The 46,272-nt window shown below is 70.8% G+C and carries 44 protein-coding genes, 1 rRNA gene and 1 pseudogene (1 of these 46 cut by a window edge); 10 read left to right on the forward strand and 36 right to left on the reverse strand.

The features are described from left to right. Positions 1-733, reverse strand: the 5' portion of a protein-coding gene (locus tag AB0K12_RS44270; RefSeq protein WP_364574608.1) for a hypothetical protein. The gene continues 41 nt to the left of window position 1, outside the view; the window shows 733 of its 774 coding nt (coding positions 1-733); it begins with the start codon at positions 731-733; its stop codon lies off the left edge, out of view. A gap of 73 nt (positions 734-806) precedes the next feature. On the opposite strand from AB0K12_RS44270, the pseudogene AB0K12_RS44275 reads away from it, so the two are divergent. Continuing rightward, positions 807-1,223 (forward strand): annotated as a pseudogene (locus AB0K12_RS44275) (Clp protease N-terminal domain-containing protein); the annotation flags it as partial. Between the two features lie 211 nt (positions 1,224-1,434). Here AB0K12_RS44275 and AB0K12_RS44280 read toward each other — a convergent pair. Continuing rightward, entirely contained in the window at positions 1,435-2,658 is a 1,224-nt protein-coding gene (locus AB0K12_RS44280; RefSeq protein WP_364574677.1) for an ROK family protein, read from the reverse strand. 45 nt (positions 2,659-2,703) lie between these two features. After that, positions 2,704-3,726 carry a GNAT family N-acetyltransferase gene (locus AB0K12_RS44285; RefSeq protein WP_364574610.1) on the reverse strand — a complete coding sequence of 341 codons (1,023 nt, stop codon included), beginning with the start codon at positions 3,724-3,726 and terminating at the stop codon, positions 2,704-2,706. A 159-nt stretch (positions 3,727-3,885) separates the two neighbouring features. On the opposite strand from AB0K12_RS44285, the gene AB0K12_RS44290 reads away from it, so the two are divergent. Beyond that, positions 3,886-5,487, forward strand: a complete 1,602-nt coding sequence (locus tag AB0K12_RS44290) for an amidohydrolase (protein ID WP_364574612.1) — start codon at positions 3,886-3,888, stop codon at positions 5,485-5,487. 47 nt (positions 5,488-5,534) lie between these two features. On the opposite strand, the gene AB0K12_RS44295 is transcribed toward AB0K12_RS44290, so the two are convergent. From AB0K12_RS44295 to gap, 5 genes are all read right to left on the reverse strand, one after another. Beyond that, the gene (locus tag AB0K12_RS44295) at positions 5,535-5,879 is read right to left on the reverse strand and encodes an RNA polymerase-binding protein RbpA (RefSeq protein WP_355421780.1); all 345 of its coding nucleotides are present in this window, start codon (positions 5,877-5,879) and stop codon (positions 5,535-5,537) included. Positions 5,880-5,952: 73 nt separating this feature from the next. After that, entirely contained in the window at positions 5,953-6,183 is a 231-nt protein-coding gene (gene secG, locus AB0K12_RS44300; RefSeq protein ID WP_345386151.1) for a preprotein translocase subunit SecG, read from the reverse strand. A gap of 99 nt (positions 6,184-6,282) precedes the next feature. After that, the gene (tpiA, locus tag AB0K12_RS44305; protein ID WP_364574615.1) at positions 6,283-7,062 is read right to left on the reverse strand and encodes a triose-phosphate isomerase; all 780 of its coding nucleotides are present in this window, start codon (positions 7,060-7,062) and stop codon (positions 6,283-6,285) included. Positions 7,063-7,065: 3 nt separating this feature from the next. Beyond that, on the reverse strand, positions 7,066-8,253 hold the full coding sequence (locus AB0K12_RS44310; RefSeq protein WP_364574679.1) for a phosphoglycerate kinase: 1,188 nt from the start codon (positions 8,251-8,253) through the stop codon (positions 7,066-7,068). 67 nt (positions 8,254-8,320) lie between these two features. Continuing rightward, positions 8,321-9,325, reverse strand: coding sequence for a type I glyceraldehyde-3-phosphate dehydrogenase (gap, locus tag AB0K12_RS44315; protein WP_364574617.1), 1,005 nt, complete (start codon positions 9,323-9,325; stop codon positions 8,321-8,323). A gap of 184 nt (positions 9,326-9,509) precedes the next feature. On the opposite strand from gap, the gene AB0K12_RS44320 reads away from it, so the two are divergent. Continuing rightward, the gene (locus AB0K12_RS44320; RefSeq protein WP_364574619.1) at positions 9,510-10,151 is read left to right on the forward strand and encodes a hypothetical protein; all 642 of its coding nucleotides are present in this window, start codon (positions 9,510-9,512) and stop codon (positions 10,149-10,151) included. 55 nt (positions 10,152-10,206) lie between these two features. Here the strand turns inward: AB0K12_RS44320 and whiA are convergent, their stop codons facing one another. The 7 genes from whiA to AB0K12_RS44355 form a co-directional block, all read right to left on the reverse strand. Continuing rightward, entirely contained in the window at positions 10,207-11,187 is a 981-nt protein-coding gene (whiA, locus tag AB0K12_RS44325; RefSeq protein WP_026214667.1) for a DNA-binding protein WhiA, read from the reverse strand. A gap of 71 nt (positions 11,188-11,258) precedes the next feature. Continuing rightward, a complete protein-coding gene (gene yvcK, locus AB0K12_RS44330; protein ID WP_364574621.1) occupies positions 11,259-12,230 on the reverse strand; it encodes a uridine diphosphate-N-acetylglucosamine-binding protein YvcK in 972 nt (323 codons plus the stop codon). 23 nt (positions 12,231-12,253) lie between these two features. Further along, positions 12,254-13,120, reverse strand: a complete 867-nt coding sequence (gene rapZ / locus AB0K12_RS44335) for an RNase adapter RapZ (RefSeq protein WP_364381106.1) — start codon at positions 13,118-13,120, stop codon at positions 12,254-12,256. A 64-nt stretch (positions 13,121-13,184) separates the two neighbouring features. Then, entirely contained in the window at positions 13,185-15,113 is a 1,929-nt protein-coding gene (gene uvrC / locus AB0K12_RS44340; RefSeq protein WP_364574623.1) for an excinuclease ABC subunit UvrC, read from the reverse strand. A 74-nt stretch (positions 15,114-15,187) separates the two neighbouring features. Beyond that, a complete protein-coding gene (locus AB0K12_RS44345) occupies positions 15,188-15,667 on the reverse strand; it encodes a Rieske (2Fe-2S) protein (RefSeq protein WP_345386159.1) in 480 nt (159 codons plus the stop codon). A 46-nt stretch (positions 15,668-15,713) separates the two neighbouring features. Continuing rightward, entirely contained in the window at positions 15,714-16,172 is a 459-nt protein-coding gene (locus AB0K12_RS44350) for a Rieske (2Fe-2S) protein (RefSeq protein WP_364574626.1), read from the reverse strand. A gap of 131 nt (positions 16,173-16,303) precedes the next feature. After that, positions 16,304-16,714 (reverse strand): Rieske (2Fe-2S) protein, encoded by a 411-nt coding sequence (locus AB0K12_RS44355; RefSeq protein ID WP_364574628.1) that lies wholly within the window; start codon positions 16,712-16,714, stop codon positions 16,304-16,306. 188 nt (positions 16,715-16,902) lie between these two features. Here AB0K12_RS44355 and AB0K12_RS44360 point away from each other — a divergent pair, with 188 nt between their 5' ends. Continuing rightward, positions 16,903-17,766, forward strand: a complete 864-nt coding sequence (locus tag AB0K12_RS44360; RefSeq protein ID WP_364574630.1) for a DUF2306 domain-containing protein — start codon at positions 16,903-16,905, stop codon at positions 17,764-17,766. Between the two features lie 186 nt (positions 17,767-17,952). Here the strand turns inward: AB0K12_RS44360 and uvrA are convergent, their stop codons facing one another. Further along, positions 17,953-20,793 carry an excinuclease ABC subunit UvrA gene (gene uvrA / locus AB0K12_RS44365; RefSeq protein ID WP_364574632.1) on the reverse strand — a complete coding sequence of 947 codons (2,841 nt, stop codon included), beginning with the start codon at positions 20,791-20,793 and terminating at the stop codon, positions 17,953-17,955. Positions 20,794-21,009: 216 nt separating this feature from the next. Here uvrA and AB0K12_RS44370 point away from each other — a divergent pair, with 216 nt between their 5' ends. Next, positions 21,010-21,822 (forward strand): maleylpyruvate isomerase family mycothiol-dependent enzyme, encoded by an 813-nt coding sequence (locus AB0K12_RS44370; RefSeq protein WP_364574634.1) that lies wholly within the window; start codon positions 21,010-21,012, stop codon positions 21,820-21,822. Next, positions 21,819-22,475 (forward strand): MBL fold metallo-hydrolase, encoded by a 657-nt coding sequence (locus tag AB0K12_RS44375; protein WP_364574636.1) that lies wholly within the window; start codon positions 21,819-21,821, stop codon positions 22,473-22,475. Before AB0K12_RS44370 ends, AB0K12_RS44375 begins: the two co-directional genes overlap by 4 nt. Positions 22,476-22,486: 11 nt before the next feature. Here AB0K12_RS44375 and AB0K12_RS44380 read toward each other — a convergent pair whose 3' ends face one another. The 13 genes from AB0K12_RS44380 to AB0K12_RS44440 form a co-directional block, all read right to left on the reverse strand. Further along, positions 22,487-22,759 carry a hypothetical protein gene (locus AB0K12_RS44380; protein ID WP_345386173.1) on the reverse strand — a complete coding sequence of 91 codons (273 nt, stop codon included), beginning with the start codon at positions 22,757-22,759 and terminating at the stop codon, positions 22,487-22,489. A gap of 58 nt (positions 22,760-22,817) precedes the next feature. Then, entirely contained in the window at positions 22,818-23,645 is an 828-nt protein-coding gene (gene pssA, locus AB0K12_RS44385) for a CDP-diacylglycerol--serine O-phosphatidyltransferase (RefSeq protein WP_364574639.1), read from the reverse strand. Beyond that, positions 23,632-24,243: a phosphatidylserine decarboxylase gene (locus AB0K12_RS44390; protein WP_364574681.1), complete on the reverse strand. Its 612-nt coding sequence runs from the start codon at positions 24,241-24,243 to the stop codon at positions 23,632-23,634. The genes pssA and AB0K12_RS44390 overlap by 14 nt, the downstream gene beginning before the upstream one ends. Positions 24,244-24,381: 138 nt before the next feature. Continuing rightward, a complete protein-coding gene (locus AB0K12_RS44395; protein WP_364574641.1) occupies positions 24,382-25,365 on the reverse strand; it encodes a TerC family protein in 984 nt (327 codons plus the stop codon). A gap of 327 nt (positions 25,366-25,692) precedes the next feature. Further along, a complete protein-coding gene (locus AB0K12_RS44400) occupies positions 25,693-26,751 on the reverse strand; it encodes a glycosyltransferase (protein ID WP_364574643.1) in 1,059 nt (352 codons plus the stop codon). Positions 26,752-26,777: 26 nt separating this feature from the next. Further along, complete coding sequence (locus AB0K12_RS44405; RefSeq protein WP_364574645.1) at positions 26,778-28,373, reverse strand: lipid II flippase MurJ; 1,596 nt, start codon at positions 28,371-28,373, stop codon at positions 26,778-26,780. Between the two features lie 73 nt (positions 28,374-28,446). Beyond that, positions 28,447-29,307, reverse strand: coding sequence for a hypothetical protein (locus AB0K12_RS44410; RefSeq protein ID WP_364574647.1), 861 nt, complete (start codon positions 29,305-29,307; stop codon positions 28,447-28,449). A gap of 1 nt (position 29,308) precedes the next feature. After that, positions 29,309-30,286 (reverse strand): copper transporter, encoded by a 978-nt coding sequence (locus AB0K12_RS44415; RefSeq protein WP_364574649.1) that lies wholly within the window; start codon positions 30,284-30,286, stop codon positions 29,309-29,311. Then, positions 30,283-31,479 (reverse strand): putative cytokinetic ring protein SteA, encoded by a 1,197-nt coding sequence (gene steA / locus AB0K12_RS44420; RefSeq protein ID WP_364574683.1) that lies wholly within the window; start codon positions 31,477-31,479, stop codon positions 30,283-30,285. Before steA ends, AB0K12_RS44415 begins: the two co-directional genes overlap by 4 nt. 73 nt (positions 31,480-31,552) lie before the next feature. Continuing rightward, the gene (recN, locus tag AB0K12_RS44425; RefSeq protein ID WP_355431870.1) at positions 31,553-33,262 is read right to left on the reverse strand and encodes a DNA repair protein RecN; all 1,710 of its coding nucleotides are present in this window, start codon (positions 33,260-33,262) and stop codon (positions 31,553-31,555) included. A gap of 101 nt (positions 33,263-33,363) precedes the next feature. Continuing rightward, the gene (locus AB0K12_RS44430; protein WP_364574652.1) at positions 33,364-34,263 is read right to left on the reverse strand and encodes an NAD kinase; all 900 of its coding nucleotides are present in this window, start codon (positions 34,261-34,263) and stop codon (positions 33,364-33,366) included. Further along, positions 34,260-35,072 carry a TlyA family RNA methyltransferase gene (locus tag AB0K12_RS44435; RefSeq protein WP_364574654.1) on the reverse strand — a complete coding sequence of 271 codons (813 nt, stop codon included), beginning with the start codon at positions 35,070-35,072 and terminating at the stop codon, positions 34,260-34,262. Before AB0K12_RS44435 ends, AB0K12_RS44430 begins: the two co-directional genes overlap by 4 nt. Beyond that, complete coding sequence (locus AB0K12_RS44440; protein ID WP_364574656.1) at positions 35,069-35,323, reverse strand: hypothetical protein; 255 nt, start codon at positions 35,321-35,323, stop codon at positions 35,069-35,071. Before AB0K12_RS44440 ends, AB0K12_RS44435 begins: the two co-directional genes overlap by 4 nt. 126 nt (positions 35,324-35,449) lie before the next feature. Between AB0K12_RS44440 and AB0K12_RS44445 the strand changes: the two genes are divergently transcribed. Next, entirely contained in the window at positions 35,450-35,797 is a 348-nt protein-coding gene (locus AB0K12_RS44445; protein ID WP_355431882.1) for an SCP2 sterol-binding domain-containing protein, read from the forward strand. Positions 35,798-36,100: 303 nt separating this feature from the next. Here the strand turns inward: AB0K12_RS44445 and AB0K12_RS44450 are convergent, their stop codons facing one another. Both AB0K12_RS44450 and AB0K12_RS44455 read right to left on the reverse strand, forming a co-directional pair. Next, entirely contained in the window at positions 36,101-37,072 is a 972-nt protein-coding gene (locus tag AB0K12_RS44450) for an HAD-IIA family hydrolase (RefSeq protein ID WP_364574658.1), read from the reverse strand. 71 nt (positions 37,073-37,143) lie between these two features. Then, positions 37,144-37,566 (reverse strand): tetratricopeptide repeat protein, encoded by a 423-nt coding sequence (locus AB0K12_RS44455; RefSeq protein ID WP_364381161.1) that lies wholly within the window; start codon positions 37,564-37,566, stop codon positions 37,144-37,146. A gap of 120 nt (positions 37,567-37,686) precedes the next feature. Here AB0K12_RS44455 and AB0K12_RS44460 point away from each other — a divergent pair, with 120 nt between their 5' ends. Continuing rightward, positions 37,687-39,006 (forward strand): DUF1015 domain-containing protein, encoded by a 1,320-nt coding sequence (locus AB0K12_RS44460; protein WP_364574661.1) that lies wholly within the window; start codon positions 37,687-37,689, stop codon positions 39,004-39,006. A 154-nt stretch (positions 39,007-39,160) separates the two neighbouring features. Here AB0K12_RS44460 and AB0K12_RS44465 read toward each other — a convergent pair whose 3' ends face one another. Together AB0K12_RS44465 and AB0K12_RS44470 are read right to left on the reverse strand one after the other, a co-directional pair. Next, entirely contained in the window at positions 39,161-39,469 is a 309-nt protein-coding gene (locus AB0K12_RS44465) for a hypothetical protein (protein WP_364574663.1), read from the reverse strand. 1,053 nt (positions 39,470-40,522) lie between these two features. After that, complete coding sequence (locus AB0K12_RS44470) at positions 40,523-40,936, reverse strand: single-stranded DNA-binding protein (RefSeq protein ID WP_364574665.1); 414 nt, start codon at positions 40,934-40,936, stop codon at positions 40,523-40,525. 110 nt (positions 40,937-41,046) lie between these two features. On the opposite strand from AB0K12_RS44470, the gene AB0K12_RS44475 reads away from it, so the two are divergent. Continuing rightward, on the forward strand, positions 41,047-41,973 hold the full coding sequence (locus tag AB0K12_RS44475; protein WP_345386193.1) for an MBL fold metallo-hydrolase: 927 nt from the start codon (positions 41,047-41,049) through the stop codon (positions 41,971-41,973). Between the two features lie 211 nt (positions 41,974-42,184). Here AB0K12_RS44475 and AB0K12_RS44480 read toward each other — a convergent pair whose 3' ends face one another. Together AB0K12_RS44480 and AB0K12_RS44485 are read right to left on the reverse strand one after the other, a co-directional pair. Beyond that, positions 42,185-43,321 (reverse strand): hypothetical protein, encoded by a 1,137-nt coding sequence (locus AB0K12_RS44480; RefSeq protein ID WP_364574667.1) that lies wholly within the window; start codon positions 43,319-43,321, stop codon positions 42,185-42,187. Continuing rightward, positions 43,246-44,292, reverse strand: coding sequence for a hypothetical protein (locus AB0K12_RS44485; protein ID WP_364574669.1), 1,047 nt, complete (start codon positions 44,290-44,292; stop codon positions 43,246-43,248). The genes AB0K12_RS44480 and AB0K12_RS44485 overlap by 76 nt, the downstream gene beginning before the upstream one ends. 498 nt (positions 44,293-44,790) lie before the next feature. Here AB0K12_RS44485 and AB0K12_RS44490 point away from each other — a divergent pair, with 498 nt between their 5' ends. Beyond that, a complete protein-coding gene (locus AB0K12_RS44490) occupies positions 44,791-45,552 on the forward strand; it encodes a methyltransferase domain-containing protein (protein WP_364574671.1) in 762 nt (253 codons plus the stop codon). 637 nt (positions 45,553-46,189) lie between these two features. On the opposite strand, the gene rrf is transcribed toward AB0K12_RS44490, so the two are convergent. Continuing rightward, positions 46,190-46,272, reverse strand: a 5S ribosomal RNA gene (gene rrf, locus AB0K12_RS44495); the annotation flags it as partial.

A 46,272-nucleotide genomic window follows, 5' to 3' on the forward strand; every position in this document is an offset into this window, starting at 1 on the left:
TCGTGACCTCCAGGCGCTGCCTGGCGTCGTCGAGCTTTCCGCGGGCCTTGGCGAGCTTCCTCTCCAGGCGCTCCACCTTCTCCGCGCGCTCGTCGTACTCCCGCTGAGCGCTCTCCAGCGTCGCCAGCCACTCCCGGTGCGCCGCCTCGGCCTCCTCGCGCTCCTTGGCCTTCCTGGCCGCCTCCTCCTCGCGCCTGCGCGCCTCGGCGGCCTCGTCTGCCCCGCCGGCGTCGCCCTTCTTCGTGGCGCGCGACGGCCGCGGCCGGGTGACGGGCGCGGGGGCGAAGCCGCTGTACTGCAAGGGCTTGGCCAGGCGGCCCCGCCGCACCTCGGCGGCCGCCTCCTCGTCCACGAGCGCCGCGTCCAGCGTCTGGTCCACCTCGGTGGCGGCGGCGGCCGACAGGTCACCGGCCTGCCTGGCCAGGCGGCCCACCTTGGCGCTCACCTCACCCCTGAGCCGGGTCAGCCCGGCCAGCTCGTCCGCGTCCTGCTCCTGCCAGGCCGCGCGCAGCCGCTCCCCCACCTCCAGCAGCTCGTCCAGCTCGGCGGGATGCTCGCGGGAGAGCCGGTTCACCGCCCAGGCCGACACCGTGGGCTTGCGCAGCTTCGCGATCTCCTTGGCGAGCCCGCCGTCGCCCGCCTCCTTGGCCGCGCGGGCCGCCTCCGCGCGGGCGGCGGTGAACTCCGGCGGCGGCACCGCGTACAGACGGTCCGCCACCTCGTCGAGATCCACACAGGACAAATACCCCTCACGGCCGGTTTTCTAGCGCATAGTGGAGGCAGCCCCAGCCGAACGGAGGCCCCCGGTGTTCGAACGCTTCACCGACCGTGCGCGCAGGGTCGTCGTCCTCGCCCAGGAGGAGGCGCGGATGATGAACCACAACTACATCGGCACGGAGCACATATTGCTCGGCCTCATCCACGAGCGCGAAGGGCTCGCCTCCCTCGTGCTCGACGGCTGCGGCGTGCAGCTGGAGCGCGTACGCGCCTTCGTGGAGCGGGAGGTGGGCCACGGCGACAAACCGCCCGGCGGGCACATCCCGTTCACGCCGCGCGCCAAGAAGGTCCTGGAGCTGTCGCTGCGCGAGGCCCTGCAGCTGCGCCACAACTACATCGGCACCGAGCACATCCTGCTCGGGCTCATCAGGGAGGGCGAGGGCCCGGCCGCCCAAGCGCTCGCCGACGCGGGCGCGGATCTGACGGACGTACGCCAGCGCGTGCTCAACCGCGTCGGCCGCGGCTCCAAGGAGCGCTCCGGCGAGATGCTCTTCTCCAACGACCCCTCGCTGATCGACCGCCTCACCAGGATCCAGGAGAGCCTCGACCGCATCGAACGCCACCTGGGCATCCAGCGCGAGGAACCCGCCACAGACCAGCGCCAGAACGACGCGAGCGCGGACGAGACCGGCACGGGCTGACGCCCGTTCGCGGAGGTCAGCGCAGGGCGGCCACCGTGTCGAGGGGGTTGTCCAGGAGGCCGGCGAAGGCGAGCTCGGCCGCCCCGGCGAGCGTGGTGTCGTCGCCGAGCGCGGTCACGGCCAGCCGGACGCGTTCGCGCGAGACCGGCAGCACGTGCGCGTCCACGCGGGTGCGCACCCGTGGCGCGGCGCCGGGGTAGACGTCGCGCAGCATGCCGCCGAAGACCACGAGCGCCGGGTTGAACAGGTTGATGAGGTTGACGATGCCGACGCCGAGCCAGTCGCCGACGCGGTCGAGCGCGTGGCGGGCGCGGGCGTCGCCGGTGGCGGCGAGGGCGACGACGGTCCTGATGCCCTCGCGGCCCACGAGCTCGCCGGTCCGTCCCGCGTACCCGAGCAGCGCCTCCTCCCCCGCCTCCGCCTCCAGGCAGCCGCGCGACCCGCACAGGCAGGGCCGCCCGTCGAAGGGGTTGACCAGCATGTGGCCGAGCTCGCAGCCGTAGCCTCCGTCGCCGTCGAGCAGCTTGCCGCCGACGATGATGCCGCCGCCGACGCCGACGTCGCCGTGCAGGTAGATGAGGTTGTCGACGTCGCGGCCCGCCCCTCGTACGTGCTCGGCTACCGCGCCCAGGTGCGCCTCGTTGCCCACCTCGACCGGCAGCCCGAGCCCGAGCCCGGCGGCCAGCTCGGCGCCGAACGCCTGGTCCACCCAGCCGAGATGCGGCCCGTACCGTACGGTGCCGTCGGCCCGCCTGATCAGCCCGCAGTACGACGCCCCGACCCCCACGCACACCGACCCGGGAGCCGCCTCGGCGACCAGTTCGCGGCCGAAGGCGGCGAGGACGCCGACGACGTCCTCAAGATCGACCCCGGCCCGCGCGCGCACGGCCTCGCGCCGGTCGAGCACCCGCCCGCCGAGCCCCACCCGGGCCGCGAGCAGCCGGTCCACGGCGACGTCGAACGCGAGCCCGTACAGCCGCTCCTGCTCGGGCACGACCACGATGGACGGCCGCCCCGCACGCCCCCGGCTGCCGGGCACCCCCTCGCGGACGAGCCCGGCCGCGGCCAGCTCGGCGGTCAGATCCATGATCGTGCTGCGGTTGAGGCCCATGCGGCGGCTCAGCGCGGCCCGCGACACCGCGCCCTCTTTGTGCACGCGCCGTAGCACCTCGCTCAGATTCCGCTGCCGCAGCTGCTCCTGCGTCCGCGCGCCCGCCGCCGTCGCCGTCACCCTCGCCAGCTTAGAACGTGTCCCCGTACGAGCCCAGCGGGACGGCCTCCGGTCTCAGGCCGGCACGACCGCGCCCACCGGCAGCCGCGCCTCGACCACGCCGGGGTCGTCGGTGTAGCCGAGCGTGGCGCCCAGCGAGACGAGCAGCCGGCGCATCCGTGCGTTGTCGGAGAGCATGGACGCCTTGACCTCGGCGTAGCCCAGGTCGCGGGCCGTGCGGACGAGCATCCGCGCCATCGCCGTGCCGAGACCGCGCCCCTGCCAGCGGTCCTCGACCAGGAAGGCCATCTCCGCGATGCCGGGGTCGGGGGTGAACAGCAGGTTGGCCATGCCCACGACCTGCCCGTCGTGCCCGGCGACCAGCGAGTGGCCCTTGTTCCTGTCGCACAGCCGGTCGAACATGCGCGGCGGCAGCGTCGGCATCGCCGTGAAGTAGCGGAACCTGCGCGATTCGGGCGAGCAGCGGTCGTGCAGGTCGCGTACGGCCTCGCGGTAGATCGAGGTGAGCGGCCGCACGGTCACCTCCACGCCGTCGGCGAGCTTGATCGCGCGCTCGGCGGCGGGCTGCTCGGTGGCGGGCTGGGCGAGCCTGGCGAAGGCGGCCGCCCTGGCCGCCTCTGTCAGGGTGAACGGCAGCTCCGCGCGGCGCAGCCGGACCGCCCGCTTGGGCGCGACCGGCACGAGGAGCTGGGTCGGGTCGGGAAGATCACTCACGGCCTCACCATAGATCCACCTGGCGTCGTCCGCGCGCAGCAGCTCGGCCAGCAGCTCGGGCAGCCGCCACGGCATCGTGCGCAGCCTGGAGGCCAGCAGCAGCGCTCTGGTGGGCTCGTCGGTCAGCTCGTGGGCGGTGGCCGGCACCACCTGGACGCGGCGGCCGCCGGCCGCCTCCAGGGCCTCGCGCACGGTCTCGGGCGCGGCGGGGATCTCGGCGACGAACTCGTCGACGGTGCCTTCGGTGTCGGACTGTACGCTCAGGCCGAGGATGTTGCCGCCCCTGTCGGCCAGGGCCGAGGCCAGCGAGGCCAGCCGGCCGGGCCGCTCGTCCACCGTGGTGCGGATGCGCAGGAATCCCATGCGTCAGAGCCTGCCGCGCGGCTGTTACGCGGCCGCTACCGACGTGTTTACATCGCGTGATTCATCGCTAGATGTCCGCTTATATCGCCCTATGTCACCCCAGGGCTCTGGAGGCGGGCGGGCACGGCAAGATGGAGCGACTGCGAGAAAGGACACGCGATGAACATCCTCTTCCGCGGCGGCCGGGTCCTCACCCCCGAGGGCGTCGTGACCGCGGCCGTGCTGGTGCGGGGCGGCGTGATCGCCGCCGTGGGACCGGAGGGGGAGCTGGCGGGCGAGCCGCACGAGACGGTCGATCTCGGCGGCGGTCTGCTGGTGCCGGGTTTCACGGACGCGCACATGCACCCGATTCAGGCGGGCCTGGAACGCGCAAAGTGCGACTTGTCCGAAGTTTTCGGCCTTGAGGCGTACAAAGAAAAGATCGCGGACTATGCCGCCAAAAATCGGGATAAAGAGTGGATCGATGGCGGCGGATGGGACATGTCGGCATTCCCCGGCGGTCTTCCCCACCGGGACGAGATCGACTTTCTCGACCGCCCCGCCTATCTGATCCAGCGCGACCACCACGCCGCCTGGGTCAACACCCGGGCACTCGACCGCGCCGGCATCACCCGCGACACCCCCGACCCCGCCGACGGCCGCATCGAGCGCGACGCGAGCGGCGTGCCGACGGGCGTCCTGCACGAGGGCGCGATGGACCTCGTCGGCCTGCTCACCCCCCGCCCGGCCGCCCAGGACCTCCAGGACGCGCTGGCGGACGCCGAGCGGCACCTGTTCTCGCTCGGCGTCACCGGCTGGCAGGACGCCATCGTGGGCTCGTACGCGGGCTCCGACGACCCGTTGCCCACCTACCTGTCCGCGGCCGGCTCAGGACGCCTGCGGGCCCGCGTGGTGGGCGCCCTGTGGTGGGACCGCACCCGGGGGCTCGACCAGGTCGAGGAGCTGGAGGCAAGGCGCGCGTCGGCGGCGGGCCTGGAGCGGTTCAGCGCCGGTTCGGTCAAGATCATGCAGGACGGCATCACGGAGAACTTCACCGCCGCCACGCTGGAGCCGTACTGCCTGTGCGGGGGCACGGGCCTGTCGTACGTGGACCCCGTCAAGCTCAAGGAGTACGTCGCCGAGCTGGACAGGCGCGGCTTCCAGGTGCACTTCCACGCCATCGGCGAGCGCGCGGTGCGTGAGGCGCTCGACAGCCTGGAGGGCACCGACCCGGCCAACCGCCACCACATCGCCCACCTGCAGATCATCGAGCCGTCCGACGTGCCGCGCTTCGCCGCGCTCGGCGTCACGGCCAACCTGCAGCCGCTGTGGGCCACCCACCACGCGCAGATGGACGAGCTGACCCTGCCCTACCTGGGCGAGCCGCGCTCGTCGTGGCAATATCCGTTCGCCGACCTGGTGGCCTGCGGCACCCGGTTGTGCGCGGGCAGCGACTGGCCGGTCTCCAGCGCCGACCCGCTGCAGGGCATGCACGTGGCGGTCAACCGTACGGAGCCGGGCGGGTCGGTGCACGCCGGCTACCCGACGGCGCAGACGCCGTTCCTGCCCGGCCAGCGCATCGGCCTGGCGACGGCGATGCGGGCGTACACCGAGGGCTCGGCCTGGATCAACCGCTCACCGGCGGGGCGCATCGAGCCGGGCCGGCCCGCCGACCTGGTGGTGCTCGACCGCGACCCGTTCGCGCTGCCGTCCGGCGACATCTGGACGACGCGGGTGCGGATGACGTTCGTGGACGGCGAGATCGTGCACGAGAAGGCCTGAGACAAGCCGAAGGGGCCCCGGCGTCGCCGGGGCCCCTTCTACCGCCGCTACCAGGGGGACTTGCTGCTGCGCAGGCGCTCCAGTGCCTCCTCGAGGATCGCCTTGCCGTCCTTGTCGCTCCTGCGCTCCTTCACGTAAGCCAGGTGCGTCTTGTACGGCTCGTTCTTCGGCGGGGCAGGCGGGGCCTCCTCGTCCTGGCCGGCTGGGAGGCCACAACGTGGGCAGTCCCACAGCTCGGGGACCGCCGCGTCGCTGGCGAAACTGGGGCGCGTCTCGTGCATGTTGGCGCACCAGAACGAGACCCGCACTCTCGGAGCTGCCTCGCCGCGCTCGGCCTCCCCCATCGGGCCGGCGCCGACTCGGCTGCCACGGATCGCGTTGCCACTACCCACGGATGAACTCCTCGCTCGATCGCCCCGTGTGCGGACACGGGGGGAGAATCACTGTCACGCGTTAACTGATTGCTCAGGACCGCAGAAGCAGGCCCAGAGCGATGATGCAGACGAACCAGACCACGCCCGTGATGACGGTCAGCCGGTCGAGGTTGCGCTCCACCACCGAGGAACCACCGAAGTTCGACGAGAAACCGCCGCCGAACATGTCAGACAGGCCACCACCCTTGCCCTTGTGGAGCAGGACGAGCAGGATCATGAGAAGGCTCGCCAGGATGAGGGCGATGGAGATTCCGAGTTCCACGGTATGCCTGTTCCTTCGATGCTCTGTTACGCGTGACGATTCAAACTTGCCTCTTGAGGGTACGACCTGATGTCAAGTCGCACCCCCAGAACGGCCGAGTTAGCCGGGTATATCAGAGAATCGGCAGATCTTCGCGAACTCCCCGGCGTCGATGCTGGCACCGCCCACGAGCGCGCCGTCGACATCCGGCTGAGCCATGATCCCCGCGATGTTCCCTGACTTGACCGAGCCACCGTAAAGGATACGGATCCCCGAGGCCACTTCGGTGTCGTAGAGCTCAGCGAGTCTCACTCGCAACGCTCCGCAGACCTCCTGCGCGTCCTCAGGGGTGGCCACCTCGCCGGTGCCGATCGCCCACACCGGTTCGTAGGCCACCACTATCGATTTTGCCTGCTCGGCGTCGATTTTGCGCAGCGCGCCGTCGAGTTGGCCGAGACTGTACGCGATGTGGCGGCCCTCTTGACGCACCTCCAGGCCCTCGCCCACGCACAGGATGGGCGTCAGCGAGTGGCGGTAGGCCGCCTGCACCTTGGCGTTGACGAGGTCGTCGTCCTCACCGTGGTATTGGCGGCGCTCGGAGTGGCCGATCGTCACGTAGGTGCAGCCGAGCTTGGCCAGCATGGCGCCCGACACCTCACCGGTGTAGGCGCCCCCGTCGTGCCTGGACAGGTCCTGGGCGCCGTACACGATCCTGAGCTTGTCGCCGTCGACCAGGGTCTGGACGCTGCGCAGGTCGGTGTAAGGAGGCAGGACGGCGACCTCGACCTTGTCGAAGTCCTTGTCGTTGAGCGCGAAGGCCAGCTTCTGGACCAGCGCGATGGCCTCGAGGTGGTTGAGGTTCATCTTCCAGTTGCCGGCGATGAGCGGCTTGCGCTGCAACTCTCAGTCCTCCAGGGCCGCGAGTCCGGGGAGGGTCTTGCCCTCAAGGTATTCGAGGCTGGCCCCGCCACCCGTGGAGATGTGCGAGAAGCCGTCCTCGGGCAGGCCGAGCCTGCGTACGGCGGCCGCGGAGTCGCCGCCGCCCACCACGGTGAACGCGTCGGCGCCGATGAGCGCCTCGGCCACGGCCTTGGTGCCGCCGGAGAACGCGTCGAACTCGAACACGCCCATCGGCCCGTTCCAGAACACGGTCTTGGCGTCGGCGACCTTGCTCGCGAACAGCTCGCGCGTCTTCGGCCCGATGTCGAGCCCCTCGCGGTCGGCCGGGATCGCGGTGGCCTCGACCACGTCGTGCTCGGCGTCGGGCGCGTAGGTGACCGCCGCGAGCACGTCGACGGGCAGCACCAGCTCGACGCCGCGCCGCCCGGCCTCGTCGAGGAAGCCGCGCACCTGGTCGAGCTGGTCCTCCTGCAGCAGCGAGTTGCCGACCTCGTGGCCCTGGGCCTTGAGGAACGTGTACGCCATGCCGCCGCCGATGAGCAGCCTGTCGACCTTGGTCAGCAGGTTGGCGATGACGCCCAGCTTGTCGGAGACCTTGGCGCCGCCGAGCACGACCACGTAGGGGCGCTCGGTGTCCTCGGTGAGCCTGCGCAGCACCCCGACCTCGGCCTCGACCAGCCCGCCCGCCGCGTGCGGCAGCAGCCTGGGCACGTCGTAGACGCTGGCGTGCTTGCGGTGCACGGCGCCGAAGCCGTCGCCGACGTAGAGCTCGGCGAGGCCGGCCAGCCTCTCCGCGAACGCGCCGCGCTCGGCGTCGTCCTTGGACTCCTCGCCCGGCTCGTAGCGGAGGTTCTCCAGCAGGGCCACCTGGCCGTCCTGGAGCGCCTCCACCGTGCTCGCGGCGCTGTCGCCGACCACGTCGGCTGCGAAGGCGACGTCCTGGCCGAGCAGCTCGCCCAGGCGGGCCGCGACGGGCCGCAGCGAGTATTTCGGCTCGGCCTTGCCCTTGGGCCTGCCCAGGTGGGCGCAGACGACGACCTTGGCGCCCCGCTCCAGCAGGGCCTTGATCGTCGGGACCGACGCGCGGATGCGGCCGTCGTCGGTGATCGTCTCCCCGTCGAGGGGGACGTTGAGGTCGGCGCGCACGAGCACGCGCCGCCCCTTCACGTCGAGATCGTCGAGCGTGCGCATGCTCATGCTCCCGTTCCTGCGGGGCACGCGGACGGCGCGCCCCGGCGTGTACGCGACCGCTCCGGCATCAGAGCCCGCGGCCCACCAGCTCGACCAGGTCGGCCAGGCGGTTGGAGTAGCCCCACTCGTTGTCGTACCAGCCGACGACCTTGACCTGGTTGCCGATCACCTTGGTGAGCCCGGCGTCGAAGATGCAGGAGGCCGGGTCGGTGACGATGTCGGAGGAGACGATCTGGTCCTCGGTGTAGGTGAGGATGCCCTTGAGCGGGCCCTCGGCGGCGGCCTTGACCGCGGCGTTGACCTCCTCGACCGTGACGTCGCGGCCGACCTCGACGGTCAGGTCGGTGGCCGAGCCGGTGGGGATCGGCACGCGCATGGCGAAGCCGTCGAGCTTGCCCTTGAGCTCGGGCAGGACCAGGCCGATGGCCTTGGCGGCGCCGGTGGAGGTGGGCACCACGTTGAGCGCGGCGGCGCGGGCGCGGCGCAGGTCCTTGTGCGGGCCGTCCTGCAGGTTCTGGTCCTGCGTGTAGGCGTGGATGGTGGTCATCAGACCCTTCTCGATGGTGAAGGAGTCGTGGATGACCTTGGCCATCGGGGCCAGGCAGTTGGTGGTGCAGGAGGCGTTGGAGATGATCGTGTGCTGGGCCGGGTCGTACGCGCCGTCGTTGACGCCCAGCACGAGGGTGATGTCCTCGTTCTTCGCCGGGGCGGAGATGATGACCTTCTTCGCGCCGTTGTCGGCGTGCACCTTGGCCTTGGTGGCGTCGGTGAACAGGCCGGTCGACTCGACGACGACGTCGACACCGAGGTCACCCCACGGCAGCTTGCCCGGGTCGCGCTCGGCGAAGACCTTGATCGACTTGCCGTCGACCGTGATCTCGTCGCCGCCGGCCTTCACCTCGTAGGGCAGGCGGCCCAGGATGCTGTCGTACTTCAGCAGGTGCGCGAGCGTCGCAACGTCGGTCAGGTCGTTGACCGCGACGATCTCGATGTCCTTGCCGCTGGCGGCGACAGCGCGCCAGAAGTTGCGACCGATGCGGCCGAAGCCGTTGACGCCTACGCGGATGCTCACGGGAACCGATCTCCTCGAACAGATGCGGGCTGGAAACCTCAATCACGAACCTTATCGGACCCAAATTGGTTTAGACCACTGCAGGTACCGGCATGTGAATCGGCGTTCCTACGACACGTTTTGCGAGGTTCGAGTAAAGTGCCCGACTCGTCGGAGTAAATTCGTGCATTCTCTGGGGGCTGAGATGTCACATAAGCGGTCCGGCCTACTGTCCGGGCTCTTCATCGGCCTGCTCGCCGCGCTCGTCTGCGCGGCGGGGCTGGGGGCGGCCGTACTGTTCCAGGAGAGCCTGCCGGAGGCGGTGATGAGCTTCGGGGGCGGAGTGCCCATCTCGCTGGCACTGTCGCTGCTCATCGCCCTCCTCGTCACGCTCGCCATGGGCGCCGTACGCCCGCGCAGCCTCCTGCTCGTCCCCCTCGCCGCCGTGTACGCGGGCGGCGCCGTCGCGGCCGGCCAGATCACCGGCTCGTCCGTGCTGATCGGCGCGGGCCTGCGCACGCCCGCCGACCGCACGCCCGCCGACCTGTCCGACGTCAGCCTGCCCGTCTTCAACCAGGGCCTGCCGTACGCGCTGCGCGTCTACCGCGAGCCGCTGGCCGAGACCTGGCCGGCCTGGCTCTACATCGCCGTGGCCGCGCTGGCCGCGCTCGTCCTGCTCACCCTGCGGGTCCTGCGTGTGCGCCGGGCGCAGCGCGCCGAGACGCCCGACCAGCCGGAGGACTCCTCCGGCGAGCCGGAGTACCGGGCCCCGTTCGAACCCGCCCAGCAGCCCGCCCCCAAGCCCACCACGGACCTGTTCACCCCGCGCAAGCCCGCCCGCGACTAGCCCGCCGCCCCCGCCAGGGACGGGTGGTGGCCCGTCCCTGCGCCGGCGAGTCCGATCACGGGGCCAGCATGTCCACTGTGAGATTGGCCTCAGTGTTGGGGATGCCCAGGTCGGACGCCCTCTTGTCGGCCATCGCCAGCAACCGCCTGATGCGCCCCGCGATGGCGTCCTTCGTCAGCGGCGGGTCGGCGATCTGCCCCAGCTCCTCCAGCGACGCCTGCTTGTGCTCCACCCGCAGCCGCCCGGCCACCACCAGGTGCTCGGGCGCCTCGTCGCCGAGGATCTCCAGCGCCCGCTGCACCCGCGCGCCCGCCGCCACCGCGGCCCGCGCCGAGCGCCGCAGGTTGGCGTCGTCGAAGTTGGCCAGCCGGTTGGCGGTGGCCCGCACCTCGCGGCGCATCCGCCGTTCCTCCCAGGCCAGCACGCTGTCGTGCGCCCCGAGCCGGGTCAGCAGCGCGCTGATGGCGTCGCCGTCGCGGACGACCACGCGGTCCACCCCGCGCACCTCGCGCGCCTTGGCGTGGATCTTCAGCCGGCGCGCCGAGCCCACCAGCGCCAGCGCCGCCTCCGGCCCCGGGCAGGTGACCTCCAGCGACATCGACCGGCCGGGCTCGGTCAGCGAGCCGTGGGCCAGGAACGCGCCGCGCCAGGCGGCCTCGGCGTCGCAGGCCGCGCCCGCCACGACCTGGCGGGGCAGCCCGCGCACGGGGCGGCCGTGGTTGTCGATGAGACCCGTCTGCCTGGCCAGCGCCTCACCGTCGCGGTAGACGCGTACGACGTAGCGCGAGCCCTTGCGCAGCCCGGCGGGAGCCAGCACCAGCACCTCGGCCTTGTGCCCGAACACCTCGCCGATGTCCTTGATCAGCCGCCGCGCGGTGGCGTTGGTGTCGAGCTCGGCCTCGATCACGATCCGCCCGCCCACCAGGTGCAGGCCGCTGGCGAACCGCAGCAGCGTCGAAACCTCCGCCTTGCGGCAGCACGGCTTCAGCACCGGCAGGCGGCTCAGCTCGTCCTTCACCACACCTGTCATCGCCATGCGTTAGTCCTCTCCCCCATTCAGACCGGCTCCCTTGAGTCTCTCGCACCTTCGCGCCACGCCGACCAGGATCAACGCTTCTGGAGGAAAATCTCGTCCAGGACGGAGGCAAGACGTCGTGGGTCATGCCGGGGGGAGCCGTCGGAGGCGGCCACGTCGGCCATGACGAGCCTGGCGCCGAGCGCGCCCGCCGCCTTGTCGAGGGCGTCGGGATCGTCGACGACCCCGGTGTCGGCGAGCACCACGTCGATCGACAGGCCGGGAGCGTGCTGCCTGAGCACCTCCAGGTGCTGCTGGGGGGAGAAGTCGTCGGTCTCGCCCGGCTGGGGGGCGAGGTTGAGCGTGACCAGCCTCTTCGCGCGGGTGGCGTGCAGCGCCCTGGCCAGCGCCGGCACCTTGAGGTGCGGCAGCACGCTGGTGAACCACGACCCTGGCCCGAACACCACCCAGTCGGCCTCCAGCACCGCCGCGACCGCCTCCGGCCTGGCCGGCGGGTCCTCGGGCACCAGCGAGATCGCCTGCACGCGGCCGGGCGTCGAGGCGCAGGCCACCTGCCCGCGTACGGGCGAGATGACGCCGTCGAGCTCCACCTCGGCCACGATGTCGAGCGGCACCGAGGCCATCGGCAGCACCCGCCCGTGTGCGCCCAGCAGCCGCCCGACCCAGTCGAGCCCCGCCACCGGGTCACCGAGCAGCTCCCACAGCGCCACGATCAGCAGGTTGCCGACCGCGTGGCCGTGCAGCTCTCCCTCGCTGCGGAAGCGGTGCTGGACGACCTCGCTCCAGGTGCTGCCCCACTCGTCGTCGCCGCACAGCGCGGCCAGCGCCATGCGCAGGTCACCGGGCGGCAGCACGCCCAGCTCGCGGCGCAGCCGCCCGCTGGAGCCGCCGTCGTCGGCGACCGTCACCACGGCGGTCAACCGGTCGGTCACCATCCGTAAGGCCGACAGGGACGCGTAGAGCCCGTGGCCGCCGCCCAGCGCGACGACCGCCGGCCCGATGCCGGTCCTGCCGACGCCCAGGACGTCGGGTGCGCCCGTCATCGGTGACGGGACGCCTTCATCGGTCACTCCCGCCCCACATCCCGGTGGCTCACCTGGACCTCCATGCCGCGGTCACGCAGCCGGGCGGCGACCTGCTCGGCCATGGCCACGCTGCGGTGCTTGCCGCCGGTGCAGCCCACCGCGAGCGTCGCGTAGCTCTTGCCCTCGCGCGCGTAGCCGGCCGCGACCACCTGCAGGACCTCCTCGTAGGCGTCGAGGAACTCCTTGGCGCCCGGCTGGCCGAGCACATAGTCGCTGACCGCGGGGTCGAGCCCGTTCATCGGCCGCAGCTCGGGCACCCAGTGCGGGTTGGGCAGGAACCGGCAGTCGACCACGAGGTCGGCGTCGACCGGCAGGCCGTACTTGAAGCCGAACGACACGACGTTGAGCCGCAGCCCCGGCCGGTCTTCGCCGCCGAAGAAGTCGACGATCTTGCCGCGCAGGTCGTGCACGTTGTGGGTGGAGGTGTCGATCACCAGGTCGGCGTTGGCACGCACCTCGCGCAGGATGCCGCGCTCCCTGGTGATGCCGTCGACCAGCCGCCCCTCGCCCTGCAGCGGGTGGGGCCTGCGGACGTTCTCGAACCTGCGCACCAGCTCCTCGTCGCTGGCCTCGAGGAAGACCACCCGCACGCGGACGCCGCGCCCTTCGAGCTCCTCGATGGCGGCGTTGAGGTCGGTGGTGAAGGCCAGGCTGCGCACGTCGACGACGGCGGCCACCTTGTCGGCGGCCAGCTTGACCTTGCCGGCCTCCTCGGCCATGGCGAACAGCAGCCCGGGCGGCAGGTTGTCGATGACGAACCAGCCCAGATCCTCGAGCGCCTTGGCGGCGGTGCTGCGCCCCGCCCCGGACATGCCGGTGACGATGACGAACGCCGGCTCGGTGCTCATCGTCTCACCTCATCCGCGGGCGGGCAGGAACGAACGGTGTGCGCACCCTGGCATCCTGGCGAGATCAAGGTGACTCTCCCTTCAGCGTCGACACGATGACCTCGGCGATGGACGGGCCGATGCCGGGAACCTCGCAGATTTCGGCGGCAGTGGCCTCGCGTAGCTTTTTCACGGAGCCGAAGTGTCTGAGCAGCGCCTGCCTTCGCGCCGGCCCGAGGCCGGGCACGCCGTCGAGCGCGCTCTCCTTCACCGTCTTGGACCTCTTGGATCGATGGTAGGTGATGGCGAACCTGTGCGCTTCGTCCCGCACCCGTTGCAGCAGGTAGAGACCCTCACTTGAACGAGGCATGATCACCGGCTGGTCGTCGCCCGGCAGCCACACCTCCTCCAGCCGCTTGGCCAGGCCGCACACCGACACGTCGTCGATGCCGAGCTCGTCGAGCGCCCGCTGCGCGGCGGCCGCCTGGGGGCCCGCGCCGTCGACCACGACGAGGTTGGGCGGATAGGCGAACTTGCGCGGCTTGCCGGTCTCCGGGTCGATGGGGCCGCCGCCCGCGTCGTCGTCGGCCGCCAGCTCGCCGGTGGCCGAGCGCTCCTCCAGGTAGCGGCGGAAGCGGCGGGTGATCACCTCGTAGATCGAGGCGACGTCGCCCTCCTTGGTCTTGACCGCGAAGCGCCGGTATTCGCTCTTGCGGGCCAGGCCGTCCTCGAAGACCACCATGGACGCCACGACGTTCTCGCCCTGCAGGTGGGAGACGTCGTAGCACTCGATGCGCAGCGGCGCCTGGTCGAGGTCGAGCGCGTCGGCGATCTCCTGCAGCGCCTTGCTGCGCGTGGTCAGGTCGCTGGCGCGGCGGATCTTGTGCTGCGCCAGCGACTCCTTCGCGTTGCGCTCGACGGTCTCCATCAGCGACTTCTTGTCGCCGCGCTGCGGCACCCGCACCTCGACCCGGGCCCCGCGCTGCTCGGTCAGCAGCTCGGCCACCGCCTCGGTGTCGGGCGGCAGCGCGGGCACCAGCACCTCGCGGGGCATCGACTCGGCGTTGGCCTCGGCGTACATCTGCAGCAGGAACTGCTCCACCAGCTCGCCCGGCGAGGTCTCCTCGACCTTGTCGACCACCCAGCCGCGCTGGCCCCTGATGCGCCCGCCGCGCACGTAGAACACCTGCACGGCCGCTTCGAGCGGGTCTTCGGCCAGCGCGATCACGTCGGCATCGGTGCCCTCACCGAGCACGACGGCCTGCTTCTCCAGCGCCCGCTGCAACGCCTGGATGTCGTCACGCAGCCGGGCGGCGCGTTCGTACTCCTGCTCGGCGGCCGCCTCGCGCATCTCCTTCTCGAGACGCCTGATGAAGCGGCTGGTGTTGCCCGCCATGAAGTCGCAGAAGTCCTCGGCCAGGTCGCGGTGCTCCTCAGGGGTCACCCGGCCGACGCACGGCGCCGAGCACTTGTCGATGTAGCCCAGCAGGCACGGCCGCCCGATCTGCCCCGCCCGCTTGAACACCCCGGCGCTGCACGTGCGCACAGGGAAGACCCGCAGCAGCAGGTCGACGGTCTCACGGATGGCCCAGGCGTGGGAGTAGGGGCCGAAATAACGGGTGCCCTTGCGCTTGGCGCCGCGCATGACCTGCACGCGCGGGAAGTCGTCGCCCATGGTGACCGCGAGGTAGGGGTAGGACTTGTCGTCGCGGTATTTGACGTTGAAGCGGGGGTCGAACTCCTTGATCCAGGAGTATTCGAGCTGCAGCGCCTCCACCTCGGTGCCGACGACCGTCCAGTCGACGTCGGCGGCCGTGGTCAGCATCGACTGCGTGCGGGGATGCAGCGCGGAGAAGTCGGCGAAATAGGAGTTGAGCCGCTGGCGCAGGCTCTTGGCCTTGCCGACGTAGATCACCCGGCCGTGCGCGTCCCTGAACCTGTAGACCCCCGGGGACTCCGGGATCGAACCCGGCCTGGGCCGGAAACTCAAGGTGTTAGCCGCTGATCTCGCCACGCCTGTCAGCCTAGTAGCCCATACCGACAGAGTTGCCCGCCGCACTCTTCGCGCTCGTACGGCGGGCACCCCCGTCAGGCCAGCATGATGCTGTCGCCCTCCACCTTGATCTCCTGCGCCGGCAGGGGCTTCTGCGCCGGCCCGCCGGACACGGATCCGTCGGCGATGGCGAACATGCTGTTGTGGCACGGGCACACGATCGCGCCGTTCTCGACGCTGGTGACCGGGCAGCCCTTGTGCGTGCACAACGCGCTGAACGCCTTGAACTCGCCCTCGGTGGGCTGCGTCACCACGATCTTCTGCTCCTTGAAGACCGTGCCGCCGCCCACCGGGATGTCGGCGGTCTTGGCCAGCGCGCCGCCGGCCGGGGCCTCGGACGCCGTCGCGCTCGCCTCGGGGGCACCCGACTGCGGGGCGCTCGACTCGGCTGGGGATGGCGCGGTCTGCGCCGTGTCGGTACCGGAGTCGCCGCTGCACGCGCTGATCGCCAGCGCCAGGCCACCCACGCCGACACTCGCGAACACCGCTCTGCGGCTCTGAAGGTCATCTGCCATGCGCCTCACCCAAGCGCACCCAGGTTAGAAATTCATGAGATGAGTCTCAGGCGAGTCTGATCTTCTCGCCGTCCACCTCGATCTGCTTCTCCTCCAGCGGGCTGCCCGCCGGTCCGTCCGTCACCGAGCCGTCGGCGATGCTGAACTTGCTGCCGTGGCAGGGGCAGTTGATCGTCTGGTTCGAGACGGAGGCGACCGTACAGCCCTGGTGGGTGCAGACCGCGCTGAACGCCTTGAACTCGCCGGCCGTCGGCTGCGTCACGACGACCTGCTGGTTCTTGAAGACCTTGCCCCCGCCCTCGGGGATGTCGCTGGTGTCGGCCAGCGCCTTCGCCTTGGCCTTCGCCTCGCCCTTCTTGGGTGCGGACGACGCCTCCTCCTCAACCGGCGCCTCCACGTCCGCCTCGGTCTCCGGCGTGCCGTAGCTCGCGCAGGCCGTCAGCACGGCCGCCAGGCCGGCGGTGCCGGCCCCGAAGACAACCGTCCGCCGCGTCGTTTCCGTCATCGTGCGTCCTCCCAGATCGGCTTTCACTCCCAGGTACGGCCCGCGCCCTGGCAGGGGTTCAGCGTGCCGCACCCCAATCGAGCCGACTACGCACAATTACCGATTGGCAGAACGCCTCCGGCGGCCGCGGCTCAGCCGACGATCACGATGCCGTCGCCTTCCACCTTGACCGGGAAGGAGGGCAGCGACCCGGTGGCCGGCCCCTTCGTCGCCTTGCCGGTGTCCGCGGTGAACTCGCTGCCGTGGCACGCGCACCTGATGACGTTGTCCTTGGGCGTACCGACCTGACACCCCTTGTGCGTGCACAGCGAGCTGAACGCCTTGAAGACCCCCGGCTCGGGCTGCGTCACCACGACCTTCAGGTCCTCGATGAGCTTCCCCCCGCCCACCGGCACGTCCGCCGTCTTGGCCAGCACCTTCCCCTTGAGGCTCGGCTGAGCCTGCGCGCCCCCTGAGCCGCACGCGGTCAGCGCCGCCAGCCCACAGGCCGCCACCCCCGCCGCACCCAGCATCTCCCGCCGCCCCAACCCGTCTCCGGACATGGCTCCGCCCCGATCTGTCCCGTCACCTGATGTTTCCCGCGCGTACGCACGCGCGTCCCATAGCTGCCGGCCGCCGGTGTCGCCCCCGATTGCGGCCATCATCGTGGAAAACAGCTTATTGACGACCCCCCTCGGTCCGGTCAGCGGGTGGTACGCCCACGGTCAGCGCCACCCCCCACCCTCGGACCATGACCTTCCCCACCGGCCCGACCCACCCCGGCCCGACCCCCGCCGGCCCGCTCACCCCCTACCGAGCCACGTCCGGCCCAGACGCCTCCAGCCCTGACCCCTTCGACCCGACGCCGACGGACCCGCTCACCTCCGGCCGAGCCGCCTCCGGTCGGGACGCTCCTGCCCCGGGCGTGCGTCCTCGATGGTGGCGGAGGCCGTGGGTGGCGCCGTTGATGGTGGTGGCGGCGGCGTTCGTGGCGTTCTCGCTGCCGCCGTACCTGTCGCTGGACCCCGCGCAGTCACGAGTGCCGGCGCCTGACTTCTTCCCGCCGCACTTCGCGGTGCTCTCCCTGCACGTGGTGTTCGGCTCGATCGCGATGATCACGTGCTGCCTGCAGATCTGGCCGTGGTTCCGCGCCCGTTACCCCCGCGCACACCGCCGGATCGGCCGCGTGTACGTCTTCGCCGGCTGCCTCCCGAGCGGTCTCCTCGGACTGACCGTGGGCGTGGCGACACCATGGGGCCCGGTCACGATGGTCAGCAACGTCCTGCTGGCCCTGCTCTGGCTGGGCTGCACGCTGGCCGGCTGGCGGATGGCCAGGCAGCGCCGCTTCGTTGACCACCGCCGCTGGATGGTGCGCAGCTTCGCCCTGACCATGTCGATCGTCACCAACCGCATCTACGGCGTGCTGTTCGGAATCCTGCTCTTCCCCCAGCTCGACACGACCTTCAACGGCGACGAGACGCAGCTGATGCAGACGATCGCCGCCCTGAGCGCCTGGCTCGGCTGGGTGCTGCCCCTGCTGGTGGCCGAGTGGTGGCTGGAACGCACCGACGCCGCCAAGCGCCGCGCCCGGGCCCGCGCCCACCGCTCAACCTGACAACCGACCACCACACCCGATCCCACCGAACAACCCAACCACCACACCCGACTCCACCGAACAACCACCACACCCGAGCACCCGACCAGCCACCTCGACCCATCGGCCGCGGGACCCACCCCCCGGCCGACAGCACCCACGACCGGGCGATCCGCCCCCCGGGCGTCAGGGGGCGGATCGGGTGGCTCAGAGGGAGAGGATCTTGCGGAGGAAGCGGCCCGTGTGGCTCTCGTCCACCAGCGCGACCTCCTCCGGCGTCCCCGCCGCCACCAGCGTGCCGCCGCGCGACCCGCCCTCGGGACCCATGTCGATGATCCAGTCGGCGGTCTTGATGACGTCGAGGTTGTGCTCGATGACGATGACGGTGTTGCCGCCGTCGACCAGCCGCCCCAGCACGCCGAGCAGCCGCCTGATGTCCTCGAAGTGCAGCCCGGTGGTGGGCTCGTCGAGGACGTAGATCGTCCGCCCGGTCTGCCGCCGCTGCAGCTCGGAGGCCAGCTTGACGCGCTGCGCCTCACCGCCGGACAGGGTGGTGGCCGGCTGCCCGAGGCGTACGTAACCGAGCCCCACGTCGTTGAGCGTCTGCAGGTGCCGCTTGATGGCGGGGATCGCGTCGAAGAAGCCGAGCGCCTCTTCGATCGGCATGTCGAGCACCTCGGCGATCGTCTTGCCCTTGTAGTGGACCTCCAGCGTCTCCCTGTTGTAGCGGGCGCCGTGGCAGACCTCGCAGGGGACGTAGACGTCGGGCAGGAAGTTCATCTCGATCTTGATGGTGCCGTCGCCCGCGCACGCCTCGCAGCGCCCGCCCTTGACGTTGAAGCTGAAGCGCCCCGGCTGGTAGCCGCGCACCTTCGCCTCGGCCGTGGCCGCGAACAACTTGCGGACGTGGTCGAAGACGCCGGTGTAGGTGGCCGGGTTGGAGCGCGGGGTGCGCCCGATCGGCGACTGGTCGACGTGGACGACCTTGTCGACCTGGTCCATGCCGTTGATACGGGAGTGCCGCCCCGGCACCGTGCGGGCGCCGTTGAGCTCCTTGGCCAGCGCGTTGTAGAGGATGTCGTTGACCAGCGTCGACTTGCCCGACCCCGACACCCCGGTGACCGCGGTGAACACGCCGAGCGGGAACTCGATGTCGACGCCCTTGAGGTTGTGCTCGCGCGCACCCTTGACGGTGATCTGCCGCTTCTTGTCGCGCTTGCGGCGCTTGGCGGGCACGGCGATGCTCTTGCGCCCCGACAGGTACGCGCCGGTCATCGACTCCTCGCTGGCGAGGAGGTCCTGGACGGTGCCGGACACGACGACCTGGCCGCCGTGCTCGCCGGCGCCCGGCCCGATGTCGACCACCCAGTCGGCGGCGGCGATGGTGTCCTCGTCGTGCTCGACCACGATCAGCGTGTTGCCCATGTCGCGCAGTCTGATCAGGGTGTCGAGCAGCCGCATGTTGTCGCGCTGGTGCAGCCCGATGGACGGCTCGTCGAGCACGTAGAGCACGCCGACCAGCCCGGAGCCGATCTGCGTGGCGAGCCTGATGCGCTGCGCCTCGCCACCGGCGAGGGTGGCGGCGGCGCGGTCCATCGTGAGGTAGTCGAGGCCGACGTCGAGCAGGAAGCCCATGCGGGCGTTGATCTCCTTGACCACCCGCTCGGCGATCTGCATGTCGCGGTCGGACAGCTTGAGCGCGGCGAGGAACTTGGCGCACTCGCCGATCGACATCGACGAGACCTCGGCGATCGACTTCCCGGCGACCGTGACCGACAGGCTGACCGGCTTGAGCCTGGCCCCCTTACAGGCGGGACACGGGATCTCGCGCATGTAGCCCTCGAAGCGCTCGCGCGCCGCGTCGCTCTCGGCCTCGGCGTGCCTGCGCTGCACCCACGGGATGACGCCGTCGTAGGTGGTGTAGTAGGCGCGCTGGCGGCCGAAGCGGTTGCTGTAGCGCACGTGGATCTGCTCTTCGTGCCCGTAGAGCAGCGACTTCTGGGCCTTCTTCGGCAGCCGCTCCCACGGCGTGTCGAGGCCGAACCCCATGGCGTGGCCGAGCGCCTCGATCAGCCTGGTGAAGTATTCGCTGGTGTGGCCGCCCGACCAGGGGTGGATGGCGCCGTCGCCGAGCGCGCGCTCGGGGTCGGGCACGACGAGGTCGGGGTCGACCTCCATCTTGGTGCCGAGACCTGTGCACTCGGGGCAGGCGCCGAACGGCGAGTTGAAGGAGAACGAGCGCGGCTCCATCTCCTCGAACGACAGGTCGTCGTAGGGGCAGTAGAGGTGCTCGGAGTAGAAGCGCTCGCGGTTGGGGTCGTCTTCCGGCAGGTCGACGAACTCCAGCGTGATCGTGCCGCCGGACAGCTGCAGCGCCGTCTCGACGGAGTCGTTGAGCCGCCGCCGCGCCGACTCCTTGACCGACAGCCGGTCGACGATGACCTCGATGTCGTGCTTCTCGTACTTCTTCAGCGTCGGCGGCTCCTCCAGGCGCACGACGGTGCCGTCGACCCGCGCCCTGGCGAAGCCCTTGGTCTGCAGCTCGCGGAACAGCTCGGCGTATTCGCCCTTGCGCCCCCTGACGACCGGCGCGAGGACCTGGAATCTGGTGCCCTCTTCGAGGTCCATCACGCGGTCGACGATCTGCTGCGGCGACTGGCGGGCGATCGGGCGCGCGCACACCGGGCAGTGCGGCTTGCCGATGCGGGCCCACAGCAGCCGCAGGTAGTCGTAGACCTCGGTGATGGTGCCGACGGTGGAGCGGGGGTTCTTGCTGGTGGCCTTCTGGTCGATGGAGACCGCCGGCGACAGGCCCTCGATGAAGTCGACGTCGGGCTTGTCCATCTGGCCGAGGAACTGGCGGGCGTACGCCGACAGCGACTCGACGTAGCGCCGCTGGCCCTCAGCGAAGATCGTGTCGAAGGCCAGGCTCGACTTGCCCGAGCCGGATAGGCCGGTGAAGACGATCAGCGAGTCTCGCGGCAGATCCAGCGAGACGTCTTTGAGGTTGTGTTCTCGTGCACCACGCACGATCAGGCGGTCAGCCACGGCGATCCCGGAAGTCGAAAGGCGGATAGGTCCACGGGGGATGGTAGACGGCGGCTCCGACAATTTCGGCGGCCCGATCCACGGCCCCCGAAAATCCGTCTCTCCCAGGTTACGGCCATCTCCCGGCAGGGGAGGACCCCTTGGAATCTCAACCCGCTGACCTGCGGTTTTATGCCCTCCTCAGGTCGGCTGCCGCAGATGGTGAAATATCCGTACATGAGCGTCCTACCCGCGCTGCAGGCCGAGCTGGCCGTGGCCACCAACCGGCTGCTGGCCACGGCCGCCTCCCTCTCCGACGCCGACCTCGCCGCCCCCTCGCTCCTGCCGGACTGGACCAGGGGTCACGTGCTCGCCCACCTCGCCCAGAACGCCGACTCCCACCTCAACCTGCTGACCTGGGCGCGAACCGGCGTCCGCACCCCCCAGTACGCCTCGTTCGCCGCCAGGTCCGCCGCGATCGAGGCCGCCGCGACCCACCCCGTGGCCCGCCACCTCGCCGAGCTGGAGGACGGCGCCGCCCGCCTGGCCGCCGCCGTCCGCGACCTGCCCGCGCACGCCTGGCCGGCGCAGGTGGAGGGCATGCGCCCGCCGCCCCACCCCGCCTGGTACCTGCTCGTCCGCCGGCTGCGCGAGCTCGGCTTCCACCACGTCGACCTGGCCGCCGGTCACACCCCCGCCGACTGGCCCGCCCCCTTCGTACGCAGGGAGCTGCACGACTGCCTGGCCACCTGGCCCCGCGCCCACAGGGCGGTGGGCCGGATCGAGCTCGTCGAAGACGGCCGGATCACCGCCACGCACGAGCTCGGCGACGGTCCTGCCGTCCGCGGCGCGCCGCACGACATGCTGGCCTGGCTCACCGGCCGGTCGCGTGGCGAGGGGGTTAGTCTGGTGCCCGTGGGGCGGTCGTCCACTTCCGGACGCGGAGAAGTCGGTGGCGATGGAGGTGCGGGTCTTCCCGATCCGCCGCCGTGGCTGACGATGCCGGCCCCTGCTGATCTGCCCACGACACCCCCAGAGGACTACCCATGACCTATACCGGTGACGTCCAGGTCGGCGGTCCCGCCGACGTACGCGAGCTGCCCGCGCTGACGATCTCCAAGCTCGCCGTAGGCCCGTTCGACAACAACGCCTATCTGCTGCGCTGCACCGCGACCGGCGAGTCGGTGCTCATCGACGCCGCCGCCGAGTCCGACCGGCTGCTGGCCCTCATGGGCGACCGGCCCGTCGGCGCGGTCATCACCACCCACCAGCACGGCGACCACTGGCAGGCACTTGAGCAGGTGACGAAGGTGACCGGCGCCCAGGTGATCGCCCACCCGCTCGACGCGCCCGCGCTCCCCGTCCCGGCCGGCCGCACGGTCGAGCACGGCGACACGATCACGTTCGGCGAGGTCACGCTTGAGGTCATCCACCTGCGCGGCCACACGCCCGGCTCGATCGCCCTGCTGTACGACGCCGGCCCCGAGGGCCACCACCTGTTCACCGGCGACTCGCTGTTCCCCGGCGGCGTGGGCAACACCCAGAAGGACCCCGAGCGGTTCGACCAGCTCTTCACCGACGTCGTCGAGCGCATCTTCGACCGCCTGCCCGACGAGACCTGGGTCTACCCGGGCCACGGCAAGGACACGACGCTCGGCGCCGAGCGCCCGGCCCTCCCGGAGTGGAAGGCCAGGGGCTGGTAGCAGGGGGACGGTCAGCGGGTGGCGAGCACGTGGGCGATGCGCTCGGCCGCCAGGGCTGGATCGTCGGCGAGCCCGACGAGCTCGCCCCACGACCACCGGTAGAACCAGCCCTCCGACAGGGCGGCGCAGTCCACGGTCTCGGCCATCAGGGCCGCGTCGGGGTGGCTGATGCGCAACGCGGGCGGGTCCGACCGCAGCAGGGCGGTCAGCCCGCGTTGTTCCAGCTCCGTCGCCAGCTTGCCGAGGTAGTACGTACGCGTGTGCTCGCGCGGCGTGGCCGACATGGCTCCATCAAAGCCGAAATAAGACGAAAAATCCCGTCAGTTGCTCATCGAAGGCCGGTCAGCGGCCCAGACGAGCGGCTTCCTTACGCTGCTCGCGCTTGTAGAACAGCACCCGCAGCGGGATGGCCGCGACCAGCGCGATCTGCATGGTGGCCCCGATCTTGATCGGCATGTCGCCGCCCTCGGGCCAGGCCACCCAGACCGTCAGGAACGCCACGTTCACCATGATCCAGCCCAGCACGACGGCGGCGAGCTGCCCCTTCGGCTTGGGATATTCGATGCGGCTGACCATCAGCCACGCCACCCCGAGCACGGCCAGCAGCGACCAGATGTTCGGCTGGAACAGCAGCACGATGGAGATCACGGTCATGGCGCCCATCGGGATGGGCAGCCCCATGAAGTCGCCGCTCTTGGTCTTGACGCAGGCGAACCTGGCCAGGCGTACGACGCCGGCGACCAGCACGGCCGCCGCGGCGGCGAGCACGGCGGTGAAGGGCACGCTCTCCGGCACGCCGATGCCCCAGATGACGACCATGAACGCCGGCGCGAAGCCGAAGCTGATGACGTCGGCGAGGTTGTCCAGCTCGGCCCCCATCGCGGAGGCACGGAAGCGGCGCGCCACGAGCCCGTCGAACAGGTCGCAGGTCGCGCCGATGAGCAGCAGCACGATGGCGGTGGCGAAGTAGCTCGGCGCGGGCGTGAACCGGCCGCCGTCGACCTGCAGCTGCTGGATGGCGGAGTAGGCCAGCACGCACACCGCGAGGAACCCGCAGACGGCGTTGCCCAGCGACAGAGAATCGGCGGCGGACAGGCGGAACGCCTTGCCGACGGGACCGCGAGGTTCTTCCTCTTCCGTTCGCCAGCTACTGGCGTCAGCCGTGGTCAATTCTGGTCACCCCCGCAACCGTCTTGTCGCCCACGGACACCGCGGGAGAAATCCCTTCGGGAAGGTAGATGTCGACCCGGGATCCCAACCTGATCAGCCCGATCCGCTCACCCTGCTCGACCTTCGCGCCGGCGCTCAGGTACGGCACGATCCTGCGCGCCACGGCGCCCGCGATCTGCACCATCTCGATGTCGCCCAGCGTGGTCTCGAAATGCCACACCACACGCTCGTTCTGGTCGCTGTCCTTGTTGAACGCCGGCAGGAACCCACCTGCCACATGCTGCACGGAGGTGACATTTCCCGCAAGAGGGGCACGGTTGACGTGCACGTTCAGCGGGTTCATGAAGATCGCGACCCTGGTGCGGCCGTCGGGCCACGGGTCGATGCTCTGCACGACGCCGTCGGCGGGTGACAGGATGCGGCCCTCGCCGATCGTGCGGTCCGGGTCTCGGAAGAACCAGAGCATGCCCCCGGTGAGCGCGCTCAGCGGCACCGCCGCAAGCGCCCATCGCCGGTCTCGGCGCGTCAGCAGAGCGGTGGCGGCCGCCGCGGCGGCCGTCGGGAGGAGCCACGGGGAGACCCCGCGCGCGAGCCTCATGCGGCTCGGCTTAGCAGAATCGTCGGACACGTACAACCTTTGGTGGTGACTGGACTGGGCGCTTTGCCGTGATGTTACAGAACCAGCAACTATGACACGGCATAACTACACAAGCAAAGCGCCTCGAAGCCCATTTCGCTAGACCTGCTCCGGATGCGTCTCCTCGCTCTTGCGCGCGTCGATGCGAGCTTTGATCAGGCTGGCCACAGTGGTGATGACCATGGTGGTGCCGATGACCGAGAGCGACACCCAGATGGGAATTTCGGGCGCCCAGGAGACATGGCTGGAGTGCAACGCCTCCAATACGAGCTTAACCCCGATGAACCCCAGGATGAACGCCAAACCGTAGCTGATGTAGACGAGGCGCTGCAGCAGGCCGCCCAGCAGGAAGTAGAGCTGACGCAGGCCCATCAGGGCAAACGCGTTGGCGGTGAAGACGATGAAGGGGTCTTTGGTGAGCCCGAAGATGGCCGGAATCGAGTCGAGCGCGAACAGCAGGTCGGTGGTGCCGATCGCGACCATCACGATGAGCATGGGGGTGACCATGCGCCTGCCGTCGATCTTGACGGTGACCTTGGAGCCGACGTAGCCCTCGGTGGTGGGGAACGCCCTGCGCACCCACCGCAGCAGGACGTTCTCGTTGAACTCCTCTTCATCGCCCTTGAGGTGCTGGCGGACGATGTTGACCGCCGTGTAGATGAGGAAGGCGCCGAACACGTAGAACAGCCAGCTGAAGCGCTCGAGCGCGGCCGCGCCGAGCGCGATGAAGATGCCGCGCATCACCAGCGCGAGCAGGATGCCGACGAGCAGCACCTTGTGCTGGTAGGCCTTCGGCACCGCGAACCGGCTCATGATGATGAAGAAGATGAACAGGTTGTCGACGCTCAAGCTGTATTCGGTGATGTAACCGGCGAAGAACTCACCGGCTCTGTCCGGGCCGGAGGTGAACCACAGCAGCACCCCGAACAACACGGCGAGGAAAACGTAGAAAGAGACCCAGTAGCCCGCCTGGCGCATGGAGAACTCACGAGCTTCTCCACGGTCGACGATCCACAGGTCGATGGCGATGACCAACAGCAGACCGCCGATCACGGCGATCCAGGCCCACAAAGGTTCAGTCACTCAGACCCTCCGGCATGCACGCTTCATTGCCGGAGGTCTCTCCCGCCCGCGCTCACCTGCGGACCGGCAGCCCCGGGGGCCCCGTGGAGTGGGGCTGCACCGTGATGACGAGGCTGTCGCGAAGGGATACTCCCCTCCCTAACCCACGCAGTATACGAGAACCCCTCGACCGCACCTAATCATCCTCCCCCTCAACCAAGCCCCCTCACCCTCCGTAGACCGCGGCCTCCCCTCACGGCCGCGACCTCACGATCGGTGAACGACAGCCCTCTGCGAGCCCGCGGATTCACGCCCGGCAGACCGCAACTCCCCCTTGGGCCCGCCGCCTCACGCCCGGTAGACCGCGAGCACGTTCTCCACCGCGTCGTCGCCGTCCGGCATCTCGTCGCCGCGCCGCCGCGCCGCCTCGGCGAGCGCCCGCGCGTCCTCGGGTGCGGCGAGCAGCCGCCGCACGGCCGCGCGGAAGCCGGCCACGTCGCCGTACGGCACCAGGATCCCCGCGTCCCCCAGGATCTCCGGGATGCCGCCGACCTCGGAGGCGACGGCCGGGGTGCCGGTCATCAGCGCCTCCCTGAGGGTGAGCGGCTGCCCCTCCCACCGGCTCGGCATCACCAGCGCCGTGGCGGCACGCATCAGGTCGGCCACGTCGTCCCGGTTGCCCAGCAGCCGTACGGGCAGGTTTTCCGCGTCGATCCGCCGCTGCAACTCCCCGCGCAACGGCCCCTCACCCGCCACCACGAACAGCGGGGCACCCTCCCACGGCCCGGCCGCCACATCGAGCAGGGTCTCCAGCCCCTTCTGCTGAGCCAGCCGAGCGACGGTGAGCAGGATCGGACGCTCGCCGGCGCCGAGTTCGTCCCTGATCTCCTGAGGTGTCCGCATGGCCGGCGCCGGCACAGGCGCGGCCACCAGCGCGGGCCGCACGTCCCTGGCGCCCAGCGCGGTCATCCGCTCACCGAGGTCGGGCGAGACCACCAGCACGTGCCCGCCCCGCCGCGCCACGATCCGCTCCAGCACGCCATAGACCATCCCCACGAACCCACCGGCGGTCAGCGCGTTATGCAACGTCACAACGGGCCTGCGCGCAGGGTCTCCCAAAGCCGCCAGAGCCCCGGCCCGCAGACCATGGGCGTGCACGACGTCGGCGCCCTTGGTCAGCCGCCGGACGGCGAGCACCGCACGCAGATCGTTCAGGGGATGGGGCCGGTCGGAAACGGCCACCTCCACGAACCGCGCCCCCGCCGCCTCGAACGAGAACCGCTCCTCAACGCTGCGCGGCCCGGCCACCAGCACCTGGTGCCCCCGCCGCACGAGCCCCTCCACCAGCATCAGAACGTGCCGCCCGGTGCCACCGGACGTGGTCCCCAGCACAAAAGCCACCCGCACGCCAGCCTCCCTCACTCCGCCCGACCTCACCCGGCTCCACCGCGGCGCAGCAGACCGGCCACCGAAGCGGCGTCAGGCCGGTCCACCAGGGCCACGACCGCACCCCCGACCGCCAGCGCCACCACCGCGCCCAGCACGGCGGCCCCCACGTTCGCCCAAAGGGACACGGCCCCCAGCAGACCGACGACCCCGGCCCCCGCGAGGAACCCGGCCACCCCTCCGGCCGCCGCGGCCCCCAGCGCGCGGGGCAGGCCGGCCGCCGCCGCGCCGCCCCGCGTCCGTACGACGGACGCCAGCAGCAAGCCGCCGCCCACGCTCATGCCGATGCTCATGCCGAGCGCCATCGCCCCGATGCCCCACTCGGGAGGCACCACGAGCACGAGCACGGTCTGGGCCACCATGACGACGAGCCATCCGGCGACGGTGCCGGTGGCGACCGCGCGGCCCTGGCCGGCCGCGTAGAGGACGCGGCTGAGGTGGGCGATGAGCCCGTAGCCGACGAGGCCGGGCGCGAACAGCGCGATGGCCGCCGCCAGCTCACCGGCGGGCACGTCGCTCTTGTCGGCGAGGAACACCACGGCACCGGGCCCCGACGCCGCCGCGAGCACCCCGGCCGCCAGCCCTGACACCAGCACGACGGCCCTGGTGGTGCGCGCCGCGAGCGCCGCGAAGGCCACAGGCTCGCCGGCCTGCGCCGACAGCCGGGGGAACGCGCTGGTGGCGATGGGCACGGCCAGCACGGCGTACGGCACCAGGTAGATCGCCCACGCGTAGTTGTACGCCGCGATGGCCCCGCCGCCGACGACCTTGTTGGCCAGCAGCAGCACCACGATCATGGCCGCCTGCTGCGCCAGCAGCGCCGCGATGCCCGCGAGCGCCAGCGTGCGCACCCGCCCGGCCACCCCGTCGGGGAACCGTAAGGTGGGCCGCCACCGCAGCCCCAGCCGCCCGACGGGCCCGACCACGGTCAGCACCAGCGACAGCACGCCGAGACTCGTGCCCACCGACAGCGCCAGCTCGCCCTCCATGGGCAGCCCGTCGAGGTCGCGGTGCCCGCCGCTGAGCGGCACGAACAGCAGGTACGCCACGATGACCACGATGCTCGACACCAAAGGCGCGACGGCGGGCCCCGCGAAACGGTCGTTGGCCTGGAGCAGGCCGTAGAGCACCACGGCCACGCCGTAGAGCGGGATCTGGGGCGCGAAGACGACCAGCATGCGGGTGGCGATCTCCCCCATCGCGGACAGATCGGCGCACCCCTCGATGTCACCGCCGAGGAACAGCCCGATGACGGGCCCGGCGAGCACCGCCGTGAGCACCCCGACGGGGACGAGCACCACGACCACCCAGGTCAGCAGTGCCGACCCGATGAGGCCGGCCCGCTCGCGCGACACCCCGGCCAGCACGGGCACCACCATGCCCGCCAGAGCGCCGCCGACGACCACCTCGAAGACGATGTTGGGGATCTGGTTGGCCGTCATGTAGGCCGTGGCCAGGCAGTTGGTGCCGACGGTCTGGGCGAAGGCGTATTGCTTGGCGAACCCGGCGACCCGCGCCAGCACGGTGATCGCCCCGATGAGCATCGCGCCGCCCGCGACGCCCCTCGCCGTCACCGCACCCACCCGGCCTCCCCCGAACGCGCAGCCGACCAACCGTACGCGAACATCCTGGCAGGCCGTACCGACAACAGGGGCGTCAGATGGGGTCGACGGGGCGGCGGCCCAGCATGTCGATGCGGTTGAGCACCGGGTTGCCGGCGATGACCTTGGTGAAGCTGACCTTCTCGGCGGCGGCCGTCAGCGCCACGACGGTGCCGAGCAGCGCGTAGCGGCCGCGCCTGCCGAGCTTGGTGACGGCGGCGAGGCCGAGCAGCGCGCCCAGGGCGTTGGCGCCCGCGTCGCCGAGCATGGCGCGCTCGCCGAGGTCGTCGGGCAGCAGCGCGGCGGCGGCACCCAGCGGCACGGCGGCCAGCGCGCCCGCGGCGGGCTGGCCGCGGAAGAGCGCGGCGGCCAGCAGCGGCCCGCCGGTCAGCAGGCCGACCTTGATGGCGCGGCCGGGACGCAGGTCGAAGAGGTTGGCGAGGTTGGCGGAGCCGGCGATGGCGGCGCCGTTGACCAGGGTGTCGGCGGGGCCCTGGGAGACGAGGGCGGCTGCGCCGAGCCCGGTGGCGCCGATGCCGAGGATCTTGACGGCCCCGCTGGTGACCTCGCCGCGGGCCAGCGCGCTCAGGTGACCCTTGAAGCCCTTGGACGACGTGGTGCCGTAGAGGTCGTCGTACGCGCCGAGCGCGCCGCTGCCGGCGCCCGCGAGCAGGGCGGCGGCGCGCACCCGCGGGGTGAGGCCGGGCGTGAGCGCGGCGGCGGCGCCGGCGCCGGCCACGAACGCGGGGCCTTCGAGCAGCGTGATGGGCTCGCCGCGGTGGTTCTTCCTGGTCCAGCGACCGCTCAGGTCGGCGGGCTTGTTGCGGGTGAAGGCGGAGTAGGCGGCGCGGGCGGCCACGGCGCCGATGGTGGCGCCGGCCAGCGCGTAGAGCAGGCCACGGGCCCGGCTGGGCATGTCAGCTCCCTGACTCGGTGGTGGGGGATGGGGTGGGGGCCGCCTCGGCGGGGATGGGGCCGGATGCGCCCTTGCCGTTGCCGTATTGGCCGGCCCGCCCGGACAGCTGCTCCTGCAGAGAGTAGACGATCGCGACCGGCCCGAGCGGCATGTCGGCCGTATCGACGCCGGTGACCCGCTTGGAGACGTCGCCCTCGTCGCGCAGGGCGGTGATGACGTCTCCTGGTGTGACCGTGGTGGCGGCGATGCCGGCCAGCACCGTGCCCTTGCTCGCCGCGTCGAAGCCGTCGGCCACGGAGACGAGCGCGCCCGCCTGGGTCTCGGCGCTCTCCCCTTCGTACGGCCGCTCGGGCGCGAACATGACGGCGAGCGTGGCCCGCTTGGCCGGGTCGCCGTCGACGGTGAGCAGCCCGCCCGCCTCGAACGCGCCGACGACGTCGGCGGTGGTGGTGTTGGGCGTGCCGGCCTGGGCGGGGTCGTTGGTGACGAGGGAGGCGCCGAGCAGCGCGGAGGCCCTGCCCCAGCTCGTGGCGGTCGCGGGGAAGACCATGTTGACCGGCTTGAGCTGGTTGACCAGGCCGTCGAGCACGCCGGTGCCCTTGGGGTCGAGGAACTTCTCGGTGAACGTCACGCGCCCGGTGATCTCCGCGCCCGCCTGGTCGAGGACCTGCTGGGCGGCCTCGCGCCAGGCGGTGTTGGAGCCCGGCGTCTCGATCAGCAGCACGCGCTGACCGGCCAGGTCGCCGGCGACGAGCTCGGGCGTCACGGCGCTGATGAAGGCGTCGTTGCCGGCCTCGCGGCCCTGCAGCGTGTCGATCTGGGCGCGCAGCTCCTCCTTCGTCTTGGTGAGCTGCGCGGTGAGCTCCTGGGCGGACTTCACCGCCGGTTCCTGCAGCAGCGTGGTGCCGAGCACGATGCCGACCGCGAGCGCCAGGAAGATGGCGACGATGGAGACGAGGTGGTAGCGAAAATCGATCACGAGAAGAGTCCGACCAGCCAGAAGATGAACGCGTTCCAGACGTCCTGAAGACCGTTCAGCCAGGTCTGGCCGAGCGGCGACAGGAAGAGCGCGACCCCCATGGTGATCAGCGCGGTGATCACCAGCAGGAGCAGTTGCGAGGTGGTGATGCGACTGCGGTAGAGCCTGCTGACGCCCTTGGCGTCGATGAGCTTGCTGCCGATGATGAGACGGGTGAGGAAGGTGCTGGCCATGCCGGAGCGGCCCTTGTCGAGGAACTCCTCCAGCGTGCCGTGGGTGCCGACGGCGACGATCAGCTCGGCGCCCTTGTCGTCGGCCAGCAGCATGGCGATGTCTTCGCTGGTGCCGGTGGCGGGGAAGATCACCGCCTCCCTGCCGAGCTGGTGCACGCGCTCGAGCCCGGGTGCCCTGCCGTCGCGGTAGGCATGGACGACCAGCTCGGCGCCGCAGGTCAAGGCCTTGGTGGAGACGGAGTCGAAGTCGCCCACGATGACGTCGGGGAGGTAGCCGGCCTCCAGCAGCGCGTCGGCGCCGCCGTCGACGCCGACGAGGACGGGACGGTATTCGCGGATGTAGGGGCGGAGGGTCGCGATGTCCTCTTTGTAGTGGTAGCCGCGCACCACGATGAGGACGTGCCGGCCCTCCATGGACGTGCGGATCTCGGGCACGCCGACCCCGTCGATGAGAAGCTTGCCCTCACCGCGCACGTATTCCATGGTGTTGACGGCAAAAGCCTCGATCTGCACCGACAGCCCGGCGCGGGCCTCGGCCATGGCGGCCTCGACCGTCTCGGGGGTCTGCTCCTCGCCCTTGCCCACCACGTCGTCGTCGAGGTAGACGACGCCGTCGCAGACGCGTACGAGATCGCCGTCCTTGACCCGCTCGAACAGCTCCTGGTTGGCGTTGTCGATGAACGGGACACCGGCTTCGAGCAGGATCTGCGGCCCCAGGTTGGGGTAGCGGCCGCTGATGCCGCTCGCGACGTTGACCACGGCCGAAGCACCGCACGCGACAAGCGCCTCCGCGCTGACCCGGTCAACGTCGACGTGGTCGATAATCGCGATTTCCCCGGGCTGGAGGCGTTTTGTCAGCCTCTTGGTGCGCCGGTCGATCCTCGCCACTGCCGTTATACCGGGAAGGTCCCCGACCTTCCTGCCACGGAGGCCCGGCCTCTTGCTTCCCGGAACCTTCATCAAGACCATCCTGCCAGAGTGAAACAGCGCGGGGGCCACGCATGACGCGGCGTGTCCGCTATGTCACCCAGCATCACCTGTCCGCCGCGGCCAGGCCGAGCAACTCCTCAGCGTGGGCCCTGCCCAGCTCGGAGTCCTCCATGCCGGCCAGCATGCGCGACAGTTCGCGTACACGTCCTTCGTGATCGAGCGTCACCACGCCGCTGCGCACGATGCTGCCGTCGCTCGCCTTCTCCACCACGAGGTGCTGGTCGGCGAAGGCGGCGACCTGCGGCAGGTGGGTGACCACGATCACCTGCGCGGTGCGGGCGAGCCTGGCCAGCCGGCGGCCGATCTCGACCGCGGCCTTCCCGCCGACCCCCGCGTCGACCTCGTCGAACACGAACGTCGGCACCGGGTCCGCGCCCGCGAACACCACCTCGATGGCCAGCATCACGCGGCTCAGCTCACCGCCGGACGCGCCCTTGGTGAGCGGCAGCGGCGGCGCCGCGGGATGGGCGGCCATCCGCAGCTCCACCTCGTCGCGGCCCTCGGGCCCGAACTCCGCGCTCTGGGTGAGCTCGACCACGACCCTGGCGTGCGGCATGGCGAGCGCGGTCAGCTCTTCCGTGACCGCCTTGCCGAACCGCTCCGCCGCCGACTCGCGCACCTTGGTCAGCCGGTCGGCCAGCTCGGTGAGCCGGACGGTCAGCTCGTCGTGTTCGCGGGTCAGCTCGTCGATGCGCTCGTCGTCGCCCTCCAGCTCGCCCAGGCGGGCGGCGGCCTGCTGGGCCCACGCCAGGACGCCCGAGCTGTCGGCGGCGTATTTCCTGATCAAGCTGGACAGGACGGAACGCCGCTCCTGCACCGCCGCCAGCCGCGCCGGGTCAGCCTCGACGGACTCCGCGTAGGCCGCGAGGTCGGTGGCCACGTCGGAGATCAGGTAGCCGGCCTCGGCCAGCCGGTCGGCCATGCCCGCGAGCTGGCTGTCGAAGTCGCGTACGGCCTCCACGGCCGCCCGCGCCTCCCCCAGCAGCGAGATCACGTCACGCGCCCCGCCCGCGGCCTCCATCGGGTCGCCGAGCAGCGCGGTGTGGGCGGTCGTCGCGGCGCTGCGCAGCGCGTCGGCGTGGGAGAGCCGCTCCTCCTCGCCGCGCAGCTCGTCGTCCTCGCCCGCTTTGGGATCGACCTTCTCGATCTCCTCCAGGCCGAAGCGCAGCAGGTCGGCCTCCTGCGCCCGCTCGCGCGCCCTGGTCGTCAGCTCCTCCAGCTGCGCGGCGACCTGCTTGTGTCGTTTGTACGCCTGCGCGTACGCCCGCAGGGGTTTGACCAGCTCGTCACCGGCGTAGCGGTCGAGCGCGGCGCGCTGCCTGGCCGGCTGCAGCAGCCGCTGCTGGTCCATCTGGCCGTGCACCGCCACCAGGTCGTCGGCGAGGTACGTCAGCGTGCCCACCGGCACCGTGCGCCCGCCGAGCCAGGCCCTGGACCTGCCCTCGGCCGAGACGGTGCGCGAGATGATCAGCTCGCCGTCCTCGATCTCGCCGCCGATGTCCTCGACCTGCTGCGCGACCCGCCCGCCTGGCTCGATGACCAGCGTGCCCTCCACGCTCGCGCGATCGGCGCCCGGCCGCACCCGCGCGGGATCGGCCCGGCCGCCGAACAGCAGCCCGAGCCCGGTCACGACCATCGTCTTGCCCGCGCCGGTCTCGCCGGTGACCACGTTGAAGCCAGGCGAAAGCTCGAGCACGGCCTCGTCGATGACGCCGAGCCCCTGGATGCGGACCTCCTCGACCCTGGGTCGCACTGCCCACTCCCGTTCACTGCGTGTCTCTGCCGTGTCTGACGCCGCTGTCCGCGGTCGATCGTGCTGACCACGTGATCCTACGCGCTCCGTACTCCATTCACTCAGGGTCGCGCCCTTCCGCGCCACCCCTGGACGGGCAGTTCGAACTTGGCGACCAGCCGGTCGGTGAAGGGGGCGCCGGTGCTCTCGACGCCGTGCAGGCGGGCCAGGCGTACGGGCTCGGCGCCCCTGCGCACCTCGACGCGGGTGCCCGACGGCACCTCGAACTTGCGGCGCCCGTCACACCACATGACTCCGCCAGGGGTGTCGGGCAGAATCTCCACGGCCAGCGTCGAGCGCGGCGAGACGACCAGCGGCTTGGCGAACAGCGCGTGGGCGCTGATGGGCACCATGAGCAGCGCCTCGACCTCCGGCCAGACGACCGGGCCGCCGGCGGAGAAGGCATAGGCGGTGGAGCCGGTCGGGGTGGCGCAGATCACGCCGTCGCAGCCCCAGCGCGACAGCGGGCGGCCGTCGATCTCGGCGACCACCTCCAGCATGCGTTCCTGTTTCTCGACGGTGATCTCGTTGAGCGCCCAGGTGTCGGCGAGCACGCGGCCGTTCTGCCTGGCGAGAACGTCGATCGTCATGCGCTCCTCAACGTCGTAGCGGCCCGCCACGACGCTGTCGACGGCGGCGGCCAGGTCGGCGACCTCCGCCTCGGCGAGGAACCCGACGTGCCCGAGGTTGACGCCGAGCAGCGGCGTGCCCGCGGGCTTGGCCAGCTCGGCGGCGCGCAGCAGCGAACCGTCGCCGCCCAGCACGATCATCACCTCGGCGTCCTTGGCCGCGCCGGGGTCGCCCGGCACCGCCTCGATGCCGCCGCAGCCCAGCTCGGCGGCCTCGGTGTCGAGCACCCTGACCGTGATGCCGGCGTCGACCAGCCGGTTGATGACCAGCCGGGCACTGTCGATGGCGGCGTCGCGCCCGGTGTGCACGGCGACCAGCACGGTGCGATTCATTGCGGCCCTTCCGCGACGGCACGCTGGATCTCGGCCTCGAGGTCGGCGACCCCCGGCTCGCCCTGCCCCTTGCCCAGCCAGAGCAGGTATTCCACGTTCCCCGACGGGCCCGGCAGCGGGCTCGCCGTCACTCCGCGCACGCTCAGCCCCAGCTCCAGCGCCTTGGCCGCGGCGTCGCGCACCGCGCCCGCGCGCAGCTCGGGATCGCGGACGACGCCGCCCGCCCCAACGCGCTCCTTGCCCACCTCGAACTGCGGCTTCACCAGCATGACGAAGTCGGCCTCAGGGGCGGCGACCGCGGCGAGCGCGGGCAGCACCAGCCGCAGCGAGATGAACGACAGGTCGCCGACCACCAGCGTGGGCGGCTCGCCGACCATCTCGGGGGTGAGGTCGCGGACGTTCACCCGCTCCATGACCGTCACCCGCTCGTCGGAGCGCAGCGACCAGGCGAGCTGGCCGTAGCCGACGTCGACCGCCAGCACGTGGGCCGCGCCGTGGCGCAGCAGCACGTCGGTGAACCCGCCCGTGGAGGCGCCCGCGTCGAGGCAGCGGCGCCCCTCGACCTTCAAGGCGGTGAACGCGCTGAGCGCGCCGAGCAGCTTGTGCGCTCCGCGCGAAACGTAGTCGGGGCCCTCGTCCGAGGCGGCGACGACGATGGCGGCGGCCGTGTCGACCTGGGTGGCGGGCTTGCGCGCCCGCTGGCCGCCGACGCTGACGCGGCCCGCCTCGATCAGCTGGACGGCCTGCTCACGCGATCTGGCCATGCCGCGGCGGACCAGCTCGCTGTCGAGGCGGATCCTGCGGCTCACGGGCGTCCCACGGCGGGCGGTCCAGGGACGCGCGGTCCAGGGACGGGCGGTCCAGGGACGCGCGGCCCGGCCGGCTCTTCCACGTGCTCGGCCACGTGCTCTTCCACGGCGGCCAGCGTGCTCTCCAGCCCCGAGAACGCCTCGTCGAAGACCGCGACGTGCTCGGCCACGGGCAGCTCGCCCAGCCGGGCGAGGCCCGCCACGATGGCGTCGACCCGCGCGTCGCCGCTCTCCTGCGGCAGCTCACTCATGACTCGACCGTAACGCCTCCCGCGAGCGGCCGGGACCTTGGCAGGCGTGTCACTCGTTGAAGCTCGTACGGGGGTGCTACTGATGTGGAACGCTACCGTCCGCAAAGGGATGAAAGGATACGCACCATGGCAAGCGTCGAGGAGTGCCGGGCGGCACTGGCCAAGCTCGTCACCCAGTTCGACGAGATCGATGAGGCGGATCGCGCCAAGCACGTGGTCGAGCGTACGGTCAGCTGCCGGGTGTCCGACCTCGACGTGACGTTCTACGGCCGGCTGCATCACGGGGGGCTCGACCCGTTCGCGGAGTCGCCGCCGGCCGACGGCAAGCCCGCCGACGTCAAGCTCACGATCGTCAGCGACGACCTGGTGGCGCTGGTCGACGGCGAGCTTGACCTTGCTCGGGCACTGCTCGGGGGCCGGGTGAAGGTCGACGCCAGCTTCGGCGACTTGCTGCGCCTGCGCCGCCTCCTCTGACCCCGCTCAAGGACGCCCTCAACCGGCCGGCCTGGCTGATCGCGCGTGTGCCGAACCCCGCACCCTCCACCCGCCGCCCCGGCCGATCGGGCGCGTGCCGAACCCCGCACCCTCCACCCGCCGCCCCAGCTGATCGGGCGTGTGCCGAACCCCGCACCCTCCACCCGCCGCCCCAGCTGATCGGGCGCGTGCCGAACCCCGCACCCTCCACCCGCCGCCCCAGCTGATCGGGCGTGTGCCGGATCCGGCGTCCTCCTGAGGCCACCCGGCCCCTTTTCCTCCCCTCCGGCCCCTTTCCTCCTATTACGTGAGCCGGTCGAGGGCAGGCTTCACAGCGTCCTCCTCCAGGCGGCCCTCACCGGCGGCGGCCCAGGCGGCGTCGCAGGCCGCGCGCAGCCCGTCGATCCTGCTGCCGTCTCCTTCCAGGCGCAGCGCCCCGTCCTCCCACCGGGCCCGCCAGCCGCCGCAGGCGCCGTCGCGTACCTCGGGATAGGGCTCGAGCAGCGCCCGCAGGTCCTCGCCCACGTACGTGGGCCGGTGGCGGGGCTCGGCCGTCAACACGTCGGCCGGCGTCGCGACCCCGGTCAGCACGAGCAGGCTCTCGACCCCCGCGTTGGTGGCCCCCTCGATGTCGGTGTCGAGCCGGTCGCCCACGACCAGGGGACGCCGCGCGTTCGTCCTGATCATGGACTCGCGGTGCAGCGGCGGGTCGGGCTTGCCTGCGTAGATGGGCTCGACTCCGGTGGCCGTGGCGATCACGCGTACCAGCGCGCCGTTGCCCGGCAGCTCGCCGCGCGGGCTCGGCAGCGTGCTGTCGCTGTTGGAGGCCACGAACAGCGCTCCTTGCCGCACCGCCAGCGCCCCTTCGGCGATCAGCGCGTACGACAGCTCGTACGTGAACCCCTGCACCACCGCCACCGGCGACTCCGCGGCCGTCGAGACCGGCCTGAGCCCGCGGTCGCGTACGGCCAGCCGCAATCCGGAACCGCCGACGACGAGCACGTTGGCGCCGGGCGCAACCCGCTCGGCGACCAGCCGGGCGGCGGCCTGCGCCGAGGTCACGACGTCGGCCGCGGTCGCGGGCGCCCCGAGCGCGCGCAGGTGGGCGGCGATCGCGGAGGGGGTGCGTGAGGCGTTGTTGGTGACGTACGCGAGCCGCGCCCCGCGCGCCCGCGCCTCCTGCAGCGCCTCGCCGGCACCGGGGATCGCCTGCCTGCCCAGATAGACCACGCCGTCGAGGTCGAGCAGCAGGGTGTCAAAGCCGTCGATCAGCACAGCGCCTCTTCCGTTCGCCTGTCACGCCGCGTGCGACTCTAGCGCTGCCTTCCCACCGGCCCCGCGGTAGGTCACATCTCCCTGCGGGCCTTCAAGGTCGCACGCACGCTCCGCAACGCCTTCACGTAATTCCTGTCGTCGGGCCGCATGGCCACCGCGATGGCCAGCGGTTCCTGGGCGCCTTCCACGTCCCCCGTCCGCCACAACGCCAATCCCAGGCCGAAGTAGGCATAGTCCTCGGTCGGGTTGGCGTCCACGATCTGCCGGAACCGCGCCGCGGCCTCGGCGTACTGCCGCGAGTTGAACTGGGCCCGCGCCAGCGCCTCCAGGATGCTGCGCGACTCGGGCTCCGCCTCGGCGGCACGTTCCAGCAACGCCGCCGCGGCCGCGGGACTGCCCTCTTTCAGCAGCTTGACCCCGCGCTGGTACCAGTCGTAAACACCACCCCTGGGAGCACCCGGTTTCTCGTCATGTCCGTTTCCCTCGTGAGCCATGGGTGAGAACTCCTTCATCGCTGTACGGCGACCCCGCTCCGCTCCGCCGCGGTACGGGCACGACTGCCATCGATGGGCCGGTTTTCGGAAGGCACAGGCATTTATGGCAGCATGCCCGGTATGGGGACTCCTGAACTGCCGATACCAGGTGGACTGGCGCTACGGCCCTTCCGCGGCGTACGTTTCGCTGTCGAAGATCCCGCCAAGGTGACCTCCCCGCCGTACGACCTGATCTCCGACGCCGACGTCGAGGTCCTCCTTGACTCTCACCCGAACAACGTCGTCCGTCTCATCCTTCCCTGTCCGCCTTCAGGCGACTCCTCAAGCACCACGAACGCAGCGGCGTCCCAGCCGTCACCCGGCCGGTACGCCGACGCCAGGGAGACCCTGCGCGCCTGGCTCGAGTCGGGCGTCCTGGTCGCCGACGAGCAGCCCGCCCTCTACGTCTACGAGCAGAGCGGCCCCGGCGTCCTGCAGCGCGGACTCATCGGCGACGTCGCGCTCGCCGACCCCGCCCAGCGCGTCATCCTGCCGCACGAGGACGTCATGCCCGGTCCCATCGCCGACCGCCTGGCCCTCATGAGCACGACGCAGGCCAACCTGGAGCCGATCTTCCTCCTGTACGACGGCTCCGGCGGCACCGCCACCGGCCTGGTGGATGAGGTCGCCACGACCCGCCGCCCCCTGGTCACCGCGCGCACCGAGGACGGACTCACCCACCGCCTGTGGGCCATCACCGACGAGTCGGAAATAGCCGCCGTCAACGCCGACCTCCACCCCCGACAGGCCCTCATCGCCGACGGCCACCACCGGTACGCGACGTACCGCGTACTTCAGCGGCAGGAACGCGCCACACGCGACGCGCCCGCCGCCGGCCCCTGGGACTTCGGCCTCGCCCTGCTGGTGGACTCCGGCGCGTACCCGCCCGACCTCAAGGCCATCCACCGCGTCATCCCCGGCCTCCCGCTCGCCGAGGCCACGGCCAAGGCCAAGGGCGCCTGGCGGGTCCAGGACTACGAGACCCTGTCCGACGGCCTCGCCGCACTCCAGGAGGCCGCCGAGCCGGCCTTCCTGCTGGCCGACACGCACAGCGCCCACCTGCTCACCAGCCCCGACCCCGTACAGCTGGCCCGCGCCATGCCCGCCGACCACTCCGACCGCTGGAACACCCTCAGCACCTCCATCCTCACGGAGTTCATCCTCCCGGTGGTGTGGGGCATGCAGGACAGCGACCAGGGCGTACGCATCGTCCACCACGACGCCCAGGCCGCCACCGACCTCGCCACCCGAACCGGCGGCACCGCGGTCCTGCTGAACCCCCTGGCGGTAGAGGACGTCTTGGCCGTCGCAGCGGCAGGCGAACGCGTCCCCCGCAAATCCACCTCCTTCGGCCCCAAACCCCGCACCGGCCTGCTCCTCCGCACCTTCGCCATCGACTGAACCAACAACCCGGGGCGCCAACCACGCCGGACCAGAGATATACGGTCGCCGCCTGGCCTGGTATGGCTACCCCGGGTCGTCAGTCCGCCAATGAAAAAGGGGCCCCGCAGGAAACTGCGAAGCCCCTACCCCACTTACTCGGGCCTTTCCTCCCCTAAGCCGTGCTCCTCTTGAGCAACTCATCGAGTTTGCAGTCGAGCAGACACATACCGATACGGAGATCGTCGAGCTGCTGCTGGAGCTGGGCCTGGCTGGACGCGTGGTAGTCCCTCATCTGCCAGCGGAGCCCCGTGATCTCCACGTTGAGGGCCTCCAGCTCGTCGGCCACTTCCTGAGAGAACTGGACGACGACAGGAGCGCCGGCATCACCCGACGTCGCGACCTCGTCCGCACCAGCGGACGACGCGGCCTCCAGCACCTCGAGGCGCTGCTTGAGGATGGTGATCTCTGCCTCTACGTCCATCCGACCTACCCTGTTGCGATAGTGCCGTGGCCAGGCAGGACTGCCGGGCCTGCTAACTGCGGCCTATGGTGACAGCAGACGGACGCAGAGGTGGGGTCGATCTCCAGCTCCGGTGTGATTCCTTCTCCCCACCGAACCGCCTGACCAGGAGAAATGACGGGATGAGTCCCACCCTGCCCTCACTTGCCGGTAGAGAAAAACACCCCCGGCCATCTCTTGCAGCTTCCCACATTGCCCCCAGCAACCAACACACGAAACCAACAATCCTCAATCCCACTCCCCCAGGACGTCTCTGACGCCACCCGACCTAAGCCACGAAACGCACACCAACCACCACCCCACCCACAACAGGACCATCCCGAGGCCGCGCCGCGAGAGCCCACACTCCACGTCCCCCTTCAAGCGACCACTCCCGCCTCCGTCGTAGCTAAGCCGTCGCGGTCCGTGCCAAACCCGCAGCCGTAGAGCCCCAGGAACCCTCAACCGGCAAGCCCTCGGACCAGATAGCCAGAAAGACCTAGAGGCGCCCCTGAACGCGCCTAGAGGCGTCCACACGGGACTCCGATGAGAAGCAGTTGGCCTCCTTCAGCTCGCCAGAAGTCTCACCTCGTCACCAAGAAACCGGATGTGCACAGCTACCCGCAGCATTCCGAGCGCGAGGTCGACACAGTCACCGAGGCTCATGACGTCGGAGCCCGCGGGCTCCTCAGGCAGGTAGCCGATTGGCTAAGTCGGTTGGCCGAGTAGCAGGCGATGCAAACGGCCTCAGCCGTCAAACACCTACGCCCCAAGTCACCACCCTCAGAAGCCCTCGCATCCACCGATCCGCCCAACGCCTGCCGCTGCCACACCGCCGAGCCGTCACCACCGTCGGACCGCCCAGCCTCCGCCGCCGAGCAGCCCCGCCGAGCAGCCCCGCCGAGCAGCCCCGCCGCACCGCATCGCCGCGCCGCCGAGGCACCAGCCCGCGAACCACGAACCGACAACCGCGAACGGCGGGATAGGGGCGGTGTGGCCTATGGGGCTGTTGGGCTGCGCCCGTTAGGCGGACGGTCAGCCTGTGGGGGCCAAGTACTGCACCTGCCGGGGGATCAGGGCCGTCACCTGGTTTCCGTCGGTGTCGTCCTCGGGTCCGGAACCCGGGGCGGGGAGGCCGGCCTCGTACGGTTTGGCGTCGCTCACCTCCACCTCGTACCGCCAGATCTTGGCCGCCGACGGCCCGAAGACGCGACAGCGGAACGACCCTGTCACCTCGACGTAGTCGCGGGGCTTGAGGGCGCGGACCACCGCGGCCGTCTCCGGGTCGAACGTGACGCACGGGATACTGTCGGTCAGGGCCGCGCCCCGGCGGCTTCGGCGGCGGCGGACGATGATGCGCCACTTCGTCGCCGTGTCGCCGCTCGGCAAGGGATGCTCCTCGGCCGGCGCTGACAGCCTCCCCACCAGCAAGACTTCGTTTCGGTCCACGGTCGTCCTCCTATCGGTGCTCTGGTGGAGATCACTCTCTACGATGTGGAGGAGGCCGGATCGGCTGGAATGCCGTTCTGGGGACAGCGGCTGGACGATCGGGAGTGCCTGTGGACAACATCACCGCGCTGGGCGGGGACGTCTATGAGATCGACACCAAGATGGCCGGATACTCCGGCATCACGGCCGGCTATCTCATCATGAGCGACCGGCCGTGCCTGGTGGAGACGGGTACGTCGACCTCGGCGCCCGTGGTGCGCGACGCGATCGCCTCGCTCGGCGTCGGACCCGAGGACCTCGCCACGGTCGTCGTGACCCACATCCACCTCGACCATGCCGGCGGGGTGGGCGACATCGCCAGGTTCTTCCCGTCCGCGCAGGTCGTCGTCCACGAGAAGGGCGCACGTCACCTCGCCGAGCCCTCGCGGCTGATGGCCAGCGCGCGCATGGTGTGGGGCGACAAGCTCGACACGCTCTTCGGCGAGCTGTCCCCCACCGAGGCCGAACGCATCGTCGCCCTCGGCGACACCGGCGCCATCGACCTGGGCAACGGACGTACGCTGAGCAGCCATTACTCCCCCGGCCACGCCAAACACCACGTGGGCCTGGTCGACTCGGCCACCGGCGACCTGTACGTCGGCGACGCGGCCGGCGTCTACCTGCCGGAAACGGGCGATCTGCGCCCCGCCACCCCGCCCCCGGACTTCGACCTGCAGACGGCACTCGACTCGATCGCGCTGTTCGAGGCCCTTGAGCCGCAACGGCTGCTGTTCAGCCACTACGGGCCGGTCGATGCCGTCAAGGAGACGCTGGAACGGTCTGCCGAAGAGCTCCGGGTATGGGTGGACCTGACGCGGCAGGCCCATTCCGAGGGCATGGACCTCGACCATGCCGTCGCCATGGTCAGGGACCGGACGAAGGAGCGCTACACCGCGCTGACGTCCGATGAGGAACGGGCCGAGCAGTTCGAGCTGCTGAGCGGGGCGCCGTCCAACGTGGCGGGAATCCTGCACTGGCTCAACCGCGTCTCACCCTGACGCTCCCTCGCTCCTCCGCCACACGCACGCAGACCAGTGGCGGCTTCCAGGAGGGCCAACGGTGCGTCCGAACCAGCCCTCTGTCAGAGCCGGTACGTGCCGAGAATGGCGAGGCAGCAGGTGGAGCGGCTGCGAAGCGCCGAAACAGACGTGCGGCGGGCACCCGCGATCACGCGCGTGCCCGCCGCACCTATGTCAGCGGTAGTGCCGGTCAGTCGTCCGACTTGCCCGGCTTCTCCTTGCCCGGCTCCTCATCGAAGTGGGGCTCGATGAACGCCGGCGTGATGCCGGGCACCTCACCGGCCTGAGCCTCAACCGCAGGCTCAGGCTCGCCGCCGGTCTCGGAGCCCGAGGCGGCTGAGGCGGCCGAGTCCTCGCCGTTTCCGGCGACCTCGCCGGCCGCGAAGTCGTCCTCGTCCCCGGAGTCCTCGTCTCCGGAGTCCTCGTTCGCAGAGTCCTCTTCGACCTCAGCCGATCCGACCGCCTCCGGAGCCTCGAACACGGTCTCCTCCGGTACGTCCTCCGCGCCCTCCTCGGCCACGGCCTCCGCACCCAGCAGGTCACCGGCCTCGGCGAGCGCGGCGTCGTCGTCCGTGTCCTCGTCCGCCTCGGCAGCGGTCCCGGTCTCGACGGCGCCGGCGTCGTCGAAGTCGTCCTCGTAGTCGTAGTCCTCTTCGACGTCCTCGATGATGGACCCGGTCAGCTCCGCGTACCGCTCGGCCGCGTCCGTCTCGCCGTCCTCGTCGAACGCCATCGCCCGCCCGAACCAGTCGGTCGCCGCCTCCTGGTGTCCGGCTTCGGCCAGTGCGTCCGCGTACGCGAACGCCAGCCGCGCCGACCACGGCCGTGGCTGCGGGTCACGCAGCTCGGGCAGCCGCTGCAGCGTGATGACGGCGGCGTCGTGCTGGCCGAGGTCACGGCGGGCGCCGGATTCGACGATGGTCAGCTCGATGCGTCCGGCCCGGTCGAGGCGCTCGGCTTCAGGGGAGCGTACGAGGTCGATGGCCCGCTCGGGACGGCCGAGACCGCGCTCGCAGTCGGCCATGACCGGCAGGTACGCCTCGGACCCCGTCATCCTCCTGGCCGCCCGCAGGTCGCTCAGCGCCTCGGAGTAGTGCCCGGCCCGGTAGGCGACGATGCCCGCCGCCTCGCGTACGACGCCGATGCGTGCCGCGAACCGGCGCGCCACCTTGGTGTGCTCGTGCGCCCTGTCGGGGTCGTCCTCCTCGAGGGCCCGCTCGGCCGCGACGAGGTGCCGTCCGACCAGGTCGGCTAGGTCACCAGGGAGCGAACCCAGCTCCTCCAGCACCTCCTTGTCGAGCTCGTCGACGGTGATGTCGGGCGCCACTTCGGGCAGCCTCTCCCGCTGCGGCGCCTCAGGGGCGGCGTCGCGGTCGCTCCTGCCGTAGCGGGCGCGAGTGCCTGCGGGGCCGTCCTCACGACGGCTGTCACGCGAGAACGGACGGGAGTCGCCACGTCCTCCGTCACGCTGCGGACCTTCGCGGCGGTCGCCGTAGCCCCCTTCGCGCCGGCCGCCGTAGCCGCCCTCGCGGCGCGGCCCGCGATCGTCGCGGTCCCGGAAGGGACGACGATCGTCCCCTTCACGCCGAGGACCCCGGTCATCCCGACGCGGACCCCGATCGTCCCGGAACCCGCCTTCACGACGCGGACCCCGGTCATCCCGGAACCCGCCCTCACGGCGCGGCCCACGGTCATCCCGGGACCCGCCTTCACGGCGCGGACCCCGATCATCCCGGAACCCGCCCTCACGGCGCGGCCCACGGTCATCCCGGGACCCGCCCTCACGGCGCGGACCCCGATCATCCCGGAACCCGCCCTCGCGACGCGGACCCCGGTCATCCCGAAAGCCACCCTCACGACGCGGCGAGTAGCCGCCCTCACGCCGATCCCCGTAACCGCCCTCGCGGCGCGGCCCGCGATCGTCGCGGTCCCGGAAGGGACGACGATCGTCCCCTTCACGCCGAGGACCCCGATCATCCCGACGCGGACCCCGATCGTCCCGGAACCCGCCCTCGCGACGCGGCCCACGGTCATCCCGGGACCCGTACTCACGACGCGGCCCTCGATCATCACGGAACTCACGCCGAGGACCCCGATCATCGCTGAACCCGCCCTCACGGCGCGGACCCCGATCATCGCGGAACCCACCTTCGCGACGCGGACCCCGGTCATCCCGGTAACCACCCTCACGACGCGGCCCACGATCATCCCGATCCCGATAGGGACGACGATCGTCCCCTTCACGCCGAGGACCCCGATCATCGCGGAACCCACCCTCACGGCGAGGACCACGGTCATCCCGGGACCCGTACTCGCGACGCGGCCCCCGGTCATCACGGTCCCGGTAGGAACGGCGATCGTCGCCGTCGCGGCGTCCGCCGCGGTCGTCTCGGGGGTCGTCGCGCCTCGGCCCACGGTCGCCGCGGTTGCCGTAGCGCGACCTGTCGTCGGAACGGAACGGACGGTCGCCGCCGGAGTCACGCCCGCGGGATCCGTACCCGCCGCTTCTACCCCCTCCGTCGGAGCGCCTGTCCCCGTAGTCGCCGCGCCCGCGCTGTCCGCCGTCCGATCCGTTATCTCTGTTCACTTCTGGTCCATTTCGTTGGCTCACCCAGCGGACTCTCAACAACGGTCCACCGTGGCTGGTCGCCGCCCGCCTGCGGGCCTTACGCGACGAAGGCCACCCCTGGGGTGGCCCGGTGTCCTCCCAGCCTAGCAAGCCCCGGAACGTCCACGAGCCTGCCGCAATCCGATAATGAGTGGCCCCAGAACACACCGTCAGCGAGACTGCTCGGCATGTCACTGCGCTTCCACGAAATCGCCGAATCCCGCCACCGAATTCTGAACCCCCTGACGGACGGCAAACTCCGCCTGCTCGGCGAGATCTGTGGTTTCACCCCCGGCACCCGCATCCTCGACCTGGCCTGCGGAAAGGGCGAACTCCTTTCCCGCTGGGCGGCCGAATACGCGATCGAGGGCGTGGGCGTCGACATCAGCAAGGTGTTTCTCGACGCCGCCAGAAACCGCGCGGAAGAACTGGCCGTCGCCGACCAGGTCAAGTTCGTGGAAGCCGACGCGAGTACGTACATGGACGTTCCCGAGTCGTACGACGTCGTGTCCTGCATCGGCGCCACCTGGATCGGCGGCGGCCTCCAGGGCACGCTGTCCCTGATGCGCCGCTCGTTGCGCCCCGGCGGCATCGTACTGGTGGGCGACTGCTATTGGACCTCTCCCCCGCCGCCCGAGGCTCTCGCCGCGCTGCAGATCAGCGCGGACGAGTTCACCTCATTGATCGGTACGGCCGACCGCGCCGAACAGGCCGGCTTCGAACTCCTGGAAATGGTCCTGGCCGACCCTGACAGCTGGGACCGCTACATGGCCCCGCAATGGTGGGCGATCAGCGACTGGCTCCGCAGCAACCCCGATGACCCGGACGTCCCGGCGATGCGCGACTTCCTGACCCGCTCCCGCCGCTCGCACCTGGAGTACGGCCGCGACTACCTCGGCTGGGGCGTCTTCGTCCTCCGCCCCCTCCCCACAGACGAAAACCCTGCCTGAACGCAAAAGGGCCCCGACCGAATACCGGCCGGGGCCTAGCCCAACAACAACCACCACAACCTCCGGCAAGACGAACAGCCCCGACGTTACAGACCAGCTCGGCGCTCGGGGTCGAGCCGCGGAGTCCGGACTGGGGGGTCGGGCATGGGGATCGGACCTGGAGGCCGGGGATTGGGGTTGAGTCTCGGGATAGGGGACTGGGAGTCGAGGATTGGAGGCTGCACAAAGAAGCGCCTGGGCGGGTTCCACCAGCTAATACAGCAACTCCTCCGGCGTGACCCAGGCCCCGCATCAGAAAGCCGGCAAGCAGGGCCTCATGCCCAAGGCATGAACAGCCCCACCGGAACCACCGACCGCCCCTAACCCCAAGAACCGGGCACCCGCCCCCGAACCCAAAAACCAGCAAGAAGCACGCTGGCCCTCGAACTCCGAGAAGCAACTGCAGCCGCAAAAGCCGGCCCCACCGAGAAAGACCGCGGCCCAAAGAAGAACCTAACCTATGCAAAAAGACCACGGCCCCAGAATCACGACCGCGGACACGCGGAAAGACCCCGCCATGCGGAAAAAAGAGGGGTCCGGACATGCGGAAAGGGCCCCAACACCAAACATGGTGTCGAGACCCTTCCCCTTAAAGATTGTCCGGCGGTGACCTACTCTCCCACACCCTCCCGAGTGCAGTACCATCGGCGCAGGGAAGCTTAACTTCCGGGTTCGGAATGT

Source organism: Nonomuraea sp. NPDC049419, assembly GCF_040676995.1.
Lineage (GTDB): Bacteria > Actinomycetota > Actinomycetes > Streptosporangiales > Streptosporangiaceae > Nonomuraea > Nonomuraea salmonea.

Coding starts and splice junctions, on each gene's coding strand:
- AB0K12_RS44285 (WP_364574610.1), bottom strand. CDS start 3,726: ATGGGATTCCTGCGCATCCGCACCACGGTGGACGAGCGGCCCGGCCGG.
- AB0K12_RS44290 (WP_364574612.1), top strand. CDS start 3,886: ATGAACATCCTCTTCCGCGGCGGCCGGGTCCTCACCCCCGAGGGCGTC.
- AB0K12_RS44310 (WP_364574679.1), bottom strand. CDS start 8,253: ATGCGCACGCTCGACGATCTCGACGTGAAGGGGCGGCGCGTGCTCGTG.
- AB0K12_RS44320 (WP_364574619.1), top strand. CDS start 9,510: ATGTCACATAAGCGGTCCGGCCTACTGTCCGGGCTCTTCATCGGCCTG.
- whiA (WP_026214667.1), bottom strand. CDS start 11,187: ATGGCGATGACAGGTGTGGTGAAGGACGAGCTGAGCCGCCTGCCGGTG.
- yvcK (WP_364574621.1), bottom strand. CDS start 12,230: ATGACGGGCGCACCCGACGTCCTGGGCGTCGGCAGGACCGGCATCGGG.
- rapZ (WP_364381106.1), bottom strand. CDS start 13,120: ATGAGCACCGAGCCGGCGTTCGTCATCGTCACCGGCATGTCCGGGGCG.
- AB0K12_RS44345 (WP_345386159.1), bottom strand. CDS start 15,667: ATGGCAGATGACCTTCAGAGCCGCAGAGCGGTGTTCGCGAGTGTCGGC.
- AB0K12_RS44350 (WP_364574626.1), bottom strand. CDS start 16,172: ATGACGGAAACGACGCGGCGGACGGTTGTCTTCGGGGCCGGCACCGCC.
- AB0K12_RS44355 (WP_364574628.1), bottom strand. CDS start 16,714: ATGTCCGGAGACGGGTTGGGGCGGCGGGAGATGCTGGGTGCGGCGGGG.
- AB0K12_RS44360 (WP_364574630.1), top strand. CDS start 16,903: ATGACCTTCCCCACCGGCCCGACCCACCCCGGCCCGACCCCCGCCGGC.
- AB0K12_RS44370 (WP_364574634.1), top strand. CDS start 21,010: ATGAGCGTCCTACCCGCGCTGCAGGCCGAGCTGGCCGTGGCCACCAAC.
- AB0K12_RS44375 (WP_364574636.1), top strand. CDS start 21,819: ATGACCTATACCGGTGACGTCCAGGTCGGCGGTCCCGCCGACGTACGC.
- AB0K12_RS44380 (WP_345386173.1), bottom strand. CDS start 22,759: ATGTCGGCCACGCCGCGCGAGCACACGCGTACGTACTACCTCGGCAAG.
- AB0K12_RS44390 (WP_364574681.1), bottom strand. CDS start 24,243: ATGAGGCTCGCGCGCGGGGTCTCCCCGTGGCTCCTCCCGACGGCCGCC.
- AB0K12_RS44410 (WP_364574647.1), bottom strand. CDS start 29,307: ATGCCCAGCCGGGCCCGTGGCCTGCTCTACGCGCTGGCCGGCGCCACC.
- steA (WP_364574683.1), bottom strand. CDS start 31,479: ATGAAGGTTCCGGGAAGCAAGAGGCCGGGCCTCCGTGGCAGGAAGGTC.
- AB0K12_RS44430 (WP_364574652.1), bottom strand. CDS start 34,263: ATGAATCGCACCGTGCTGGTCGCCGTGCACACCGGGCGCGACGCCGCC.
- AB0K12_RS44440 (WP_364574656.1), bottom strand. CDS start 35,323: ATGAGTGAGCTGCCGCAGGAGAGCGGCGACGCGCGGGTCGACGCCATC.
- AB0K12_RS44445 (WP_355431882.1), top strand. CDS start 35,450: ATGGCAAGCGTCGAGGAGTGCCGGGCGGCACTGGCCAAGCTCGTCACC.
- AB0K12_RS44455 (WP_364381161.1), bottom strand. CDS start 37,566: ATGGCTCACGAGGGAAACGGACATGACGAGAAACCGGGTGCTCCCAGG.
- AB0K12_RS44460 (WP_364574661.1), top strand. CDS start 37,687: ATGGGGACTCCTGAACTGCCGATACCAGGTGGACTGGCGCTACGGCCC.
- AB0K12_RS44465 (WP_364574663.1), bottom strand. CDS start 39,469: ATGGACGTAGAGGCAGAGATCACCATCCTCAAGCAGCGCCTCGAGGTG.
- AB0K12_RS44485 (WP_364574669.1), bottom strand. CDS start 44,292: ATGACCGTGGTCCTCGCCGTGAGGGTGGGTTCCGCGATGATCGGGGTC.
- AB0K12_RS44490 (WP_364574671.1), top strand. CDS start 44,791: ATGTCACTGCGCTTCCACGAAATCGCCGAATCCCGCCACCGAATTCTG.